This is a genomic window from Vibrio sp. TRT 2004 (assembly GCF_050113735.1).
Lineage (GTDB): Bacteria > Pseudomonadota > Gammaproteobacteria > Enterobacterales > Vibrionaceae > Vibrio.
In genome coordinates, this window is the sequence record NZ_JBNJOH010000025.1 from 1 (window position 1) to 54,507 (window position 54,507).

A 54,507-nucleotide genomic window follows, 5' to 3' on the forward strand; every position below is an offset into this window, starting at 1 on the left:
AATTCGTGCGCCATCAAATGGATAAGTTCAACGGTTTTATACCCCACGCCATGCCCTATTGAATCGTTTATGAGTGGCTCAAAGGTTACCTAGCTTGCGCTTTTATATCCATAGTTCAGATATAAAATCAATTGAATAGATGTCACATGTGTCGCAATTAAACTTCCTTTGTATCAATACTTTATAAAAAATGACACGTACACTGCTCGGTTAATCTGTTCTACGTTTTTCATCATAAAAATCATATCGACTTGTAGGGGCTTTTACGCTTCATTGGTAGTTGAGTCGGAAATTACCTTTATGATAACGCTTGCCTTTCTTTGCTCATATTGCACAATACCCGCCCTTAACCACTAAATTTGTCAACGCTAGTCCTGAAGTCATGCTGCTGATTATCGATAATTACGACTCTTTTACTTACAACCTTTACCAGTACTTCTGTGAACTGGGTGCAGAGGTTAAAGTTGTGCGCAATGATGAAATCACCCTTGATGAAATTGAAGCCTTAGCCCCGACTCATTTGGTTATATCTCCAGGGCCTTGTACTCCCAATGAGGCGGGTATCTCTTTAGATGCGATCAAACACTTTTCAACCAAGCTACCGATTCTAGGTGTTTGCTTGGGGCATCAGGCGATTGCGCAAGTGTTTGGTGGTGAAGTTGTGCGAGCGCGTCAGGTGATGCATGGTAAAACCTCGCCAATTCGCCATAATGATCGCAGTGTCTTTGCTGGCTTGAATAATCCGCTGACGGTCACTCGATACCATTCATTGGTGGTGAAAAACGGAACGTTACCTGACTGTTTTGAGCTGACCGCTTGGACCGAGTTCGAAGACGGTTCAATGGATGAGATCATGGGTTACCAGCACAAGTCTTTACCGATTGATGCAGTTCAGTTTCACCCTGAGTCGATTAAAACGGAGCAGGGACACCAGATCTTGGCTAACTTTCTCGCTCGAAAACCGATTTAAACGCTCTATTTCTCTTTATCTTATCCAGACAAAGCCGGACTTAGATCACTTTTCTTAACATTTCTTTCATATTTCCCATCGCGAATATTATGTGAAAAAGTATGCGTGATCTTTACCTCGCCTACGTTAGACCCCTTATCCGAACTATGATTAACCATAGCTTATCGCACCTATAAGAATATATTGCTTCATAAAAGTCGCAGCGTGATGCATAAATACTCAGAGGTGATGAGTATTGGGCTCCGTATCGGGTGCTAAAAAGAATAAATCACTATTGAAATGGTTAATTAAATGTAAATACAATGCCGTGATTGCTTAATGGCAAAACAATATCTTATTTCATTGATTGGAAGTAAGGACACCATATTCGCTATGCATGCGGTATCTAGAGGGAATGTGCAATGACTGAACAAAATAAAGTAGAACGCGGTTTGTTTGATGAGGTAATGGTACCTTGTTATAACCCAATGGAAATGATTCCAGTCAAAGGCGAGGGTGCTCGAGTTTGGGATCAGCAAGGCACAGAATATATCGACTTTGCGGGTGGTATTGCCGTGAGCTGCTTAGGTCATTGTCACCCAGCGATGGTCAATGCACTGACTGATCAAGCTCAGAAGATTTGGCACTTAAGTAATGTTATGACTAATGAGCCAGCTCTGCGTTTAGCGAAAAAGCTAACAGAGGTGAGCTTTGCGGAAAAAGTATTCTTCGCGAACTCTGGCGCAGAAGCCAACGAAGCAGCTCTGAAGCTTGCCCGTCGTTACGCAGCAGATAAGTTTGGTCCAGAAAAATCAGAAATTATCGCCTTCAAACAAGGCTTCCACGGTCGTACATTCTTTACGGTAACTGTGGGTGGTCAAGCGGCATACTCGGACGGTTTTGGTCCTAAACCAGGCGATGTTACACACCTACCATACAATGATGTAGAAGCTCTACGTGAGCATATCTCAGATCGTACGTGTGCAATCATGATGGAGCCACTGCAAGGCGAAGGTGGCATCATCTCTCCAACCGATGAATTTGTTCAAACGGTTCGTGAATTGTGTGATAAACACAATGCTCTACTTATTTTCGATGAAGTACAAACAGGTAATGGCCGTACCGGTCATTTCTACGCATACCAAGGTCTAGGCGTAACGCCAGATATCCTGAGCACAGCGAAGTCGCTTGGTGGCGGTTTCCCTATCGGTGCAATGCTAACGACGACAGAGCTAGCTCAACATCTGAAAGTGGGTACTCATGGTTCTACATATGGCGGTAACCCATTAGCGTGTGCAGTTGCTGAAGCCGTCGTGGATGTGGTGAGCGCACCAGAAACATTAGCGGGTGTTGCAGAGCGTGAAGTTTTGTTCCGTGAAGGACTAGCGAAACTGAACGACAAGTACAACATGTTCTCTGAAGTTCGTGGTAAAGGTCTGCTGCTTGGTGCGGCATTGAATGATGAATGGCAAGGTCGTGCTCGTGACGTACTTGTTGCGGCGGGCAAAGAAGGTCTAATGGTGCTGGTAGCAGGAACAAACGTTGTTCGCTTCACCCCATCACTAGTCATCACTAAAGAAGAAATCAAGGAAGGACTGGCGCGACTAGATAAAGCTCTAGCGACGTTAGTTAAATAAGAATAAAAGCGTCGAGTTACGAGTAGCGAGATAGCGGTTTCTAGTCTCGTTACTCGCTACTTTTCGACTCGAAACTTAAGTTACTTGCATCAGGAGGGAGTATCGATGCTGGTTGTTCGCCCTATCGCAATGTCGGACTACGATGCGCTGCACACGTGCGCAGTGGAATCTGGTCACGGATTCACATCTCTACCAATTAACGAAGAACTGTTAAAAAACCGAATTACTCATTCAGAGTACAGCTTTACTAAGCCTGACGTAACCTCACCGGGTGACGAAGGTTATCTAATGGTTGGCTTTGATAGTGAGACTGGCGAAGTTGCTGGTTGTACAGGTATCGAAGCGTCCATCGGTTGGGATGTTCCTTTTTACTCATACCATATTAGTACCATCGTTCACGCATCAGCTAAGCTAGGCGTAAACAACGTCGTGAAGCTGCTGACATTTGGTAACAACTACACGGGTTGTAGCGAGATCTGTACTCTGTTCTTACGCCCAGACTTCCGTCGTGGTTTGAATGGTCGTTTAATGTCTAAATGTCGTTTTTTAATGATGGCTGAGCATCCACACCGTTTCTCGAAAACGGTATTTGCTGAAATGCGCGGCGTCTCAGATGCAGAAGGCAACTCACCATTCTGGCAATGGCTACAAGAACATTTCTTCTCCATTGACTTCACAATGGCGGACTACCTTACAGGTATAGGTAAGAAAGGCTTTATCGCTGACCTTATGCCTAAGCTACCAATCTACATCAACTTGCTAAGCAAAGAAGCACAGGCAGTGATTGGTCAAGTACACGAAAATACCAAACCCGCTTTACGCTTATTAGAGAAAGAGGGCTTTACTTGCCGTAACTACGTCGACATCTTCGATGGCGGCCCGACGGTAGAGTGTGATGTGCGCAATATTGAATCGGTGCGCCACTCTTTCCGAGCCAAAGTGACGATCGCGGAACATTCAAGTTCTCAAGACTACTTAATCTCAAACACTTCGTTTGAAGATTTCCGCGCGACGGCAACGAAAGCCGCTTATGACCAAGCTTCAGAGACAGTTATTCTTTCTCCAGAAGTGGCGCACGCGCTGAGAGTTGGTGAAGGCGAATTCGTTCGCATGTTGGCTCAGTAATAGAGCCAGATATTACGCAGAATCTGAAGGAACATATTATGACACATTGGATTGCCGGAGAGTGGGTAGCAGGTCTGGGTGAGTCAATGAACTCAACCAGCCCTTACAACAACGAAGTAATCTGGCAGGGCGAGAGTGCAACGCCAGAGCAAGTTGAACAGGCGGTTTCTGCCGCGCGTAATGCATTTGTTGGCTGGAAAAAACTAAGTTTTGAAGAACGTGAAGCCTTCGTACTCGCTTTTGCCGAAAAGGTAAAAGAGAACAGCGAAGAAATCGCGCAGATTATCGCGAAAGAAACGGGTAAACCGATTTGGGAAACTCGTACTGAAGCAGCAGCAATGGCTGGCAAGATCGCAATTTCGATCCGTGCTTATCATGAGCGTACTGGCGAAGCACAGCGTGAAGCTGCGGGTAACCAAATTGTTTTGCGTCACCGTCCACTAGGCGTGATGGCTGTGTTTGGGCCATACAACTTCCCAGGTCATCTACCAAATGGTCACATCGTTCCTGCATTGCTTGCAGGTAATACCGTTGTATTCAAACCTTCTGAGCAGACGCCATTTACGGGTGAATTTGCCATGAAGCTGTGGGATCAGGTTGGCTTGCCAAAAGGTGTCATCAACCTTGTCCAAGGCGCGAAAGAGACAGGTATCGCTCTAGCCAATTCTAAAGGTCTAGATGGCGTTCTCTTTACGGGTAGTGCCAATACTGGTCACATCCTTCACCGTCAGTTCGCAGGTCAGCCGGGCAAAATGCTGGCTCTAGAGATGGGGGGTAACAACCCTATGGTGATCTCTGAAAATTACGGTGATCTGGACGCAACGGTTTATACCATTATTCAATCTGCATTCATTAGTGCTGGCCAGCGTTGTACATGTGCTCGTCGCCTATATGTTCCTGTTGGTGAGAAGGGTGATCTATTGGTCAATAAGCTTGTACAAGCGACCAATAAGATTCGCGTCGATCAGCCATTCGCAGAACCTGCACCATTCATGGGGCCGCAGATTTCTAAAGCAGCGGCAGACTTTATCCTTGCTGCACAGGCAAACTTGCAAACACTGGGTGGTGTCAGTTTGGTTGAAGCGAAAGCGGGTGAAGCCGCCTTTGTTACTCCGGGTATTATTGACGTTACTGCGATTGCACAGCTACCTGATGAAGAGTACTTTGGCCCTCTGCTACAGGTCGTACGCTACCAAGGTCTGGAAAAAGCGGTTGAACTTGCCAACGACACACGCTTTGGGTTATCTGCTGGCCTAGTATCGACAGACGATAGCGAGTGGAACTACTTTGTTGACCATATTCGTGCAGGCATTGTTAACCGTAACCGTCAGCTCACTGGAGCAAGTGGTGATGCACCGTTCGGTGGCCCAGGCGCTTCTGGCAACCTAAGGCCAAGTGCTTACTATGCAGCGGATTACTGTGCGTACCCAATGGCTTCGATGGAAGGTGGCGAGACACTTCTTCCTGAAACATTAAGCCCAGGTGTTGAACTGTAGAGCGTGAAGTTCGCTTAGATATTTCCCTTTTTGCCTCCCTGAGCCAGGAGGCATTTTTGAACGTAAACAACCCCTATACAAGGAGGCGTTATGACGCCAGATGTTTTATTCCAGCAGTTATGGAATGACTATATTCAACGCTTGTGTCCCTCTGCTGAAAAAGTACACCAACTTCTGCAAGAAGACGAAGCATTGATCAATGACCATATTGCATTACGTACTTTCAACGTTGAGCCGTTAGGTATCGCGACTCTAGCACAACCTTTTCTAGATGCTGGCTACAAGCCGTGTGGCGATTACGTTTTTGAAAGCAAAAAGCTCGCGGCGAAACATTTTGAACATCCCGATCCAAAACAGCCAAAAGTATTTATCAGTGAACTAAAAGTTGATGAGTGTTCTAGTGAACTTCAAGCGATTGTTACCAAGCTAGTAGAGCAAGTAGACAGCGATAAGCTAAAAGGTCATGAGTTCTTGTACGGTGGCCGACTATGGGATATTAGTCATGCGGATTACCAGACGCTGGCTAAAGAAAGCGAATACGCGGCTTGGTTAGGGGCACATGGCTACGGAGCAAACCACTTTACCGTAAGTGTGAACCAGCTTAATGCTTTTGATGAAGTGAAAGGTGTGAATGATCATCTGCGCTCTGCCGGCTTTACTATCAATGAGTTTGGTGGTGAAGTAAAAGGCACGCCAGAAGTGTTGCTTGAGCAATCTTCAACAATGGCTGATAAAGTGCCGGTTCAGTTTACTGAAGGTAGTGAAATCATCCCTGGAGGCTTCTACGAGTTTGCTAAACGTTACCCAATGCCTAATGGTGAGCTTTACCCAGGATTTGTGGCAGCGTCTGCTGACAAGATCTTCGAAAGCACTAACGGGTAAAGAGCAGAAGCGAGAGTCGAGACCGGACTTCGTCCTGCGAGCATTTAGAACGGGCTGCGCCCTTCGAGAACACTGTGTTCCGAGATGGGGCTTCAAAAGATAGTGGCGGGTAGAAGTTGATAACAGCTTTGTGGTTAAAGGTGTTGACGAAACTAGTCCTCAATAAGCCATAATTTTCTCGATTCTCGAAAATAAAAAGCCACCAATGTTTCCATTGGTGGCTTTTATAATTTAGTGCCTAATCGAAATTAACGAGTACCGTAAACAACGATTGTTTTACCGTGTGCAGAAATTAGGTTCTGCTCTTCAAGCATCTTCAAGATACGGCCAACTGTTTCGCGAGAACAGCCAACGATTTGACCAATCTCTTGGCGAGTGATCTTGATTTGCATGCCATCTGGGTGAGTCATTGCATCAGGTTGCTTCGCTAGGTTTAGTAGCGTTTGAGCAATACGACCCGTTACGTCTAGGAATGCTAGGTCGCCCACTTTTTGGCTCGTCACTTGTAGACGACTTGCCATCTGCGCTGAAAGGCGCATTAAGATATCTGGGTTCACTTGGATAAGCTGACGGAACTTCTTGAATGAGATTTCCGCAACTTCACAAGGAGATTTTGCTCGAACCCATGCGGTACGCTCTTGGTCTTCTTCGAATAGACCAAGTTCACCGATGAAGTCACCTTGGTTTAGGTAAGAAAGGATCATCTCCTTACCTTCTTCGTCTTTGATAAGAACCGCAACAGAACCTTTAACAATGTAGTACAAAGTTTCCGCTTTCTCGCCCGCGTGAATTAGCGTGCTTTTTGAAGGGTACTTATGAATATGACAATGTGAAAGGAACCACTCTAATGTTGGGTCGGTTTGAGGTTTACCTAGAACCATAATATCTCACTTCCTCTGCAGGGTACGCTTGCCGCTTTCCATGTTTAAGCTAAGCCTTAATTAAGACCTACTAGGATAAGAGCACTTTATAAATGCTGCAAGCCAACTTATGTGTCGGTTACAAATAGTATCCTTTTTCTGGCATGATTTCTTGATTTTAATCGGGTACAACAGGCTTTTTGGTACGCAAAACTGTGCACATGATCACGGTATGAAAAGTAATCGTGTTCTAGTTGTGAGCCTTAACCGATTTTGCCCGTTTCTATCAATTGTTGCAGGATAGGGCGAACAATTAATTCCATCGCAAAACTCATTTTTCCGCCTGGTACAACAATGGTGTTGTGGCGTGACATAAACGAACCATCAATCATAGCCAGTAGGTATGGGAAATCGACATTCTTGATACCACGAAGTCGAATGACGACGAAACTTTCGTCCAAACTCGGTATCCCTTTCGCATTTAAAGGGTTTGATGTATCAACGGTCGGAACGCGCTGAAAGTTGATATGAGTTCGGGAAAACTGTGGAGTAATATAGTTTAGATAGTCGTCCATTGAACGTACTATTGAGTCCATGACGGCTTCACGAGAATGACCGCGATCGCGAGTATCACGAACAAACTTTTGAATCCATTCTAAGTTGACGATCGGCACCATGCCTATCAGAAAGTCGACATGTTGTGCGACGTTAACGTCACCATCTACCACCCCCCCGTGTAGCCCTTCATAAAAGAGTACATTGGAGTTTTCTGGTAGGTCTTGCCAAGGCGTAAAAGTACCGGGCATCTGGTTATAAGGTACTGCCTCGTCAAACGTATGGAGGTAGCGACGTACCTGACCATTACCTTCGTGTCCGTATTTACGGAAAAACTCGGCTAGGCCACCAAAGTCGTTCGCTTGTGGGCCAAAGTAACTGATGTGACGGCCTTGCTCGCGAGCCTTACGGATTTCGACATCCATTTCAGGGCGAGTAAAGCGGTGGAAGCTATCCCCTTCGACCCACGCGGCTTTAACGTTCATCATATTGAACATTTTGCGGAAGGCTTCCGAGGTAGTCGTTGTGCCAGCGCCAGATGAACCAGTCACGGCAATAATAGGGTGTTTAGCGGACATGACAAACCTTGTCTGTAAGTTACATTCCATGAATCAATGCCCACTATAACATGCTTTAGCAGACATTGACTGTACGCAGTTCTCTAAATCAAAAACGGTTCTTTAGTTGGATATCGACACTTTCATGCAGTTCTGAATAAACCACAACCGCTTCCCCTGACTCTAGTTGAGAGTGGATTTGGTCAACTTTGTCTTGTAGTGAAACCTCGACATCACCATAGTCTGTTCCTTCGCGAAGAATAAACTCGCGTATCAGATTCTCCAGTGTCTCCGGTGCAATTTGTTGCCATGGGACGATCATAAAGACCTCTTCATTTTATGTTCGGTGAATTGTGCGCGCTATTATGCCGAAGCGGCAAGACTTTCATAGTAGGCAGGCAGAGCTTCTTCTAACCAAAATCTTGGCTTGAGTGCGCTACCTGTAACAAATCCCACATGGCCACCTTGTTCAAACAGCCGATAGTCGATGTTATCGGGCAGCACGTATTTGGGGATGACATCTTCGGTCATGAACGGGTCATCCTTGGCGTGGATGATCTGTGTTGGCAGCGTGATTTCTTTGAGTCGATGTATCCCTGAGCACTGGTGATAATAATCGGCTGCATCTTTGAAACCATGCAAAGGTGCGGTGATAAGGTCATCGAACTCGTACAATTTGGTGACACGCTTGATATTCTGATAGCTCAATCCCAACTCGCCTTTTAACAGATGGTGTTTTTGTAGAGCGCTTTTCTTTAGCGATGACAGCAAATAGCTTTTGTACAACTTGGAAAAGCCTTGCTCGATACGTTCTGAGCAGGCCGATAGGTCGAGTGGCGCAGAAACAATGGTTGCGGCATCGAGTAAAGGCTGGCTGTTGTAGGTAGCGAGATAGTTGGCCAGCATATTTCCACCCAAAGAAATGCCAACCGCGACCTTGGTCTGTGTTGGGAAACGTTGGTTGAGGTGCTCTAAGAAAAAGCGTGCGTCTTCCACCTCGCCGGAGTGATAGGCGCGGGCGAGTCTGTTGGGCTTACCACTACAGCCACGAAAATGCATCATCACAGAGAGCCAAGCTCGTTTGGCGAAGGCATCCATTAGACCATTCGCATACGGACTGTAAAAACAGCCTTCCAAGCCGTGAAAAAGAACAAAAATAGGCTTATCAGTGTTTGATTGCTGATCGACGTTTTCACTCCAAGCAATATCAAGAAAGTCACCATCAGGCGTATCTAAAGTTTGCCAGACGGGTTCAAATAAGGCTTTCTTCCGAATAAATCGCGGTGCGAGTGTTTGTAGGTGAGGATTTGTTAATCCTTTAGCAGCAACAAATTGAGTCATAAAGGCTCTCTACAGGTTGGCAATGTTGTCTATGGGGTCGGCAAAGGCTGAATAGAGTTGTTCGCCACCTAATTGACGGCAGTAGCGCAAGGTCAGGGGTTCTGCGTGATTCGTACTCAATTCGATGGTGTTAATACAGTCAACCAGATCGGATTGTTGCTGCTTTTCAAGTTGCAACTCAAATTGGAGTGACTCGCGATACAGAGTATCAGGTAGGTGGAACTTCAACTTACGTCGTAACTCCCTATAGCTCAGAAGTAAGGCTTCGGAACGGCCTAAACACTCTTCTACGCGATGCCAGTCCTCTTCGCCAAAGCAGACCTGCTGTTCATCAAGCCACTTGAGTAACAACAGCAGGTTAACGTTGCCTTTAAATTGGTTTTGCAGATGTAAGCACGCCTCTTTTACTTCTCGCACGCTATAGTACTGTAGGCTAAATTGCCATAAGCGTTCGAGTGTTAGAGAAATTGAGGCGGGCTTTGAACTCATTGACTATTGAACTCCTGTTCCATCTGCTCTAGCTCTTCCTGTAGAGCCATCCACTCTATTTCGACCTCTTCAAGCAAGCTTTTACTTTCTGCTTGAAGCGCTAGTACTTGGTTAAGTTTAGCTTTATTTTCGGCGTCATAAAGTGAGTTGTCTGATAATTGGGCCTCTGCTTGTGCCAAGGCTTCTCCCAACTTATCCATTTTCTCTTCAAGTTTTGTCAGATTTTTGCGAATAGGTGCAGTCTGTTTGCGAAATTCTGCTTCACGGCGTTTTTGGTCTTTTTTCGCCGCCGCACTGTTTTCAGACTTTTTCTCTGGTTGTTGTGCTTGCGCTTCACGGCGTTCCGATTTTTGTTGTTCAGTCAGCCACTTGTAGTAATCGTTTAGGTCACCATCAAATGGAGCCACTTGGCGATCGTGAACCAAGTAAAGATCGTCTGTTGTCGCACGAAGTAAGTAGCGGTCGTGGGAAACAATGACCATTGCGCCTTCAAACGTTTGTAGCGCCATAGTTAAGGCTTGACGCATATCGAGATCGAGGTGGTTGGTTGGTTCATCGAGAAGTAAAAGGTTTGGTTTTTGCCAAACAATCAGCGCGAGAACAAGACGCGCTTTTTCACCGCCAGAGAAGGGGGCTACTTTTTCTAGTGCTTTATCACCCTGAAAGCCAAAACTGCCGAGGTAGTTACGTAGCTCGAGTTCGTTTTTGTCCGGCGCAATTTGCATCATGTGTTGCAGAGGGGTTTCCTCTGGGTGCAAAGTTTCTAGCTGATGCTGCGCAAAGTAGCCAATCTTAACCCCTTGAGAGTAGGTTAAGTCACCACCTTGAGGTTTGAGTTCTCGAGAAAGGAGCTTAATCAGGGTCGATTTACCCGCACCATTACGTCCAAGTAAGCCAATTCGACTACCAGGCACCAAGTTAAGGCGAATCTTTTCTAAAATCAGATTGTCACTATATCCCGCCGAGACTTCGTCCATCATGATGATTGGGTTAGGAAGTGCATCAGGATCGCGGAACTGGAAACTGAATGGGTTATCCAACTGTGCGGGCAGAACTTTCTCCATACGCTCCAGTGCTTTGATTCGGCTTTGAGCTTGACGCGCTTTCGAGGCTTTGTAGCGGAAACGGTCAATGTAGCTTTGCATGTGGGACATCTGCTTCTGCTGTTTCTCAAACTGAGCTTGTTGCAGAATCAGTTTTTGAGCACGCTGCTCTTCAAATGATGAGTAGTTACCCGTGTACTCATTTAGTCTTTGGTTCTCGACGTGAATGATTCGACCTACGATAGGATCTAAGAAATCTCGGTCGTGAGAGATAAGAACCAGCGTACCTGGGTAATTTTGTAGCCAGCGTTCTAGCCACATAACCGCATCAAGGTCTAAGTGGTTGGTTGGCTCATCGAGTAGCAGTAGATCTGAGCGACATAGAAGAGCTTGTGCCAAGTTAAGACGCATACGCCAGCCGCCGGAGAACTGAGTTAAGTTCCAACTCATTTGCTGCTGGCTAAAACCAAGACCATCAAGGAGCTCCGCTGCTCGAGCACGAATGCTGTAGCCGCCAATGGTTTCTATTTGACCATGTATTTCAGCGACCAATGTGCCGTGATCTTTTTGCTCAGCATCGAGTAACTCCGATTCTAGACGGCGATACTCTCGGTCACCATCAATGACGTATTCAATGGCGCTGCGCTCTAACGCTGGGGTTTCCTGTGCTACCCAAGCCATCTCCCAATGTGCGGGTTTGCTAAAGTTACCCGCATCAATAGAAAGTTCATCCTTGATCAGGGCGAATAGTGTCGATTTACCACAACCATTTTTTCCGACCAAACCGACTTTATCGCCAGGCTGGATGGTTGCTGAAGCTTGTTCAAGAAGTGGTTTACCACCGCGAAGAAGCTGGATGCCAGAGAAGGTAATCATAATCTTTTGCTTTGTCGTTACTCGTATTGCGTCGAATAGTAGGGCACTTAACAAGCTATGTCGATCATTGCGTTATCACGACTAACAACGTATAACAAACTGATAACGATAAATAATGCTTAGTAGGCTATAAACAGTAAAAGGATTGCTGTCGAACGAATGCAAACTCTATCCTCCGATAAGCCCAAGGTATTGGTGTTGTATGCTCACCCTGAGTCACAAACGTCTGTGGCTAACCAAATGATGATCAAGAAAATAGAATCGCTTGATCACGTCACTGTGCACGATCTTTATGCACATTATCCAGACTTCTTTATTGATGTCAGTGCTGAACAAAAATTACTGGCTGAGCATGATGTGATTGTCTTCCACCATCCGCTCTTTATGTATTCCTGTCCGGCGTTGCTTAAAGAGTGGCTAGACCGTGTTATTGGAAAAGGCTTTGCCTTTGGTAAAGGTGAAGCTTTAAAGGGTAAATATTGGCGAAGCGTGATCACGACGGGGGGCCAAGAAGGAGCTTTCGGTAAGACAGGTTATAACCGCTACCCGCTATCGGAAATTTTGCAACCATTTGAATTGACGGCGGCCTTGTGCCAGATGCATTGGATAGAACCACTGGTCTTGTACTGGGCACGAAATGTGTCTGAAATGGAACGTTGTCAGCATGCTGAGCGTTACCGCCTATGGCTGAGTGATCCACTTCGGAGTGAAGTGGCGGAGATGGTGGGAGGTGAAAATGGCGCTTGAGAATGATTTTCTACAGAGTAGCGTTATTTTCCTGACCGCAGCTGTTGTTGCTGTTCCTCTTGCTCAACGCCTTGGTCTCGGTTCCGTTCTTGGCTATCTATTGGCGGGTGTTGCCATCGGCCCATGGGGGCTTGGTTTAATCAAAGATGTCGACGCTATTCTTCATTTTGCTGAGTTTGGCGTGGTGTTGCTGCTGTTTCTGATTGGACTCGAATTAAATCCGAAAAAACTGCTTCAAATGAAAGGCCCTATCCTTGGATTAGGTGGTGCACAAGTCGTGGTGACAACCTCAGTCATCGCCAGCGTTGCCTATGTTGTGGGAGCATCTTGGCAAACCAGTTTAACTATTGGCATGGGACTCGCGTTGTCATCCACCGCTATCGCCTTAAAAGTCATTGAAGAGCAAGGTTTGGGAGGCAGTGAAACAGGTCAATCAGGTTTTGCGGTCTTACTATTTCAAGACATTGCTGTGATCCCAATGCTTGCACTGCTTCCTGTCTTAGCTGGGAATACCGCCGGAGATTGGCTTGATGCGATATGGATGCTTGCAGGCGTAGGGGGGTTATTAATTGGCGGCCACTTCCTACTGAGACCTCTGTTTCGATATGTTGTACTCAGTGGTGTACGTGAACTCTTTACCGTAGCTGCATTACTGCTTGTGATTGGCATTGCCTTATCAATGAAGCAACTCGGTCTGTCTATGGCGTTGGGGACGTTTCTTGCCGGGGTTCTCTTGGCGGAAAGTGAGTATCGACACGAGCTAGAAATTGCCATCGAACCGTTCAAAGGGCTGTTGCTTGGGTTGTTCTTTATCGCTGTTGGTATGGCGGTGAATCTTGGTCTGTTGGCTTTGCAACCCATTGCCGTGCTGTCTGCGGTCATTGGTTTAGTGGTTGTAAAAGGTCTGATTCTTTACCTACTTGCGCGTTTGTCTGGTAGTCGAGCGAAATCTCGCAGCAAAATGGCGGCAATTCTTAGTCAGGGTGGCGAGTTCGCATTCGTTATTTTTACCGCAGCAAGTAGTGAAGGATTACTCGACCAACAGCAAACCGCGTTTCTTTTGGTGGTGGTCAGTTTATCCATGGTCACGACGCCATTATTATTGATGGCACAAAGCCGCTGGTATGCACGAGGACTTAACACCGAACTTGAGGGTAGGTTGCAAAGTGATGTCGTCAACAAGCAGCCAAGAGTGATTATTGCGGGCTTTGGGCGTTTTGGGCAGATTGTCGGCCGTCTGATGTATGCCAACAAAATTAAAGTGACGGTACTCGAAAGTGATGCGAGCCAGATTAAGTTACTGCGTAAATATGGCTACAAAGTATTTTATGGTGACGCGACCCAACTTGACTTATTACGAGCTGCCGGTGCGGATAAAGCTGAGGCAATGATAATCTGTACCGATTCACCTGATGAAATCATGAAGATTATTGGATTGTGTCAGACGCATTTTCCGCGCTTGAAACTATTAGCCCGAGCACGAAGTCGTGTTGAGGCATACCAATTACTGAGCCAAGGTGTTGACAGTTATTCCCGTGAGACCTTCTTAGGGGCGCTTGATCTTGGTCGACAGGCTCTCGTTAGTTTAGGTATGCACCCATATCAGGCAAAGAGAGCGGAAGCTCACTTTAGAAAACTTGATAATGCTATGCTGAAAGAGCTGCTTCCTCAGCATAATGATGATAAACAATTGGCCCAAAGAGCCAAAGAAGCCCGAAAAGAACTGGAAGAGATTTTTGGTCGTGAGTTAGAAAACGATCAGCAATCAAAAAACTTCTGGGATTAACAGTGAAACGAGAGAAATGAAGAAAAGATTTATCGCAGGCGCTAGTTGTCCAAAGTGTTCACAACAAGACACTTTACGCTGGTGGATAGAGAATAATATTGAATTAGTAGAGTGTGTTGAGTGCGGTCATCAGGATCAACGTACACCACAATCGGTTGATAGTAGCGACCATGGTGGGCAAAATATGATCGGTATTTTTAAGCCGGATTGATTGTGTTTCTCTAAATCATCCCCATAATATGCCCCGTAGAAAGTATGCCGACACTAACGAATGTTAGGGTCCTTTATCCTCCTTGGAGTCAATATGAAAATTGAAAAGAACGTAGTTGTAAGTCTTGCTTACCAAGTAAAACTGGAAGACGGTGTAGTCGTTGATCAATCTACAGCTGAAGCGCCACTAGATTACCTTCACGGCAATGACAACCTAATCACTGGTCTTGAAACAGCGCTAGAAGGTAAAGAAGCAGGTGCTAAGTTCTCTGTGACAGTTTCTCCAGAAGAAGCTTACGGTGAGCACAACGACGCACTAGTACAACGCGTTCCAGCGGAAGTATTCCAAGGTGTTGACCAGATTGAAGTAGGTATGCGTTTCCTAGCGGATACAGACCAAGGTCCAATCCCTGTTGAAGTAACAGAAGTTGATGGCGATGAAGTGGTTGTTGATGGCAACCACATGCTTGCAGGTCAAACGCTAACATTTGACGTGGAAGTTGTAGCGGTACGTGAAGCGACTCAAGAAGAAATCGAACACGGTCACGTTCATCAAGCGGGTGGCTGTGGTCATGACCATGACCACGAGGGTGGCTGTTGTGGTGGCGAAGGTCATGACCACGGTGCTGAGAAAAAAGATGGCTGCTGCGGTGGCGGTAGCTGTGGCTCACACTAATTGTTAGTGTCTAGCTAAGCGTTAGAGAAGGCGTTTCCCATTATGTTGGGAAGCGCCTTTTTTTATGATTAAACCCGCGAGATGTACTGGAGATATCGACGATGACTCAACCTTTCTCTATCGCTATTCATGGCGGTGCAGGGACTATTTTACGTGAGCAGATGAGTGAAGAGCTGAAAGCTTCGATTTTGGCCGATCTAGAAACGTCTGTTCGTGCTGGTCATAAAATACTACTCGAATCAGGCGATGCACTAGATGCGGTCGTCGCTGCGGTCAAGGTTTTAGAGGATTCGGTAAACTTCAACGCTGGTAGAGGATCTGTATTGACCCACAAAGAGATGGTTGAAATGGATGCTTCAGTCATGCACGGTAAAGAGCTAGATGCAGGCGCTGTTGCTGGAGTTCGCCATGTTCGCAATCCCATTGAGCTTGCGCGTGATGTTATGAAAAACAGCAATCATGTATTGCTGATTGGCGACGGAGCAGAGGAGTTCGCTTTTGAACTCGGCTATGAGTATACCGAGCAAGACTACTTTTTCACCGAGCGTCGCTATGAGCAGCTACTGTCAATGAAAGAGAAAGGGCTCTTTGCTCTCTCAGAATCTAAATACCCAGATGATAAAAAATACGGCACCGTTGGCGCCGTGGCCTTAGATCAGTATGGAAATCTAGCCGCAGCGACAAGCACTGGTGGCATCACCAACAAAAAGTATGGTCGTGTTGGTGATTCATCGATCATTGGTGCGGGAACTTACGCAGAGAATGGTAATGTTGCGGTCTCAACAACCGGTATGGGTGAATACTTTATTCGTAAAACGGTCGCTGGTGATGTAGCAGCTAGAATGCGTTATTTGAAACAAGATGTTCATACCGCGTGTGAAACCGTTATTCAGGGTGAATTAAAACAAATGGGTGGGGAAGGCGGCTTAATCGCAGTTGATGCTCAAGGAGAGCTACATTACTCGATGAATAGCTCGGGAATGTATCGCGCAGGTATCGATGTTAATGGTGATTTGACCGTTAAAATCTATGCTGATGAATAGCCCAAAAAAAGACGATAGCTCTAAAAGTTTACCTAACGGACTGATTTATTTCGGCCTTATATTAATCTCTAATGGATTAGCACCATATTACACTTGCATGATTAAAAAATGACTGCAAGAAATGTGATTCGGTGCTAGAATCCATTTTTAACTAGCAATCAGAACTGGAAAGATGGGAAATAACGTAGTCGTTCTAGGCACCCAATGGGGTGACGAAGGTAAAGGTAAAATTGTTGACCTTTTAACTGAAGATGCAAAATATGTGGTTCGTTACCAAGGCGGTCACAATGCAGGCCACACTCTAGTCATTGACGGTCAAAAAACCGTTCTTCACTTGATTCCATCAGGTATCCTTCGCGATAACATCAAATGTGTTATCGGCAATGGTGTTGTACTATCACCTGAAGCTTTAATTAAAGAAATGAAGCCTCTAGAAGAGCGCGGTATTCCGGTGCGTGAGCGTCTTTTCGTTTCTGAAGCTTGTCCTCTAATTCTTCCTTACCATATCGCTATTGACCAAGCGCGTGAAATCGCTCGTGGTAACAAAGCAATTGGTACAACGGGTCGTGGTATCGGTCCAGCTTACGAAGATAAAGTTGCTCGTCGCGGTCTACGTGTTGGCGACCTATTCGATAAAGAAGTATTCGCAGAGAAGCTAAAAGAAGTAATGGAATTCCATAACTTCCAGCTAGAGCACTTCTACAAAGCTGAAACAGTAAGCTATGACGAAGTTCTAGAGCAATGCATGGGTTACGCTGACCTACTTACTTCTATGGTTATCGACGTAACTAATGAACTTGATGCAGCACGTAAGCGCGGTGACAAGATCATGTTTGAAGGTGCTCAAGGCACACTGCTAGATATCGACCACGGTACATACCCATACGTAACTTCTTCTAACACAACTGCTGGTGGCGTTGCTGCGGGTTCTGGTTTCGGTCCTCGTCACATCGGTTACATTCTTGGTATTACTAAAGCGTACTGTACTCGCGTAGGTTCTGGTCCATTCCCAACAGAACTTTACGATGGTCTAGATAAGCAAGACCCAGTAGGTAAGCACCTTGGTAGTGTTGGTCAAGAGTTCGGCGCGACAACGGGTCGTCTACGTCGTACTGGTTGGTTCGATGCTGTTGCAATGCGCCGTGCGGTACAAATCAACTCTATCTCTGGTTTCTGTCTAACTAAACTAGACGTTCTAGATGGTTTGGAAGAGCTAAAAATCTGTACTGGCTACAAGATGAAAGATGGTTCTATCCTAGAAGTTTCTCCAATGGCTGCAGAAGCATTTGAAGAAGCGACACCAATCTACGAAACTATGCCAGGTTGGTCTGAGAACACATTTGGCGCGACATCTATTGATGCGCTACCAAAAGCGGCTCTAGATTACATCAAGCGTATTGAAGAGCTAACAGGCGTAACGGTAGATATCATCTCTACTGGTCCTGACCGTAACGAAACAATCATCAAGGTTCACCCATTCGAATCTTAATTATTGATTGTTATCAGTTATTAGAAACCGGTGCTAAGCACCGGTTTTTTTATGTCTATTTTTCTTGCGATTCTCGATACTTATGGCAACAATTTGCCATAGAGCGGCAATTTTGATTAAAGAGTTAGCACCAATTGCCGATACTAGTATCAAGCTTGCCGCGTAAGTGGCAAATCTGATGCTGACCTTGGGTTAGTGTCCATAGTCGAAGTTAAGAGTGCAGAAAATGAAGCTAAGAAAATTAGCTGCTTCGATGGTGTTGGCGTTTAGTGCCTCAGTGGTACAGGCAAATGAGTTGTCTGAGATCGGTGAGCCGATACCAATTTATACCGAAGCCGAACTAATTAACCTTATCAACAACAACCAGCATTTAGAACGCGTTAAAGCCGATAACTGCCAGCTTGTTGAGGATATTGTTGCACGTGCGACTCGCATTAGCTTACCTGCGTATGAGTTTTTATACGGAGATATGCTAGCGTGGGGGGTCTGTGTTGAGCAGGATGTAGAGCTAGGTCTCTATTACATGGAAAATGCTGCTCATCAAGGTTTGCCCGCCGCACTTGAACAAATTGGTCGTTACTATTCTCGTGGAACATTAGTTCAGCAAGATAAAGAACGTGCGATTCCATATTTGCGTGAAGCGGCATCGATGGGGAACCTCAATGCTCGTATTCATTTGGCGGAGCTATTGCTGCGTGATTATGGGAGTCCACTTGATTACGAAGATGCTTATCGCTGGCTCTATAATTCGGTGACGGCAGACCAGCGAACCCATAAGCGTATTAGTGTACTTAGGCAGGGATTAGAGCGACGAATGCCGCAGAACATTGTTGCCCGAGCTAAGAAGCGCGACACTTTCTGGTAGTTTAAAATCACAACGACTCTTCCTGCACTCAGAGTGGTTTGAGAAATAATAATGCCCAGCGTTTGCTGGGCATTGTTATTTGAAAGATAGTTTATTGAACAACCTCACCGGAATCGATCACGGTCTTGCGCACGATTTTGGTAAATTCAATCGCTTCTTGACGAATAGCCGCTTCATCGACCGTTAGAATATTACGGTCTTTCATCAGAAGCTTACCATCAACAATTGAGTGGCGTACATTGGCCGAGTTGGCTGAGTAAACCAGTGCAGAGTAAGGGTTGTAAACTGGAACCATATTCGGCGCTTTGGTATCCACTACGATAATATCCGCTAACTTCCCGACTTCTAGTGAGCCAATTTTATCTTCCATGTGTAACGCTTTGGCTGCGCCCATCGTTGCCATATCGATCACTTTGAGTGGTGGCATAGCGGCACGATCCTTGTTGACCAGTTTGTGAACCTTGGCGACTTGGTTAAATTCATCGATTGTGCTCAGAGTATTACCCGACATTGGACCATCAGTACCTAGTCCAATACGTACGCCTTCATCATACATCTTGAGTGCTGGAGATACGCCTTTCGCGGATTTGATGTTAGCGCTCATATTGTGGGCAACGCCCATATTCGATTCTTTGACCAGTTTGATATCTTCATCATCGACCAAAATCATATGTGCACCGACTAGGTTCTCATTTAAAGCGCCAATACTGTGCATATATTGAACGGGGGACATCCCGTTAGCGCGCTCGGCGATCTTCTCTTCTTCACGATGTGATTCAGCAAGGTGAATCATGACTGGTACATCATGCTCAAGTGACAATTTAGCGACTTTTTGCAAGGTCTCAGTGCTGTTGGTGTAAGGCGCGTGAGGAGCAAAAGCTGGGGTAATGCGTGGGTGATCTTTGTACTGTTGAATAAAATTCAGTGCGTATTTGATGCCTTCATCAGCATTTGCTGCGTCAGCGACAGGAAACTTAATCACGGTTTCACCAAGAATTGCACGCATGCCAATTTGATCAACAGTCTTAGCCACTTCATCTTCAAAATAGTACATGTCAGCGTAAGTGGTTACGCCCCCTTTGAGCATTTCTACGTTACCTAGGTTTGCGCCAATTCTTACCATGTCGCGAGAGACTAACTTTGATTCCAGTGGAAAGATGTAGCGATGGAGGCGATCAGGGACGTCATCGCCGAGTGAACGAAATACGGTCATTGAAACATGAGTATGAGTATTAATTAGACCTGGCATTACGATGTCGCCATCAACGTCAAGAGTGGTAAGTGCTTGATATTTTTTGGCTAGTTCACTATCACCCACCGCGATAATCTTGTTGCCATTTACCACCACAGTACCATTTTGGTAAATCGTTTTGTCTTGGTTCATGGTCAGAACCATAGCGTCAGTGATCATTAGGTCTACTTGTTCACTGGCAAAGGCAGAGATAGAAATAAAGCTGGCAATGGCTGTTGAAAGAAGGGAGCGTTTGATACTCATAGATATACTCGTGGTAAAAGGTAAGTAAAATTTTCCTGAATCATACCCCTTTCTTTACTTGCTGCAATCGTTTGCCATAGGGCTTGCAGCGAAATGTGATCTTTATCCTATGATGTAAAGGTTTGTGAAAAACGATGCTAAGTTATGAAAAATACGTTGAAAAAACACGTTTTTAACCTTGCTGACCTGTAGCTTATACCGGGACTCAGATATACTAGTTGCTATAACCTTCCTTACATTTTAGGCGCGCCTATGTCAGACATTATTCCTAACGACCCATTTGCAGATCGTGAGTCGGAGAACTACGAAAACCCAATCCCAAGCCGAGAGTTTATTCTTGAGTTTTTGCATCAAGCGGGTGTTCCCATGAACCGCAATGATCTATTTGACGCATTGCAGTTGAATGGAGAAGAGCACTATGAAGGTCTGCGTCGTAGACTGCGTGCGATGGAGCGTGATGGACAACTGGTCTTTACGCGTCGTCAGTGCTACGCCTTGCCAGAAAAACTGGAGATGGTGAAGGGCTACGTAATTGGCCACAAAGATGGTCATGGTTGGGTTCGTCCAGAAGGAAGTGTGGGCAAGGATAATGATATTGTTCTGCCTCATCACCAAATGAAAAATATCATCCACGGTGATTATGTACTGGTTCAGCCAACAGAAAACTCTAAGCGCGGACGTAAGGAAGGTCGGTTAGTTCGCGTTTTAGAAGAGCGTCAGACACAAATAGTAGGACGTTTCTTTATGGAATATGGCTATTCATATGTTGTGCCTGATGACTCTCGAATCTCACAGGACATTCTGATCCCGAACGATTTACGTGCAGGTGCACGTATGGGTAATGTCGTTGTTATCGAGATCACCGATCGCGGAACGCGCTCACGAGGTATGATGGGTAAGGTTATTGAAGTACTTGGCGAAAACATGGCGCCGGGTATGGAGACACAAATTGCGATTCGTACACATCAGATCCCTCACGAATGGCCTGAGGCTGTTGATAAGCAGATTGCCAACTTAGGCGAAGAAGTGCCTGAAGAAGCCAAAGTAGGGCGTGTTGACCTCCGTGAGCTGCCACTCGTGACAATCGATGGCGAAGATGCGCGTGACTTCGATGATGCCGTTTACTGTGAAGCGAAAAAAGGTGGCGGTTGGCGTTTATGGGTCGCCATCGCAGATGTGAGCTACTACGTAAGACCAGATACCGCTTTAGATAAAGAAGCAATAAATCGTGGTAACTCAGTTTACTTCCCATCGCAAGTTGTACCTATGTTGCCAGAAGTTCTGTCAAATGGCCTCTGTTCACTTAACCCACAGGTTGACCGCTTGTGTATGGTGTGTGAAATGACAATATCAGAGTCCGGTAAGCTGTCGGGCTACAAACACTACGAAGCGGTGATGAACTCTCATGCTCGTCTGACTTACAGCAAGGTGCATGACATTCTTGAGGGAAATGAAGAACTACGAACTCGTTATGAGCCATTAGTTCCTCACCTAGAAGAACTGCACAAAATGTATAAAGTTCTGAAACGCGCTCGCGATAACCGTGGTGCGATTGAATTCGAAACGGTAGAAACAAAGTTCATTTTCAATGCGGAGCGCAAGATTGAGAGTATTGAGCCCGTCATTCGTAACGATGCGCATAAGCTCATCGAGGAATGCATGATTTTGGCCAACATCGCGTCAGCATCTTTGGTTGAGAAAGCAAAAGAAGCTGCACTGTATCGTATTCATGAATCTCCAGGTGAGCTTCGCCTACAAGGTTTCCGCGATTTCTTAGGCGAGTTGGGCTTGCACCTCAATGGTGGTTTGGAGCCTTCACCAACAGACTATGCTGATCTGGTTAAACAGATTGCTGAGCGTCAAGACAGGGAGCTCATTCAAACCATGTTGCTTCGTTCAATGAAGCAAGCGGTGTACAACGCGGATAACTGTGGCCACTTCGGTTTGGCACTGAAACGTTACGCGCATTTTACCTCTCCTATTCGTCGCTACCCAGACTTATTGTTACATCGTGCAATCAAGTATCTCATCGCGAAAGAAGAGGGGCGTAATCAAGACCGTTGGACACCGACAGGGGGATACCACTACTCATTCGATGATATGGATTTTTACGGTGAGCAGTGTTCGATGACAGAGCGACGAGCTGACGATGCGACCCGTGAAGTCTCTGATTGGCTGAAATGTGAATACATGCAAGACCACGTCGGTGAAGAGCTAGAAGGCGTTATTGCCAATGTTACCGGTTTTGGATTCTTTGTTCGTTTAACGGATTTGCACATTGATGGTTTAGTGCATATTTCGGCACTTGCTAATGATTACTACCAATTTGATCCGATCGGTCAAAGACTTATCGGTGAAAGCTTTGGTGCGATTTATCGCTTGGGTGATGCGGTCAAAGTGAAAGTCCTGTCGGTCAATCTGGATGACAGACAAATAGACTTTGAATTAGTAGAAACAAGTCGTAAGCTACGCGGCGAAGGAAAGACGGCCAAGAAACGTGTCGCAGAGGCAAAGAGAAAAGCCAAAGAGAAAAAACGTGTTGCGACCAAGGGTGGACGAGCGGCGGCTGAAGTCGAGCCGACTAAGCGACCTGAACCTAAAGAGGCAGCGAAAAAGCCTAAGGTGACAAAAGCTCGCAAGAAGAAAGCTGGCAATAAGCCGAAGAAGACCAAACGTAGCAAAAAAGCAGCACAGTGAACTAAACGAACAGGTTTTTAAATGAGTAACGAATATATTTACGGTATTCACGCAGTTAAAGCAGTACTAAGTCGTGAACCAGAGCGCTTTATTGAAGCGTTTGTGCTTAAAGGTCGCCAAGACGATCGCCTGATGCCGATCCTCAATGAACTTAACGTGTGTGGTGTTTCGATCCAACAGATGACGCGCAAAACATTGGACGAAAAAGCGAGTGGGGCAAACCACCAAGGTATTATGGCTCGTGTTAAGCCAGCGAAACAGCTCAACGAACATGACCTTGATGACATCCTTGCTCAACACGAAGCTCCGCTTTTATTGGTGTTAGATGGTGTCACTGATCCGCATAACCTAGGTGCTTGTTTGCGTAATGCTGACGCGGCTGGCGTGGCTGCGGTGATTGTGCCTAAAGACCGCTCTGCCAACATTACGGCGACAGTAAGTAAAGTGGCTTGTGGTGCGGCTGAAATGGTACCGCTAGTTCGAGTTACAAACCTCGCTCGTACAATGCGTACGTTACAAGAGCAGGGCATTTGGTTTGTAGGCACTGCGGGTGAAGCGACTCATGACATTTATCAAGCGAAACTGACTGGCCCACTTGCTATTGTTATGGGGGCTGAGGGTGACGGCATGCGCCGACTAACGCGCGAAACCTGTGATGACCTGATTAAAATCCCTATGGCCGGAACCGTTTCAAGCTTGAACGTATCAGTTGCTTCAGGCATTTGTTTGTTTGAAGCGGTACGCCAGAGACTCGCATAGCGGCTAGAACGCTTCGCTCCGAGATCGGGCTTCGCCCTACGAGATTTTAGAACGGACTTCGTCCTTCGAGAGGAACTTGTGGTGAGCGAGTCGAAAGTTGCAGGCAGTGTAGGCTAGTCTTTTGGTCTAATTGTCTGAATCTAAAAAAGGGTTGACCCACACTGTCAACCCTTCAAAATTTTCTCGCATCTCGCATCTCGCATCTCGCATCTCGCATCTCGCATCTCGCATCTCGCATCTCGTCCCCCATTTATTTTTCCAACAACCTATTGCAACTAAAACTGTGATCTGTATAATGCAGCGCACTGGTTAAGCCAGTTGTGAACCAATGAGCAGCGAGGAGCTGACTTATCTTATTGATTTGTCAGGTAATGTAAACTCAGCTTATGTTCGCGGTTAATACAATTAGCTATCTATTCTTCGGAATAACTATTCCCAGAGGTGACTCTGACATATAGGGATGGTTGATCGAAAATTAACTGACAATGCGTCCTAATCTTGGATGCTACGGTTTCACATAAATCAATCGGCATTCTCTCGTTTTAACGAGTCTGAGTGGCGATATTGTTTGTGTAATTTTTAATATTGGAGCTCTGTCTCATGCAGAACCAACGTATCCGTATCCGCCTAAAAGCTTTCGATTACAAACTAATCGATGCTTCTACAGCGGAAATCGTTGAAACAGCTAAGCGCACTGGCGCACAGGTTCGTGGTCCAATCCCACTACCTACTCGTAAAGAGCGTTTCACAGTTCTTATCTCTCCACACGTTAACAAGAAAGCACGTGACCAGTACGAAATCCGTACTCACAAGCGTCTAATCGACATCGTTGAGCCAACAGACAAAACTGTTGATGCTCTAATGCGTCTAGACCTTGCTGCGGGCGTTGACGTTCAAATTAGCCTAGGTTAAGGGAGATTAGAAGAATGATTGGTCTAATCGGTCGTAAAGTGGGCATGACCCGCGTATTTACTGAAGAAGGCGTTTCTATCCCAGTAACAGTTGTTGAGGTTGAAGCTAACCGTGTTTCTCAAGTTAAAACTCTTGAGACAGATGGCTACGCAGCAATCCAGGTTACTACTGGTGCTAAGAAAGCTAACCGCGTAACTAAACCAGAAGCAGGTCACTTTGCTAAAGCAGGTGTTGAAGCTGGTCGTGGTCTTTGGGAATTCCGTTTGGAAAACGGTGAAGAGTTTGCAGTTGGCGCTGAGCTAACAGTTGAACTATTCAACGATACTAAGAAAGTAGACGTTACTGGTACATCTAAAGGTAAAGGTTTCCAAGGCGCTGTTAAGCGTTGGAACTTCCGCACTCAAGATGCTACTCACGGTAACTCATTGTCTCACCGTGCTCCTGGTTCTATCGGTCAATGTCAGACTCCAGGTCGCGTATTTAAAGGCAAGAAAATGGCAGGTCACATGGGTGCTGAGCGTGTAACGACTCAAAACCTAGAGATCGTACGTGTTGACGCTGAGCGCAACCTGCTTCTTATTAAAGGTGCAGTCCCAGGCGCAACTGGCGGCAACGTGATCGTTAAACCAGCTGTTAAAGCATAACGTCTCAGGAGTAAGTAATGGAACTAATGGTTAAAGGTGCTGATGCACTAACTGTTTCCGAAACTACTTTCGGACGTGAGTTTAACGAAGCTCTTGTACACCAAGTAGTTGTTGCATACGCAGCAGGTGCTCGTCAAGGTACACGTGCTCAGAAAACACGTTCTGAAGTATCTGGCGGTGGCGCTAAGCCATGGCGTCAAAAAGGTACTGGCCGTGCTCGTGCTGGTACAATTCGTAGCCCAATCTGGCGTACAGGTGGTGTTACTTTTGCTGCGAAACCACAAGATCACAGCCAAAAAGTAAACAAAAAAATGTACCGTGGTGCTATGAAGAGCATTCTTTCTGAGCTAGTTCGTCAAGAGCGTCTAATCGTTGTTGATAACTTCTCAGTAGAAGCACCAAAAACTAAAGAGCTTGTAGCTAAGCTGAAAGAGCTTGAGCTAACAGACGCTCTAATCGTGACTAGCGAAGTAGATGAAAATCTATTCCTAGCTGCTCGTAACCTATACAAAGTTGACGCACGTGACGTAGCTGGTATCGACCCAGTGTCTCTAATCGCGTTCGACAAAGTTGTAATGACTGCAGACGCAGTTAAGCAAGTTGAGGAGATGCTAGCATGATCACTGAAGAGCGTATCCTAAAAGTTCTACGTGCACCGCACATCTCTGAAAAAGCAACTATGGCAGCTGAGAAAGCGAACACTATCGTTTTCAAAGTAGCTAAAGATGCAACTAAAAAAGAGATCAAAGCAGCTGTAGAAAAGCTATTTGAAGTTGAAGTTAAGTCTGTAAATACTCTTATCAATAAGGGTAAGACCAAACGTCAAGGTCTACGCCAAGGTCGCCGCAGCGACGTTAAGAAAGCGTACGTTACTTTGAAAGAAGGTCAAGATCTTGACTTCGTTGGCGGCGCGGAATAACAGGAGTAGTTGAGAAATGGCTATTGTTAAATGTAAGCCGACTTCCCCTGGTCGTCGTCACGTTGTTAAAGTTGTTAACGCTGACCTACACAAGGGCAAGCCATACGCACCTCTTCTAGAGAAAAACTCTAAGAATGGTGGTCGTAACAACAACGGTCGTATTACAGTACGTCACATCGGCGGTGGTCACAAGCACCACTACCGTGTAATTGACTTCAAACGTACTAAAGACGGTATCCCAGCGAAAGTTGAGCGTCTAGAATACGATCCAAACCGTAGCGCTAACATCGCTCTAGTTCTGTACGCAGACGGTGAGCGTCGTTACATCCTAGCACCTAAAGGTGTTCAAGCTGGTGATGCTATCCAGTCTGGTGTTGATGCACCAATCAAAGCTGGTAACACTCTACCAATGCGTAACATCCCAGTAGGTTCAACTGTACACAACGTTGAACTAAAACCTGGTAAAGGTGGTCAGCTAGCTCGTTCGGCTGGTGCATATGCTCAAATCGTTGCTCGCGACGGTGCATACGTAACTATCCGTCTACGTTCTGGCGAAATGCGCAAAGTACTATCTGAAGGCCGTGCAACAATCGGTGAAGTTGGTAACTCTGAGCACATGCTACGTGAACTTGGTAAAGCTGGTGCTAACCGCTGGCGCGGTGTTCGTCCAACCGTTCGTGGTGTTGTGATGAACCCAGTAGACCACCCACACGGTGGTGGTGAAGGCCGTACTTCTGGTGGTCGTCACCCAGTTTCACCATGGGGTCAGCCAACTAAAGGCTTCAAGACTCGTAAGAACAAACGCACTGACAAGTACATCGTACGTCGTCGTAACAAGTAATCTATTTAAAGAGGAATCGCCATGCCACGTTCTCTCAAGAAAGGTCCATTTATTGACCTACACTTGCTGAAGAAGGTAGAGAAAGCGGTGGAAAGCGGAGACAAAAAGCCTATTAAGACTTGGTCCCGTCGTTCAATGATCATCCCTACGATGATCGGTTTGACCATCGCTGTCCATAATGGTCGTCAGCACGTACCAGTATTCGTAACCGAAGAAATGATCGGTCACAAACTGGGTGAATTCGCACCAACACGTACTTACCGCGGCCATGTCGTGGATAAGAAAGCTAAGAAGCGTTAAGGAGTAGATGATGGAAGCACTAGCTAAACATAACTTTGCTCGCATTTCGCCTCAGAAAGCTCGCTTAGTTGCGGACCAAATTCGTGGAAAATCTGTAGACCAGGCTCTAGAAATCCTGACTTTCAGCAACAAAAAAGCTGCTGAACTGATCAAGAAAGTTCTTGAGTCAGCTATCGCTAACGCGGAGCACAATGAAGGCGCAGATATTGACGATCTAAATGTCGCAAAAATCTTCGTAGATGAAGGCCCAATCATGAAGCGTATTATGCCTCGTGCTAAAGGTCGTGCGGATCGTATCTTGAAGCGTTCAAGCCACATCACTGTTGTTGTAGCAGATCGCTAAGAGACTAGGAGAGTAAGCAATGGGTCAAAAAGTACATCCTAATGGTATTCGTTTAGGCATCGTTAAGCCTTGGAATGCTACATGGTTTGCTAACACCAAAGAATTCGCTGACAACCTAGACGGCGACTTCAAGGTACGTCAGTTCCTTACAAGTGAACTGAAAAAAGCATCACTTTCACGCATCGTTATCGAGCGTCCTGCTAAGAGCATCCGTGTGACTATTCACACTGCTCGTCCAGGCGTAGTAATCGGTAAGAAAGGTGAAGACGTAGAAAAACTACGTGCAGCTGTAGCTAAAATCGCAGGTGTACCAGCGCAAATTAACATCGCTGAAGTACGTAAACCTGAGTTAGATGCACAGCTTGTTGGTGATAGCATCGCGTCTCAGCTAGAGCGTCGTGTTATGTTCCGTCGTGCTATGAAGCGCGCGGTACAAAACGCTATGCGTCTAGGCGCTAAAGGCATCAAAGTAGAAGTAAGCGGTCGTCTAGGCGGCGCTGAAATTGCACGTTCTGAGTGGTACCGTGAAGGTCGTGTACCTCTACACACTCTACGTGCTGACATTGATTACGCAACTTCTTCGGCTCACACCCAATACGGTGTGATCGGCATTAAAGTTTGGATCTTCAAAGGTGAGATTCTAGGCGGTATGCCAGCAGCTAACGCTGTAGAGCCTAAAGGCGATAAGCCTAAGAAGCAGCGCAAAGGCCGTAAGTAAGGAGTCGACAGATGCTACAACCTAAACGTACTAAGTTCCGTAAGGTTCAGACTGGTCGTAACCGTGGTCTAGCTAAAGGTACTGATGTAAGCTTCGGCGAATTCGGTCTTAAAGCTGTAGGCCGTGGTCGTCTAACTGCTCGTCAAATCGAAGCGGCACGTCGTGCAATGACACGTCACGTTAAGCGTCAAGGTAAAATCTGGATCCGTGTGTTCCCAGACAAACCTATCACAGAAAAACCACTTGAAGTTCGTCAAGGTAAGGGTAAAGGTAACGTTGAGTACTGGGTAGCCCAAATCCAACCTGGTAAGGTTATGTACGAAATGGGTGGTGTACCTGAAGAATTGGCTCGTGAAGCGTTCCGTCTAGCGGCTCGCAAACTGCCATTCAAAACTACATTTGTAACTAAGCAGGTGATGTGATGAAAGCACAAGATCTACGCGAGAAAAGCGTTGAAGAGCTTAACGCTGAGCTATTGAATTTGCTACGCGAACAGTTCAACTTGCGCATGCAAGCTGCAACTGGTCAGCTACAGCAAACTCATACTCTGAAAGCTGTACGCCGTGATATCGCACGTGTGAAAACTGTTTTGACTGAGAAGGCAGGCGCATAATGAGCGAAGTAAAACGTACTCAACAAGGTCGTGTAGTTAGCGACAAGATGGACAAGTCTATCGTTGTTGCTATCGAACGCATGGTTAAACACCCAATTTACGGTAAATTCGTAAAGCGTACGACTAAAGTACACGCACATGACGAAAACAACGAATGTGGCCTAGGCGACAAAGTTGAAATCGCAGAGTGTCGTCCACTGTCTAAGACTAAGTCTTGGACTTTGGTAAAAGTTCTAGAAAAAGTGAAAGGTTAATCCTTAGCTAATTCTATGAAATTAAACGGCTCCAAAATTATTTTGGGGCCGTTTATTTTTTGACTACCCAATCACAAAAAAGGGTGGTACAATTCGCGTCCCTTTTAAAGAGGCAGCCCGACCCGTGATGGGTCTAGTTATTAATATTTAGCGGAGCACTAACAATGATCCAAATGCAAAGTACACTTGACGCAGCTGATAACTCTGGCGCGCGCAAGGTAATGTGTATTAAGGTCCTGGGTGGCTCACACCGCCGTTATGCACATATCGGTGACGTCATCAAAGTTACTGTGAAGGAAGCTATTCCTCGCGGTAAAGTTAAGAAAGGTGATGTTCTGAAGGCGGTTGTCGTGCGCACTCGCAAAGGCGTTCGTCGTCCAGACGGTTCTGTCATTCGCTTCGACCGTAATGCTTGTGTATTGCTTAATGACAATACTGAGCAACCTATCGGTACACGTATCTTTGGCCCTGTGACACGTGAGCTTCGTGGCGATAAGTTCATGAAGATCGTTTCACTGGCTCCAGAAGTTCTGTAAGGAGCACGTAGAAATGGCAGCTAAAATCCGTCGTAATGACGAAGTAATCGTTCTTGCTGGTAAAGACAAAGGCAAGAAAGGTAAAGTAACTAAGGTTCTAGCAACTGGTAAAGTTATCGTTGAAGGTATCAACCTTGTTAAGAAGCACCAAAAGCCGGTTCCGGCTCTAGGTCAACAAGGTGGCATCGTTGAACAAGAAGCAGCTATTGATGCTTCTAACGTTGCAATCTTTAACGCAGCTACTGGTAAAGCTGACCGTATCGGTTTCCGTTTTGAAGATGGTAAGAAAGTTCGTTTCTTTAAATCTAACAACGAAATCGTTTCTAACTAATAGAAGTAATTTGGAGTTCTACTATGGCGAAACTGCATGATTACTACAAGTCGTCTGTAGTCGCTGAACTGACCAAACAGTTTAGCTACACAAGCGTCATGCAAGTCCCTAGAATCGAGAAAATCACCCTAAACATGGGTGTTGGTGAAGCAATCAACGATAAGAAACTGCTAGAAAACGCAGCTGCTGATATGGCAACGATCTCTGGTCAAAAGCCACTTATCACTAAAGCGCGTAAATCTGTTGCAGGTTTCAAAATCCGTGAAGGCTACCCTATCGGTTGTAAAGTAACCTTGCGTGGCGAACGTATGTGGGATTTTCTTGAGCGTTTAATTTCAATCGCTCTTCCACGTGTACGTGACTTCCGTGGCGTTAGCGCTAAGTCTTTTGACGGACGCGGTAACTACAGCATGGGCGTTCGCGAGCAAATCATCTTCCCGGAAATCGACTTTGATAAAGTTGATCGAGTACGCGGTCTAGACATCACTATTACGACGTCTGCTGGTACTGATGAGGAAGGCCGTGCTCTGCTGGCTGCCTTTAACTTCCCATTCCGTAAGTAAGGTGAAGGGTTACTGTTATGGCTAAAAATTCAATGAAAGCACGTGAAGCAAAACGTGCGAAGCTTGTAGCTAAGTTCGCTGAAAAGCGTGCAGCGCTTAAAGCTATCATTAGCGATGTAAACGCATCAGAAGAAGATCGTTGGAATGCGGTTCTTAAACTGCAATCTCTTCCACGTGATTCAAGTGCATCACGTCAGCGCAACCGTTGCAACCAAACTGGTCGTCCACACGGTTACCTACGTAAGTTCGGTCTAAGCCGTATTAAGGTTCGTGAAGCTTGCATGAAAGGCGAGATTCCGGGTCTTCGTAAGGCTAGCTGGTAATTGCCACTTAATCATTTGGAGTAAATCATATGAGCATGCAAGATCCGATTTCGGATATGCTGACCCGCGTTCGTAACGGTCAGGCAGCAAACAAAGTTGCTGTTAAAATGCCTTCTTCAAAGCTTAAAGTTGCAATTGCTGCACTACTAAAAGCTGAAGGTTACATCACTGATTTCGCTGTTGAAGGCGAAGTTAAACCTGAGCTTGAAGTTACTCTTAAGTACTTCCAAGCTAAACCAGTAATCGAGCAACTTAAACGTGTTTCTCGTCCAGGTCTACGTGTTTACAAGAAGAAAGATGAACTTCCTTCTGTAATGGGTGGTCTTGGTGTTGCTATCGTTTCAACTTCCAAGGGTCTTATGTCAGACCGTGCTGCACGTAAAGCAGGTCTTGGTGGTGAAATCATCTGCTACGTAGCGTAATAGGAGTAGAATATGTCTCGTGTTGCAAAGGCACCTGTCGCTATTCCAGCTGGCGTAGAGGTGAAACTAAACGGCCAAGAAATCACTGTAAAAGGTGCTAAAGGCGAACTATCTCGCGTTCTTAACGACGCAGTAGTTGTAGCTCAGGAAGAAAACAATCTTACTTTCGGTCCACGCGAAGGTGTAGTTAACGCATGGGCTCAAGCAGGTACTGCTCGCGCTCTAGTTAACAACATGGTTGTTGGCGTTACTGAAGGCTTTACTAAGAAGCTTACCCTTAAGGGTGTTGGTTACCGTGCTGCTATCAAAGGCAACGCTGTAGGTCTAACTCTAGGCTTCTCTCACCCTGTTGAGCATGAATTGCCAGAGGGTATTAAAGCTGAGTGTCCAAGCCAAACTGAAATCGTGATCACTGGTTGTGACAAACAACTTGTTGGTCAGGTTGCGGCTGACATTCGTTCTTACCGTGAGCCTGAACCTTACAAAGGTAAAGGTGTTCGTTACGCAGATGAAAATGTGCGTACTAAAGAAGCTAAGAAGAAGTAAGGTAACACTATGGATAAGAAAGCATCTCGCATCCGTCGTGCTACACGCGCACGTCGTAAGATTGCAGAACTGGGTGCAACTCGCCTAGTAGTACACCGTACTCCTCGTCACGTGTACGCTCAGGTTATTGCAGCTAACGGCTCTGAGGTTATCGCAGCAGCTTCTACTGTAGAAAAAGCGATCCGTGAGCAAGTTAAGAACACTGGTAACATCGATGCAGCTAAAGCAGTAGGTAAAGCTGTTGCTGAGCGCGCTCTTGAAAAAGGCGTAGAAGCAGTTGCATTTGATCGTTCTGGTTTCCAATACCACGGTCGAGTGGCGGCGCTAGCAGAATCTGCTCGCGAAGCTGGTCTGAAATTCTAAGGTAGGGTTGGAAGATGGCTAAAGAACAACAAGTTCAAGCGAATGATTTGCAAGAAAAGCTAATCGCAGTTAACCGCGTTTCTAAAACGGTTAAAGGTGGTCGAATCATGAGCTTTACTGCGCTAACAGTAGTTGGTGACGGTAACGGTCGTGTAGGTTTCGGTTACGGCAAAGCTCGTGAAGTACCTGCAGCGATCCAAAAAGCAATGGAAAAAGCTCGTCGTAACATGACTACGGTCGCGCTTAACGAAGGTACCCTTCACCACCCAGTGAAAGGTCGCCATTCGGGCTCTAAAGTTTACATGCAGCCTGCTGCTGAAGGTACTGGTGTTATCGCAGGTGGTGCGATGCGTGCAGTACTAGAAGTTGCTGGTGTACACAACGTTCTATCTAAAGCATACGGTTCTACGAACCCTATCAACATCGTTCGTGCTACGATCGATGCACTAGGTAGCATGAAGTCACCAGAGATGGTTGCTGCTAAACGTGGTCTAACTGTTGAATCTATTTCGGAGTAAGAACACCATGGCAACTATTAAAGTAACTCAAACTAAAAGCTCAATTGGTCGTCTACCTAAGCACAAAGCTACGCTTCGTGGTCTAGGTCTTCGTAAAATCAACCACACAGTAGAACTTGAAGATACTCCGTGCGTACGCGGTATGATCAACAAGGTTTACTACATGGTTAAAGTTGAGGAGTAATCAGAATGCGTTTGAATACTCTATCACCAGCTGCTGGTGCTAAGACTACTGCTAAACGTGTAGGTCGTGGTATCGGTTCTGGCCTAGGTAAAACTGGTGGCCGCGGCCACAAAGGTCAAAAGTCACGCTCTGGCGGCACTGTTCGTCCAGGTTTTGAAGGCGGTCAGATGCCTCTAAAACAACGTCTACCAAAATTCGGTTTCACTTCTCGTAAGAGCCTAGTGTCTGCTGAAGTTCGTCTAGCTGAGCTAGCGAAAGTAACTGGTGACGTAGTAGATCTAAACAGCCTTAAAGCTGCTAACGTTATCACTAAGAACATCGAATTCGTAAAAGTTGTTCTATCTGGTGAAATTAACAAAGCAGTGACTGTTAAAGGTCTACGTGTGACTAAAGGCGCTAAAGCTGCAATCGAAGCTGCAGGCGGTAAAATCGAGGAATAATCTCGAGGAACGAGGTACAGATGGCTAAGAAACCAGGACAAGATTTTCGTAGTGCTCAGAGCGGCTTAAGTGAACTAAAGTCGCGCTTATTATTCGTAATTGGTGCACTTTTAGTATTCCGAGCCGGCTCTTTCGTGCCGATTCCTGGTATTGACGCTGCTGTACTTGCCGATTTGTTCGAACAGCAAAAAGGTACCATCGTAGAAATGTTTAACATGTTCTCCGGTGGTGCTCTTGAGCGTGCATCTATATTAGCGTTGGGCATCATGCCGTATATTTCGGCATCTATTGTTGTCCAACTGCTAACTGTAGTTCATCCAGCGTTAGCTGAACTCAAAAAAGAGGGTGAAGCAGGCCGTCGTAAGATCAGCCAATACACACGCTACGGCACGCTTGTACTTGCAACATTCCAGGCTATAGGTATCGCAACAGGCCTACCGAACATGGTCGATAATCTGGTTGTTATCAACCAAACCATGTTTACGCTTATTGCTACCGTAAGTTTAGTAACCGGCACCATGTTCCTAATGTGGTTAGGTGAACAAATTACTGAGCGTGGAATTGGTAACGGTATTTCGTTACTTATCTTTGCAGGTATTGTTGCTGGATTGCCTTCTGCAATCGGTCAAACAATCGAGCAAGCGCGTCAAGGTGAATTGCATGTACTTCTTCTGTTGTTGATTGCTGTACTTGCTTTTGCAGTTATCTACTTCGTTGTTTTCATGGAGCGTGGTCAACGTCGAATCGTTGTAAACTACGCGAAGCGTCAACAAGGTCGTAAGGTATTTGCTGCACAAAGCACTCACTTGCCACTTAAAATTAATATGGCAGGTGTTATTCCAGCAATCTTTGCGTCAAGCATTATCCTGTTCCCAGGAACACTGGCTCAGTGGTTTGGTCAGAATGGTGAGAGCAGCGCGTTCGGTTGGTTAACTGACGTGTCTTTGGCTCTTAGCCCAGGTCAGCCTCTGTATGTAATGCTTTATGCAGCAGCGATAATTTTCTTCTGTTTCTTCTACACGGCGTTGGTATTCAACCCGCGTGAAACAGCAGATAACTTGAAGAAGTCAGGTGCATTCGTACCCGGCATCCGCCCAGGTGAGCAGACAGCTAAGTATATTGATAAAGTAATGACGCGTTTAACCCTTGCTGGTGCGCTTTACATTACCTTTATCTGTCTGATTCCGGAGTTCATGATGGTCGCGTGGAACGTACGTTTCTACTTCGGCGGTACATCGCTACTTATCGTAGTTGTTGTAATTATGGACTTTATGGCACAGGTACAGACTCATCTGATGTCTCAACAGTATGATTCTGTGTTGAAAAAGGCAAACCTAAAAGGCTACGGCCGTTAATTTAGGTTTCATTTACGGAGTTTAGCAATGAAAGTTCGTGCTTCCGTTAAAAAAATCTGCCGTAACTGTAAAGTTATCAAGCGTAACGGTGTCGTTCGCGTGATTTGCAGTGAGCCAAAGCACAAGCAGCGCCAAGGCTAATTAGCAGAAATTTTTACTTGAAATATAAGGTAGTGTCGAGTATATTCCTCGGCCTACCTTTTGCGTGCAAAAGAAGTAGTATTCCGCAGCGTATCCGAAACGGGCTTTGCTGCGGCTAATTCTTTTATGAAACACTAGGAGTGAATAATGGCCCGTATTGCAGGCATTAACATTCCTGATCAAAAACATGCTGTAATCGCACTAACTGCGATCTACGGCATCGGTAAGACTCGCTCTCAAGCTATCCTAGCTGAAGTGGGCATTGCTGAAGATGTTAAGATCAGTGAACTAACTGAAGAGCAGATCGATCAACTGCGTGATGGTGTAGCTAAGTACACTGTAGAAGGTGATCTACGTCGTGAAGTATCAATGAACATCAAGCGTCTTATGGACCTTGGCTGTTACCGTGGTCTTCGTCATCGTCGCAGTCTACCACTACGTGGACAGCGTACTAAAACCAATGCTCGCACCCGTAAGGGTCCGCGTAAGCCGATCAAGAAATAATCGGGAAGGTAGAGTACAATGGCTAAACAACCAACTCGCGCTCGTAAGCGCGTACGCAAGCAAGTTGCAGATGGCGTTGCGCACATCCATGCTTCTTTCAATAACACAATCGTAACTATTACTGACCGTCAAGGTAACGCTCTAGCATGGGCTACTGCAGGTGGTTCAGGTTTCCGTGGTTCTCGTAAGTCTACTCCGTTCGCTGCACAGGTTGCTGCTGAGCGTTGTGCTGAAATGGCTAAAGAGTACGGTCTAAAGAACTTGGAAGTTATGGTTAAGGGTCCAGGTCCAGGTCGTGAATCTACTGTTCGCGCACTGAACGCTGCTGGTTTCCGCATCACAAACATCGTTGATGCTACACCAATCCCTCATAACGGTTGTCGTCCACCTAAGAAACGTCGTGTATAACGTTTTTTAGATTACTGGAGAAAGATCATGGCAAGATATTTGGGTCCTAAGCTGAAGCTTAGCCGTCGCGAAGGTACTGACTTATTCCTTAAGTCTGGTGTACGCGCGATCGATACCAAGTGTAAAATTGATAACGCACCAGGTGTACACGGCGCTCGTCGCGGTCGTCTATCTGAGTATGGCGTTCAGCTTCGTGAGAAGCAAAAAGTTCGTCGTATGTACGGCGTTCTAGAAAAACAATTCCGTAACTACTACAAAGAAGCTGCTCGCCTAAAAGGCAACACTGGTGAAAACCTACTTCAGCTTCTTGAAGGTCGTCTTGATAACGTAGTTTACCGCATGGGCTTTGGTGCAACTCGCGCAGAAGCACGTCAGCTAGTTAGCCACAAAGCTATCCTAGTTAACGGTAAAGTTGTAAACGTTCCTTCTTTCAATGTTGCGGCTAATGACGTTGTTTCTATCCGCGAGAAAGCTAAACAGCAATCTCGTATCAAGGCTGCTCTAGAAGTTGCTGAACAACGTGAAAAACCAACTTGGATTGAAGTAGATGGTGGTAAGATGGAAGGTACGTTCAAGCGTCTGCCTGAGCGTTCAGATCTATCTGCTGACATCAACGAACAATTGATCGTCGAGCTTTACTCTAAGTAAGGTTTAAACTAAAGAGAGGACACAATGCAGGGTTCTGTAACAGAATTTCTTAAGCCACGTCTTGTTGACATCGAACAGGTTAGCACGACTCACGCAAAAGTAACTCTTGAGCCATTAGAGCGTGGTTTTGGCCATACTCTTGGTAATGCACTTCGCCGTATTCTTCTATCTTCTATGCCAGGTTGTGCTGTAACAGAAGTAGAAATCGAAGGCGTACTTCATGAGTACAGCACTAAAGAAGGCGTTCAAGAAGATATTCTTGAAATCCTACTTAACCTTAAAGGTCTTGCTGTACGCGTTGCCGAAGGCAAAGATGAAGTGTTCATTACTTTGAACAAATCAGGCTCGGGCCCTGTGGTTGCAGGTGACATCACCCATGATGGTGATGTAGAGATCGCTAACCCTGAACACGTAATTTGTCACCTAACAGATGACAACGCTGAGATCGCTATGCGTATCAAAGTTGAACGTGGTCGTGGTTATGTTCCAGCTTCGGCTCGTATCCATACTGAAGAAGATGAGCGTCCTATTGGTCGCCTACTGGTTGACGCTACGTACAGCCCAGTAGACAAGATTGCTTACTCTGTTGAAGCAGCTCGTGTAGAGCAGCGTACAGACTTAGACAAGCTTGTTATCGATATGGAAACGAACGGTACTCTAGACCCTGAGGAAGCAATCCGTCGAGCAGCTACTATCCTAGCTGAACAATTGGATGCGTTCGTAGATCTTCGTGATGTACGTGTACCTGAGGAGAAGGAAGAGAAGCCAGAATTCGATCCGATCCTACTGCGTCCTGTAGACGATCTTGAACTAACAGTTCGCTCTGCTAACTGTCTGAAAGCAGAAGCGATTCACTACATCGGTGATCTTGTACAGCGTACTGAGGTTGAGCTACTTAAAACGCCTAACCTTGGTAAAAAATCTCTTACTGAGATTAAAGACGTACTTGCATCACGTGGTCTGTCTCTGGGCATGCGTCTAGAAAACTGGCCACCAGCGTCTATCGCTGAAGATTAATCGATAAAGTTAGAAGGATTAGGTCATGCGCCATCGTAAGAGTGGTCGTCAACTCAACCGCAACAGCTCACATCGTAAAGCGATGTTTAGCAACATGGCTAGCTCTCTAGTACGTCATGAAGTTATCAAGACTACACTGCCAAAAGCAAAAGAGCTACGTCGCGTAGTTGAGCCTTTGATTACACTAGCTAAGACTGACAGCGTTGCTAACCGTCGTCTAGCATTTGCACGTACTCGTGACAACGAAGTAGTTGCAAAACTATTTAACGAACTAGGTCCACGTTTCGCTGCTCGTCAGGGCGGTTACACTCGTATCCTAAAAGCTGGCTTCCGTGCTGGTGACAAAGCTCCAATGGCTTACATTGAGCTTGTTGATCGCCCAGCTGCTGAAGAAGCTGCTGAGTAATCAGGTTCGTACGAACAAAAAAGCCGAGCATATGCTCGGCTTTTTTGTTTCTGGCAGACACAAACGTATCGGATTTATTTTCTAATGGAATGTTTGTTGCCGAAAAGTGCTTGAGATAGTCGCCCAACTATCGCGGTATAAAAAAGATTGACCTAGTGTGCCAACCCTTCAAATTTATCGCTACTCGCTACTCGCTACTCGCTACTCGCTACTCGCTACTGCCAAACAGCCCCTAAGCTATCCAGCAGTCCATTACTTGCTCCTTGGCTCTGCAGTACGCTGATAATAATTGGAGCAAAGGTAGAGATGAGCGATGGGTCCATGCCTAATGCTGAGAATGCACTTTTAACTGTTTCATTATTGGCAATCATTGCTGTTAAGCCGCTTGATTGTAGAGAGTCAAAACCAGATATCAACCCCGCCATTTCATTGCTTTGACTGCTATTAAGCGAGTTTTGCGCCAGCGCTAACATTGAGCCTAGACCGCCAATGGCTTGTTCAGAAGAAATGTTGGCACTATTTTGCAGTGTAGAAACTAAATCGATGCTGCCTCTATTTTGTGAAGACCATGTCTGAACCGCGCCCATTAAAGCGGCATTTGCTAAGCTGCTGTAGGCATTATCACTGCCTGCGTTGGTGTTGCTACCTGATGTAGTTTGGCATCCCATTAACGCCATGCTCACGATCGCTACCAGTACAATTTTCTTATTCATCTTCTTTCCTTAATAAAACGAGATCATTGATAGATCTGTCGAATAAGTATCATACATAAAAAACGGCGACACAATGGCCGCCGTTTTGTTCGCTTTAATTTGCTGGAAATTAAAGGATATCTAGTAGTTCTACTTCAAATACTAGAGCTGCAAATGGTGGAATTGCAGCGCCAGCGCCACGTTCACCGTATGCAAGATCTTGTGGGATGTATAGTTTCCACTTAGAACCAACAGGCATCAGTTGTAGTGCTTCAACCCAACCCTTGATAACGCCAGTCACTGGGAACTCAGCTGGTTGACCGCGAGATACTGAGCTGTCGAAAACGGTACCGTCAGTTAGCTCACCGTGGTAGTGAACGCGAACTTGCTTGTCTGAAGTTGGGATTTCACCAGTACCTTCAGTGATCACTTCGTATTGAAGACCAGATTCAAGAACCGTTACTTCTGGACGTAGAGCGTTATCTTTTAGGAACGCTTCGCCGTCCGCAGCAGCTGCTTTTGCTGCTTCTTGGCGTGCAGCTTCAACACGAGTGTGTAGCTCTTGAAGAGCGTTGTTGATCTCGTCGATTTCGATAGCTGGTTGCTCACCAACTAGTGCTGTAGCGATACCGGCAGCGATGGCGTCAACGTTTAGACCTTCTAGACCAGAACCTGCAAGTTGCTGACCCATCTGTAGACCGATACCGTAGCTAGCTTTTTGCTCTACAGTGTCAAATTTAACTTCAGACATGATGTCTCTCTTTGTATGGTGTATAAAGCAGTAAAGGATACCAGCAATGGCGCTATGATGAAACGGTCGTTCCCATATAGTCTGTCGAGTAGGGGAATGTGAGATTAAGATCGACTTTCTATGACTTGATAGCAAGTTTTGACCCAGCGATTACTTTGTTGAGTGAAAATTCCTATACTCATGGGGGCTTGGTTTTTTATACTTAGAGCGAAACCCGTTTGGAGACAAGGTGCGATGAATCGCAGAAAAAAGAAAAAACAGCAGCAAGTTGATTACGTTGATGTAGTGAAGAAAAAGTTTAGTGCTATTGATTGGCTCAAACTAAAGGGTGCAGTCCTACAACGCTGGAACCTGCTTCCTAAACTTCACCAACGTGGTTTAATGATCTTAGTGCCTGTCTTGCTGGTTTTATTGGTGATTCCGTTACCCGATTCGACGGGTGGTACTGAATCACAAACCTCGCCAGTCCAACGAGTCGAGATTGACATTGATACACGTAGTTTGAGCGAGCAACAAAGCAGACAGCAGCAATCACTGGCTTCTGACACTTGGAAGGAGTATCAGGTTAAGAGTGGTGATACATTGGCTCAAGTGTTTCGCAGCAATGGTTTAGCAATGGCGGATCTCAACGCTTTAGTAAAAGTTGAAGGTGCGGACAAACCTCTAAGCCAAATTAAGCAAGGGCAACTTGTCCGCTTTAAGTTAGCGGAGAATGGGCAATTGGATATCCTTCAACTCGAAAAGAACAATCAGTCTGTTATGTTCTTCCGTCTTTCTGACGGTGGCTTTGGTCGCAGTAAGTAACTCATCCTTCCGTTTTTTATCAGTGTTTGCCACGGGACAAGGGGTAGCATAATCATGGTTATCCCTATCACTGTCAGCCAGTCTGGCACTTCGTCAAAATAAACCACGCCAATAATAACGACGAACACTAACCCTGAATTTTCTGCTACTGAAATCTGGCTTGCTTGCGCTCGTCGATAAGCCATGACCGCCAACCCGTTGTAACTCAAAATTAATCCAGCACTTACCAAAATCAGCATGATTTGCTGATAGGTTATCGGCGCACAGTAAATCAAGGCTAATACCGATGAGAGAGGCAGAGATAGCAACGATGTCCAAAATAACGTGCTGATGATGGTCTGTTCCGCCGGTAATTTACGCGCAGTGACGTTGAAGAGTGCCAGAGTTAACGTTGTTCCTAAAGCAAACGTCGCCGCCCAATGAAATTCTGAAGGCCTGAGAACCACTAATACGCCGACAAAACCGAACAGTGATGCGGCCGCACGCGTCCAAGCGATTTTCTCTCCTAGAAGCAATACAGCTAGCGGTAGCATCAATAAAGGGGCGGCATAAAAGACTGCGTTTGCCGTCGCTAGGGTCAGGTGAGTGATGGCAATGACCATGCATCCACTGCCAATCAATATCAGTTGTGCACGGAATAAGTTGAGACCTGGGCTATAGAGCTTTTTCTGAGTCGGCTTTTGTTGCCACCAAAAGGGAAAGATCACTAAAGTTGAAAGCAGTTGGCGAACGAAAACATACTGGAAGGTAGACACATCACCATCCAGTAATTTTACTGCGACATCAGACAAAGATGCCGCTAAGTTGCCTACGATAAGCAGGAGGATCGCGACATAGGTCGCTGAAGCTGCCACGTCTATTTGTCCAACTTCATATCAATATGTGGGATATCGTCCTCAAGATACATATCTGAGGTTTGGACAAAGCCATGTTGCTGATAAAAGTCAGCCAGATGCTCTTGTGCACCAATCTCTATTTTCTCTCCTGGCCACAAAGATTCACACCCAGTCAATGCTTGCTTGAGTAACTGATGGCCAAGCCCGCCACCTCTATGGCTTGCTAGGGTAGCAACACGTCCAATGCTGACACTTGGATAGCTTAATCCCTTCGGTATCAACCGAGCGCACGCAACCAACAGCCCATCTTTATAACCAAGTAGATGATATACACCCTCTTGATGATCTTTGTCATCCAGCTCGGGGTATGGGCATGTTTGCTCAACGACAAATACATCCACTCTGAGTTTAAGTAGTTGATAAAGCTGAGTGGTTGTCAGCTGTGAAAAGGGAATGAGTTGCCAAGTGACCATAGGTGTTTTGCCTTGTTGATATCTGTTAAGGCGAATGTAGCAACTCAATCGCTTGGCGACATTAACAATTGTTAATTTTGGTGGCGATTTTTGATACGACTCAAGCTGATTGGTGTGATGCCTAGGTAAGCAGCGACTTGATAGTCATTGAGCCGTTCAAGCAATTCGGGGTAATGCTGGCAGAAAAGTTGGTAACGTTCCTCCGGGCTGTAGAGCAGCATAAATCGTTCTTTGTTTTCTTTATACATTAACTGAGTTTCGAGCAGCTTTAGGTAAATGCTGTGTTTTTCATCTCGCCACTGACGGAGGGCGGCAATAGGGAGAGAAATCATGGTGCAGGGCGTAAGAGATTCGAGTAGATAAGGTGAGGCCTGCTGTTTGATTAGGCTTTCAAAACCGATAAGCCAGTCATTTTCCCAATAGAACTCTTTGCTGAACTCTTTGCCTTTTTCCGTCAAGTAACATGAATGACAGATACCTGATACGAGAAAATAGATCTCTTCTGCCACCTGCCCTTGATGTAGCAGGATATGACGGGTCGGCAGCTCAAGTTGTCGTGCTGACAGAGTCAGTTGATCAACTTCTTGGCTGGTAAATCCATTGTGGGTCAATTGCTGTCGAAAGTTTTCAAACATGGCGTGTTTATCTTTGAATGGGATAGGTAGAGATTCTAGCGCACTTCCCCAACTCGCTACCATTGACCTGTGATGAAAAAAAAGCCGCAACGAACAGTGCGGCTTTGTTTCAATGGAAAAGAGGGTTATTTCTGAAGGTCGATTTGATAAACCGCGAAACCTACATCATCAGTACCGATGCGTTTCATTGGATACTGGCCTTTTTCTTCGATGAACTTCGCCGCCTTATCACTTGGTGAAGTCTCAAAACGGATGTCCAGTTTCTTATCTGACTTAATTGGTGCAAATGACCAGTTGTTGTCTGCGCTTGGCGTGAATTCACCTTTTTCGTTGCTTACGCGAGTAATGTAAGCCGCGATTACTGAACGGTTTTCATCTGGTGAGTCAAACGCGACAAAATCAGAGCCTGTGCCAGGGAACTTATTGCTGTATGCACGGTAGTTGTTTGTCGCGATGATGAAGTCTTGCTTCATATCGATTGGCTTACCTTGATAAGTAAGATTAACAATACGTTCAGCACCTTCGTTGATCACCTTGCAGTCGCCGTCATATTTCGCCGGCTTAGTGACATCAATTTGATAGTTCAGGCCATCAATAACATCGAAGTTGTAGGTACGGAAGCCATCCCAGTCAATCAGACTTTGTGGCTCAGTGCTGTTGACATCAATTTGCTTAAACTGACCTGCTGTACACTCTAACCACTCTTTCACTTCAGTACCGGTTACTTTCATCGCCACGAGAGTGTTCGGGTATAGGTAAAGGTCTGCTGCGTTACGGAAAGTCAACTGACCAGATTCTACTTCAGTGAAGTTACCCGGATCATTTTTACGACCGCCAGCTTTAAATGGTGCAGCAGCAGAAAGAACAGGAATGTCTGCTAGGTCAGGATCGCCTTGGATAAAGCGCTCAACGTAATCTTTTTGTGCAAGGTTAACAATTTGTACTGTTGGATCGTCTTGTACTAATGCTAAGAAGCTGTACATCACGTCGTTAGCTTTACCGATTGGCTGGTTAACGAAATCGCGAGTCCCTTTGTGGTCAGCTTCAAGCGCTTTAACCATCTCAGCATCTGCTTCTGCAAGTGAAGTTTTTGTTTTCTTGTCGTAGATCGGACGAGCTTCAGTTTGGCCTTTTACAACCGTCCATTTACCGTCTTTTTCTTTCAGTTCAAGATCAATGACACCAACGTGGCTACCCCAGCGACCTGGCATAACTGCTGCTACACCATTGATGGTACCGTTTGTGTTATCAATACCTGGAATGTTATCGAAGCCTTTTCCTGGGAATACAGCATGAGAGTGACCAAAAGCAATCGCGTCGATACCATCTACTTGAGAAAGGTAGTACGTAGAGTTTTCTGCACCTACTTTATGTGGGTCTGAAGATACGCCAGAGTGCGGAATCGCAACGATGACGTCAGCACCTTCAGCTTTCATTTGAGGCACTAGCTTATCAGCCGTTTCTTTGATGTCTTTAGCGAAGACTTTGCCTTCTAGGTTTTTCTTATCCCACACCATGATTTGCGGTGGAACAAAACCGATGTAACCCACTTTGATTTGGTGTTCTACGCCATCAACGTCTTTAAATGTATGAGATTTAATGATGTATGGTTTGAAGTAATGCTCGCCAGTTTTCTTGTCGAATACGTTTGCGCTGACATAAGGGAAATCAGCGTCGTTGATAGTTTCTGCAAGGAACTCTAAACCGTAGTTAAACTCATGATTACCAATGTTACCCACATCGTAGTTCAACTGGTTCATCGCTTTGTATACTGGGTGTACCTCGCCTTTTTCAATGCCTTTCGCTGCCATATAGTCTCCCATAGGGCTGCCTTGAATTAGGTCACCATTATCAACAAGTACACTGTTTTCTACTTCGGCACGAGCTTGTTTAACCAGAGTAGCAGTGCGAGTAAGACCAATCTGTTGCGATGGCTTGTCTTTGTAGTAGTCATAGTCCATGACGTTAGTGTGAATATCAGTCGTTTCGACAATACGAAGTTTGATCGTATCTGCCATTACTGGACCAGCCATGGCCAACATACCACCAAGTACTGCAAGAGACAGGGGGTTCACTGCTGCTTTCATTTTTTAAGCTCCGATAGCGTTAAATAAGACCCGTCTAATTTAACAAAATGAAGTGAAACAATTGTTTCACTAGGTAATTAATTGTGATCTGGAGCAGTTATGTATTGGTGTTATGCAAAGAATCTCTCAAAATTCGATAAAGGGACTATAGTACGGTTTATCGTTCTTATCAGAAATTGATATAAAAAATGAAATTTTAGAATTTCAGGTAATAAAGATACAGATACATAATGCTTCCATAGACATTGAAGGATGACATTATGGCTCGCAAGGAAACCGTTTCTCAATTCCCTTTGAACGCTCAACGTGCACAGCGTAGCAATCAGATGGATTTAAATACTTTTGGTCGCAGCGTGCTCGGTAAAGGTGAAGTGGCACTTATCGGTGCAGGCCCTGGTGACGTAGAGTTGCTAACGCTGAAGGCAATGCGTTTCTTACAGCAAGCGGATGTCGTGCTATACGACTATCTTGTTTCTGAAGACATTATGTCTCTCCTTCCTAGTGACACGATTACGGTGTGTGTTGGTAAGCGCGCTGGCCACCATAGTGTCCCTCAAGAAAAAACCAATCAGCTATTGGTGGACTTTGCTAAACAAGGTCACCGTGTCGCTCGCATCAAGGGCGGTGATCCGTTTATTTTTGGCCGCGGTGGTGAAGAGCTTGAAGTATTGGCGGACGCTGGAGTTTCTTTTCATGTTGTTCCTGGTATTACCGCCGCAGCGGGTGCGACAGCTTATGCGGGCATACCGTTAACCCATAGAGATTACGCTCAATCAGCTATGTTTATAACCGGGCATTTGAAAGCAGAAAGTGACCAGATGGACTGGTCTACGTTGGCTCGCGGCAACCAAACGCTGGTGATCTATATGGGCTTAATGAAGTCTGAATATATTGAGCATCAGTTGATTGAGCACGGCCGTAGCCCTGAGACTCCAATCGCCATTATTGAGCGTGGGACTCAGTCAACCCAAAGAATATTCAAAGGTCAGCTATCTCAACTGGCTGAACTTGCAAAAGACGCGCAATCGCCGTCTCTCATCGTCATTGGTGAAGTGGTGTCACTGTCAGACAAGCTGGCGTGGTTCACTCCACAGCCTAGCGTACAACAGCGCCAATTCGCATAACTCATTATTTGATTAGTCAGAAGCTCGTATTGAGCCGTAAAGGAAGCACTAACATGGACCAAGAACGTTTAACCCACCTCAAGCAACTCGAAGCGGAGAGTATTCATATCATCCGTGAAGTGGCGGCTGAGTTTGATAACCCAGTGATGATGTACTCGATCGGTAAAGATTCGTCGGTAATGTTGCATCTCGCTCGCAAAGCTTTCTACCCAGGAAAGATCCCGTTCCCGCTGCTGCACGTGGATACCGACTGGAAATTTAAAGAGATGATTGAGTTTCGTGATCGTACGGCTGAAAAGTATGGTTTTGAGCTTTTGGTGCATAAGAACCCTGAAGGTTTAGCGATGGGATGTAGTCCGTTTACGCACGGCTCATCTAAGCATACCGATATTATGAAAACACAAGGCCTGAAACAGGCTCTGAATAAATATGGTTTTGATGCGGCTTTTGGTGGGGCTCGTCGAGATGAAGAGAAATCACGTGCTAAAGAGCGTGTCTATTCGTTCCGCGATAAGAACCACACTTGGGATCCAAAGAATCAACGTCCAGAGTTATGGCGTACTTACAACGGTCAGATCAACAAAGGTGAAAGCATTCGTGTCTTCCCGCTATCGAACTGGACTGAACTGGATATCTGGCAATACATCTACTTGGAGAACATCGACATTGTTCCGCTGTATCTAGCAGAAAAGCGTCCTGTTGTTGAGCGTGATGGCATGCTGATCATGGTGGATGATGATCGTATGAAGTTAGAGCCGGGAGAAGTGATTGAAGAGAAGAGCGTACGTTTCCGTACTCTTGGCTGCTACCCGCTTACGGGGGCGATTGAGTCAGATGCGAATACGTTAACTGGCATTATCGAAGAGATGTTGGTGGCAACATCGAGTGAACGTCAAGGCCGCGCGATCGACCACGATCAGTCTGGATCGATGGAACTGAAAAAACGTCAAGGCTACTTCTAATTTAGGATCTAAGGAAAGAAACATGAACAGCGTAGTAGAAGCTCAATTAGAAGAGCTAGGTATCGAAGGTTACCTTACACAGCATCAATACAAATCACTGCTTAGATTCCTTACCTGTGGATCAGTAGATGATGGCAAAAGTACTTTAATCGGCCGATTACTGCATGACTCAAAGCAGATCTATGAAGATCAGTTAGCGGCCGTACATAACGACAGTCAACGTGTGGGCACAACTGGCGAGCGTCCTGACCTAGCGTTGTTGGTCGATGGATTACAGGCAGAGCGAGAGCAGGGGATCACGATTGATGTCGCGTACCGTTACTTCTCTACTCAAAAACGTAAGTTCATCATTGCCGATACTCCGGGGCATGAACAGTACACACGCAATATGGCAACAGGGGCATCAACGTGTGATCTGGCGGTGATCTTAATTGACGCACGTAAAGGTGTGTTGGATCAAACTCGTCGTCATTCGTTTATCTCAAATCTATTGGGTTTAAAACACTTTGTTGTTGCCGTGAACAAAATGGATCTTGTCGATTACTCACAGCAACGATTTGAACAGATCCGCGACGAATATTTGGAGTTTTCTAAGAATCTACAGGGTGAAATCGATATTCAGATTTTACCGCTGTCGGCTTTAGAGGGTGACAATGTTGTAGATGCAAGTGAGAACTTGAGTTGGTTCGAAGGTCCATCTTTGCTTGAGATCCTTGAAACGGTAAACGTTGATCGTGACAAGGCCGTTGGTGAGTTCCGTTTCCCAGTCCAGTACGTGAATCGACCAAACCTAGATTTCCGTGGTTTCTCTGGCACGATTGCGTCAGGTTCTATCAACGTTGGTGATGAGGTTAAGGCGTTACCTTCAGGCAAAATATCGAAAGTTGCTCGTATTGTGACTTTTGATGGCGACCTAGAGCAGGCACAAGCTGGACTGGCAGTGACGCTCACTTTGGAAGACGAAATTGATGTTAGCCGTGGTGATCTAATTGTTCTAGAAAAGGCGCAGATTGAATCGAGTAACCATCTCCTAGCTGATGTGGTTTGGATGACAGAGCAACCGCTTCAGCCGGGGCGTGAGTATGACATCAAGATTGCTGGCAAGAAAACAGTGGGTCGTGTTGAGTCCATTCGTCATCAGTATGACATCAATAACCTTTCAACCCATAGTGCGGTTGAATTACCACTCAACGGTATCGGTTTGTGTGAATGGACGCTGACTGAGTCAGTGGCACTCGATAGCTACACCTCATGCCAAGATACTGGTGGGTTTATCATTATTGACCGCTTAACCAATGTGACAGTTGGTGCTGGCTTGGTACGTGAAAGCTTGACTCAGGTGGAAACGAAAGTCGGTGATTTCTCTGCATTTGAGATCGAACTTAACGCGTTAATCCGCAAGCATTTCCCACACTGGGAATCAAAAGATATCAGTCAGTTACTTAAGTAACCGTCTTACTGGTAGGGAAGTAATATGTGGCAACAAGGATTTGTGTTAGCAATATTATTAGGCATAGTAACCTGCCTGTTGGCTACGCGGATTAAACCGAGTTATATCTTCGCAGGTGCAGCATTCATTGCTTTTCTTGGCGGAATGATTGAGCTCGGTGATGTTGCCACGAATTTTACTAACTCTTCTCTACTGACTTTGGTGCTGCTGATTTTGGCTTCAGCAGCATTGGAGAAAACGCGTTTGGTGAGTTGGGTCAGTCGTTCATTGTCTAATGGTCGTCTAGCCACTGTGGTTGCAAAACTTGGAATTTCAACCGCGTTACTCTCTTCATTTACCAATAACACCGCGGTGGTAGTATCTCTGATTGGTGCCATTAAGCGCAATCAGCAGCATGCCCCATCTAAACTGTTGATCCCTCTCTCTTATGCGGCGATTTTGGGTGGTACGCTCACTTTGATCGGTACATCCACAAACTTGATCATCAATAGCTTTGTTGAAGATGCCGGTTTGCCGAGTTTAGGTTTTTTTGCCCCCACGTTGATCGGTTTGTCTGTGCTGCTTGGTGGCTTGATGATCTTGATCCCCATGAGTTACTTTCTGCCTGATTATGAAGATCATACACAGGATGAGCTGCCTTATTTCTTAGAAGCGCGTGTCGAGCCTGGTTCGCCGTTAGTAGGACGGAGCATCAGTGAAAACAACCTACGTGCGTTACGTAAGTTGTTCTTGGCTGAAGTGGTTCGTGATGGTCAGACTATGCCTTCGGTCGAACCTGATTTTGTCCTTCAAGCTCGTGATCGATTGTTGTTTTGTGGTGATATCGAAAGTGTCGCCACTTTACAGGAGATTCAAGGTTTAACCCTATTTGGTCAACACCATCTTAATGGACAAGGGTTTGTTGAAGTCGTTGTCAGCTCTTCGGCCAGTTTCTGTAATAAGACGCTGAAATCGAGTCATTTTCGAGATCGATTTGATGCAGTAGTGGTAGCTATTCGTCGTGGCCACGAGCGTTTGCAAGGTGGCTTGGGGAATATCACTCTAAATGCAGGGGATACCTTAGTACTTGTTCCTGGTAAGCGTTTTGAACAAGAGAGACAAGCCCATCGCAAAGAGTTTGTGTTGATCAATGCGCTTGGTTCAAGTGCTCGTCTAGACACGAATAAATCGACTTGTGTGTTATTGGGTTTTGCTGGTGTCATATCCTTAGCTTTGCTTGACTTGTTTCCATTGATAAAAGGTTTGTCCGTCTTTCTTTTAGCGGCGCTCTTTTCTGGCGTCATCCAACTTGCCGAATTGCGTAGACGCTTTCCCATCGATATTGTAGTGATCGTTGGTTCGGCGCTGTCAATCGCACAACTGATGTTGTCATCCGGTTTATCGGTCAGTTTGGGTCAGATGTTTATTGAAGGATTCAATGGGTGGGGAGTCTTTGGTGCTTTGGTTGCGACTTACTTGCTTACTCTTATTTTAACTGAACTTGTTACTAACAATGCTGCGGCCGCATTAGCATTTCCAATTGGTTACAGTATGGCTTTGGGCTACGGGGTCGATCCTATGCCATTTATTATGGCGGTGTTGTTTGGTGCAAGTGCGAGCTTTATTTCACCCTACGGTTATCAAACTAACCTTTTGGTTTATAGCGTAGGAAATTACAAAGTTACTGATTATGTTCGAGTGGGAATTCCTTTATCGATTGTTTACTCCGTGTTGGTGTTAACGCTGATTCCACTCTTCTTTCCGTTTTAAAAGGACTCAATTATGACTACGGAAACACCGACTAAAGACGAAAATGTTGTTTGGCATCATCACTCGATTGACAAAGAATTTCGCGCCAAAATCAAAAGACAGCAACCCGTTGTACTTTGGTTTACTGGCTTGTCTGGCGCAGGTAAGTCGACCGTCGCCGGTGCTCTAGAAACGCGTTTGGCTGAATTGGGGCATCACACTTACTTGTTAGATGGAGACAATGTTCGTCATGGTTTGTGTAGTGATCTCGGGTTCTCTGAGCAAGATCGCCGTGAAAACATCCGTCGCATCGGTGAATTGGCTAAGCTGATGGCGGATGCTGGTTTGATCGTCTTGTCCGCTTTTATCTCTCCTCATCGTGCAGAGAGGCAGTTGGTACGTGAAATGCTGCCAGAGGGCGAGTTTTTAGAAGTGTTCGTCAATACTTCATTGGAAGTGTGTGAACAAAGGGATCCTAAAGGTCTGTATAAAAAAGCGCGTGCAGGGGAGATTACTAATTTTACTGGTATCGATTCTGAGTATGAAGCACCACTCAATCCAGAAATTGATCTTCGGGCAGGTGAAAAGTCAATTGATGAGCTGGTTGATGACTGCTTACAAGTATTAAAAGCCCGTAAGGTGATTGCATAAATAAAAAACGCTTCTCTAGAGAAGCGTTTTTTATTTGTCTATCTGTAATGTAATGGGTTATTCAAAACAGATCTCAATAAATGCGTTACCCCATTGAGAAGTGAACGGCATGATAATGATAGAACCTTCGCACTTGTGACGGATGGTGTGGCCTTTACCAGAGACAACGACAGGCGTCGCCATATCAAAATCAAAACCACTTTCGGCTAGGATACGTTTTGCACCACCCGTTACCATGTTAGTGATTTCACCCACCATGTCTGTCACTTCATCGTTCAGCCCATTAGGGCGTTCACCAAGCATATTCTGCATAATTTCAAGAGCGAGGTTTTCATCGAAAGTAATCGACATAGAACCGCGGCTTTGCGGACCTACCATCCCGATTAAACCTGAAACATCTCCACGTGCAATTTCATCTTTTTTGACACGAGGTTTCTGTGGCTTCAATTCCAGTGAAGCCATCGTTTTCAAAACATTCATCAATGAAGCTAAAAACGGGTTTACAAATTCAGCGCGCATAATCTTCTTCTATATCTTATTTCGCTTTGTCAGAGGCACATGACTGACAAATACCATGTGATTCAATAACGTGATTGTTGATGGAAAAACCATGTACTTCCGCATTCTTCTTTAGCAAGGCTACCAAACTATCATCTTGCAGTTCAATAACGTTGCTGCATCTGTCGCAAATCAAAAGATGCGAGTGATGCTTATGGGCATTGCAGGAGCAGCATTGAATATAGCTGTTGGTTGATTCAACACGGTGGATGAATCCCTGTTCGAGCAAAAAGTCCAAGGCTCGATACACAGTAGGTGGTTTGGCCTGGGGTTCACTTACTTTTAACTCGTCTAAAAGCTCATAAGCACTTGCAGCCTTTGGACTTGAGCAAATCAGCTCAAACACTCTTTTGCGTTGGGCGGTAAGCCTTACGCCTCTGGCTGCACATATATCTTCTATTTGCTTTACTAACTGCTGGTCCAAACTTATCACCGTTACCAATGGACATTTTTAATAATATACCATTTCTTGCGGTTTATCGTCGCTCTGTAGGTAATATCAATTCGCTATGTCAGCAGGTTACTTATTCGAAGGATGAATAGTGGTAGCCTGACTTTAATGGCATAAGTTACATTATCTACAATAAAAACGATACAAATTACAGCATTTTACTCACTTCTCATTGCCGGCTTGTGTCCAAGATCTGTAAACCGCGTTCAAAATCAAATTCTTCCAGTGCCTTAGTCAGCTCAGAGAGCTGGTTTCGCGACAAACCAATTTGCAGCCCAGATTGGAGTCCATTGATGATAGAAATTAACACGCCACCTCTTTAGTATTATTTTTTTATTGAGTGCATTGACAATATGGTGATGGTTTCACATATTTATATCAGCTTTGATTCATCAACAGAGGCTAGGTTGAGACTTATGGATAGATCAAACTTAAGGACGTTGGTCGATAGCATTCATGCTGAAATCAGTAACGATAGGCTACACGGGTTACACCGAACCAGTGTGGCATTGAAAGAAGCGATGACTGAATCAGACCGTAGAGAGCTTGTGCAGTATTTTAACTATTTCTCGGTTTGTACGTTCACTGACAACGAATTGATCTTGGAGTATCCCAGTCTTACACTATAAAAATGTTGGCTAACCGAAGGGTTGGCCTTTTTTATTTCGACACAGTGTTGATCCAATCACTACGTCATGGTGGCATGCTCTTATGCACTTTAACTGGTGTAGATAGACAAGCACATGATCTATCAATAGAGAACTTAACCGCTTATTGTCATTCCTTAGTATTCCCTCATTTTTCCTGAATGTTTTCTCTTCTGTGTGTATAATCGCGGATTCTGTTTTGACCACGATGCTCACTGTATAGCGAGACTCACCTTATGAAACCTGATAACACTAGTAAATACGCGGCTAACCGCTTTTCCATTGCACCTATGCTCGATTGGACGGATCGACACTGCCGTTACTTCCACCGCTTGTTGACTAACGAGACTCTGCTTTATACAGAGATGGTCACCACGGGGGCAATTATTCATGGTAAAGGTGACTTCCTAGCATATAACCAGGAAGAGCATCCAGTCGCCCTGCAATTAGGCGGTTCAAATCCTAAGGACTTGGCTACTTGCGCTAAACTGGCGGCAGAGCGTGGCTACGATGAGATTAACTTAAACGTTGGCTGCCCATCTGACCGTGTACAGAATGGCCGCTTTGGTGCTTGTCTAATGGGCGAGCCTCAGTTGGTGGCAGACTGTGTTGCAGCTATGCGTGATGTGGTTGATGTACCTGTAACAGTAAAGACCCGTATTGGTATTGATGATCAAGATTCGTATGAATTCCTGACAGACTTTGTTTCTATCGTCTCAGAGAAAGGCGGTTGTGAGCAATTTACTATCCATGCCCGTAAAGCTTGGCTTTCTGGTCTTAGTCCAAAAGAGAACCGAGAGATCCCACCACTGGACTACCCACGCGCATATCAACTAAAGAAAGACTTCTCTCATTTAGTGATCGCTGTGAATGGTGGCGTTAAAACTCTGCAAGAGACTAAAGAGCACTTGCAGCATCTTGATGGTGTGATGGTAGGGCGCGAAGCATATCAGAATCCCTATATCTTAGCTGAGGTCGATCAACAGATCTTTGGATTAGATAAGCCAATTAAAAAGCGTACTCAGGTTGTGGAAGAAATGTATCCATACATTGAACAGCAGCTTTCGAATGGGGCGTACTTAGGTCATATTACTCGTCATATGTTGGGTTTGTTCCAGAACATGCCGGGAGCTCGTCAATGGCGCCGCCATATTAGTGAAAACGCTCATAAGCCAGGATCGGGCATAGAAGTGGTCGAAGCGGCACTAGCGAAAATTCCAAAAGAGTTGAATGTGTAAAAATTACCAACGGGGTTGGTGAAAATTACCATTATCTATCGAAGAAAAGAGTGCTATTTAATAGCGCTCTTTTTTATTTTCTATATTTTCAATGCCTTAGCGTGTTGGTCAAGGTTGGCACGCATCCTGAAATAGAGGTTAGTAACAACAAAGGAGATTGATATGTTTGAGCTAATCTTTATTTTGGTATTTGTAGCAACATTACTGGTCACTGGAGTGACTATGGTTACCGTGTTTGTCGGAGTTGCTTTTTCTCTGGTAGTCATGGTGCTTCTAGGAATGGTTGGCGCAGTGATCAAGCTCATTCCATGGTTGATTGTGATTGCTATTGGCGTTTGGTTCTTCAAGAACTATGTGGTTCAGCCTCGATAACAGGACTCTACTGAGAAATATTTACTGGCTAGAGGTATGTCTATGTTAGAATTTGACGAACATCATACTTATCTAGCCATGTGCAGCTCGATTCGGGGCTGTCTGAAGTGAATACTTGGAGAACTAATCCCATGGGTTTTAAAACCGCCAGTGCATTCGCCATCGCGGCAGTCGTTTCTGCGTCAGCTTTTGCTGAGTCCTCTCTAACAACTAAGTTTGGCGCTGAAGCGTGGCTAACAGACACTAAAGTGAACGAGGTCACTCGAGATGGTGATACAACACCAAGTGTTTATGTAGCGGTTGAACACGGTATCAAATATGTGCCTGATGCACGTCTGCGCTACACGAGCGTTGATGCTGATTACATGGCTTTTGATAAACTGGATTTAACTTTGTACTACCGTGTTATGGAGCATGATTTAATGCATTTCGATGCGGGTATGACGTTCAGTGACCTAGGTAATACTAAATATATCAACCCTGAAAATAGCGCTAGCACAACGTTTGATAAAACCATTTGGGCTTGGTACGGTTATGCAGAAATCACGGTGCCTAACACCAATTTCGATGTCATCGGTGAAATGAACTTTGGTGATAGTAGCGGTATTAAGAGTACCGACTTGATGGCAGGTGTACAGTACCGCTTACCTGTTGGTGAGAATACATTGGCTTTCCGTGGTGGTTACCGCGTGATTGATTTGGAGTCGGAAGAGTTCCCGAATACTAAGGGCGACCCGTTTATTTTTGCTAATGGCTTCTTTGCTGGCGCAGAGTTTTCTTTCTAAACATCTGAGTCTATTTTTTAAAACGTCGCTATCTAAAGCGGCGTTTTTTTATATCTATTGATTATATCCGTTCATTTCGTTTAGCACTTTTTCTGTCATTGGCCATGCTTAATAAGGAATTTTCGCCAGAGAAAGGAACCTCATGACTATCACTGAACTTCGAAATCTATATCGTGAGAATCAGCTAGTTGAAGCCATTATCGAGCCTTCAGCACAAGAAGGAAGCTGGATTGTGGAATTTCGCCATGCTCGTGGTGGCTTTGTTCTTTTGACCGACTCTCACGGTGAAGAGTGTCATTATATGGACCTCGATCTAGCGTCAAAGTCAGCAATGGCGGTAGGTTTCAAGCAGGTTCGCGTAGAGGCAAAATAGCATTTGATGATTGTTGTCTCCCTATTCTTTAATTCAAAAAGTTATAAAACATTCACTTCTATTC

Annotated in this window: 68 protein-coding genes; 53 read left to right on the forward strand and 15 right to left on the reverse strand. The window is 45.4% G+C overall.

Going from position 1 to position 54,507, the window contains the following annotated elements; translation table 11 throughout:
• Positions 1-382: 382 nt before the first annotated feature.
• From ACQEXR_RS11435 to ACQEXR_RS11455, 5 genes are all read left to right on the forward strand, one after another.
• Positions 383-970: an aminodeoxychorismate/anthranilate synthase component II gene (locus ACQEXR_RS11435; protein ID WP_138972813.1), complete on the forward strand. Its 588-nt coding sequence runs from the start codon at positions 383-385 to the stop codon at positions 968-970.
• 401 nt (positions 971-1,371) lie between these two features.
• Positions 1,372-2,586 carry an aspartate aminotransferase family protein gene (locus ACQEXR_RS11440; RefSeq protein ID WP_426952974.1) on the forward strand — a complete coding sequence of 405 codons (1,215 nt, stop codon included), beginning with the start codon at positions 1,372-1,374 and terminating at the stop codon, positions 2,584-2,586.
• A gap of 105 nt (positions 2,587-2,691) precedes the next feature.
• Positions 2,692-3,711 carry an arginine N-succinyltransferase gene (gene astA / locus ACQEXR_RS11445; protein WP_138972761.1) on the forward strand — a complete coding sequence of 340 codons (1,020 nt, stop codon included), beginning with the start codon at positions 2,692-2,694 and terminating at the stop codon, positions 3,709-3,711.
• 38 nt (positions 3,712-3,749) lie between these two features.
• Positions 3,750-5,207, forward strand: coding sequence for a succinylglutamate-semialdehyde dehydrogenase (astD, locus tag ACQEXR_RS11450; RefSeq protein WP_427020373.1), 1,458 nt, complete (start codon positions 3,750-3,752; stop codon positions 5,205-5,207).
• Positions 5,208-5,297: 90 nt separating this feature from the next.
• Positions 5,298-6,089: a DUF1338 domain-containing protein gene (locus ACQEXR_RS11455; RefSeq protein WP_427020374.1), complete on the forward strand. Its 792-nt coding sequence runs from the start codon at positions 5,298-5,300 to the stop codon at positions 6,087-6,089.
• 248 nt (positions 6,090-6,337) lie between these two features.
• On the opposite strand, the gene crp is transcribed toward ACQEXR_RS11455, so the two are convergent.
• From crp to ACQEXR_RS11485, 6 genes are all read right to left on the reverse strand, one after another.
• Positions 6,338-6,970 (reverse strand): cAMP-activated global transcriptional regulator CRP, encoded by a 633-nt coding sequence (crp, locus tag ACQEXR_RS11460; RefSeq protein WP_004410522.1) that lies wholly within the window; start codon positions 6,968-6,970, stop codon positions 6,338-6,340.
• A 242-nt stretch (positions 6,971-7,212) separates the two neighbouring features.
• Positions 7,213-8,082, reverse strand: a complete 870-nt coding sequence (locus tag ACQEXR_RS11465) for a phosphoribulokinase (RefSeq protein ID WP_138972814.1) — start codon at positions 8,080-8,082, stop codon at positions 7,213-7,215.
• A gap of 88 nt (positions 8,083-8,170) precedes the next feature.
• The gene (locus tag ACQEXR_RS11470; RefSeq protein WP_138972764.1) at positions 8,171-8,383 is read right to left on the reverse strand and encodes a YheU family protein; all 213 of its coding nucleotides are present in this window, start codon (positions 8,381-8,383) and stop codon (positions 8,171-8,173) included.
• Between the two features lie 41 nt (positions 8,384-8,424).
• A complete protein-coding gene (locus ACQEXR_RS11475) occupies positions 8,425-9,402 on the reverse strand; it encodes a hydrolase (protein WP_427020375.1) in 978 nt (325 codons plus the stop codon).
• Positions 9,403-9,411: 9 nt separating this feature from the next.
• On the reverse strand, positions 9,412-9,891 hold the full coding sequence (locus ACQEXR_RS11480; RefSeq protein ID WP_138972766.1) for a TIGR02444 family protein: 480 nt from the start codon (positions 9,889-9,891) through the stop codon (positions 9,412-9,414).
• Positions 9,888-11,810 (reverse strand): ABC transporter ATP-binding protein, encoded by a 1,923-nt coding sequence (locus ACQEXR_RS11485; RefSeq protein WP_138972767.1) that lies wholly within the window; start codon positions 11,808-11,810, stop codon positions 9,888-9,890. Before ACQEXR_RS11485 ends, ACQEXR_RS11480 begins: the two co-directional genes overlap by 4 nt.
• A gap of 159 nt (positions 11,811-11,969) precedes the next feature.
• Between ACQEXR_RS11485 and kefG the strand changes: the two genes are divergently transcribed.
• From kefG to motX, 7 genes are all read left to right on the forward strand, one after another.
• Positions 11,970-12,557 carry a glutathione-regulated potassium-efflux system ancillary protein KefG gene (gene kefG, locus ACQEXR_RS11490; RefSeq protein ID WP_138972768.1) on the forward strand — a complete coding sequence of 196 codons (588 nt, stop codon included), beginning with the start codon at positions 11,970-11,972 and terminating at the stop codon, positions 12,555-12,557.
• Positions 12,547-14,343: a glutathione-regulated potassium-efflux system protein KefB gene (gene kefB, locus ACQEXR_RS11495; protein WP_331427447.1), complete on the forward strand. Its 1,797-nt coding sequence runs from the start codon at positions 12,547-12,549 to the stop codon at positions 14,341-14,343. The genes kefG and kefB overlap by 11 nt, the downstream gene beginning before the upstream one ends.
• 16 nt (positions 14,344-14,359) lie before the next feature.
• On the forward strand, positions 14,360-14,554 hold the full coding sequence (locus tag ACQEXR_RS11500; protein ID WP_138972770.1) for a YheV family putative zinc ribbon protein: 195 nt from the start codon (positions 14,360-14,362) through the stop codon (positions 14,552-14,554).
• Positions 14,555-14,647: 93 nt separating this feature from the next.
• Positions 14,648-15,229 carry a peptidylprolyl isomerase gene (slyD, locus tag ACQEXR_RS11505; protein WP_138972771.1) on the forward strand — a complete coding sequence of 194 codons (582 nt, stop codon included), beginning with the start codon at positions 14,648-14,650 and terminating at the stop codon, positions 15,227-15,229.
• Positions 15,230-15,330: 101 nt separating this feature from the next.
• Positions 15,331-16,272 carry an isoaspartyl peptidase/L-asparaginase gene (locus ACQEXR_RS11510; RefSeq protein WP_331427449.1) on the forward strand — a complete coding sequence of 314 codons (942 nt, stop codon included), beginning with the start codon at positions 15,331-15,333 and terminating at the stop codon, positions 16,270-16,272.
• Between the two features lie 172 nt (positions 16,273-16,444).
• Positions 16,445-17,761 (forward strand): adenylosuccinate synthase, encoded by a 1,317-nt coding sequence (locus ACQEXR_RS11515; protein WP_138972773.1) that lies wholly within the window; start codon positions 16,445-16,447, stop codon positions 17,759-17,761.
• A gap of 226 nt (positions 17,762-17,987) precedes the next feature.
• On the forward strand, positions 17,988-18,626 hold the full coding sequence (gene motX / locus ACQEXR_RS11520) for a flagellar protein MotX (RefSeq protein ID WP_426952970.1): 639 nt from the start codon (positions 17,988-17,990) through the stop codon (positions 18,624-18,626).
• A gap of 91 nt (positions 18,627-18,717) precedes the next feature.
• Here the strand turns inward: motX and ACQEXR_RS11525 are convergent, their stop codons facing one another.
• Entirely contained in the window at positions 18,718-20,121 is a 1,404-nt protein-coding gene (locus tag ACQEXR_RS11525; protein ID WP_427020376.1) for an amidohydrolase, read from the reverse strand.
• A 252-nt stretch (positions 20,122-20,373) separates the two neighbouring features.
• On the opposite strand from ACQEXR_RS11525, the gene rnr reads away from it, so the two are divergent.
• The 30 genes from rnr (at position 20,374) to rplQ (ending at position 37,826) form a co-directional block, all read left to right on the forward strand.
• A complete protein-coding gene (gene rnr, locus ACQEXR_RS11530) occupies positions 20,374-22,818 on the forward strand; it encodes a ribonuclease R (RefSeq protein WP_426952968.1) in 2,445 nt (814 codons plus the stop codon).
• A gap of 21 nt (positions 22,819-22,839) precedes the next feature.
• Entirely contained in the window at positions 22,840-23,577 is a 738-nt protein-coding gene (gene rlmB, locus ACQEXR_RS11535; protein WP_138972776.1) for a 23S rRNA (guanosine(2251)-2'-O)-methyltransferase RlmB, read from the forward strand.
• 600 nt (positions 23,578-24,177) lie between these two features.
• Entirely contained in the window at positions 24,178-24,489 is a 312-nt protein-coding gene (rpsJ, locus tag ACQEXR_RS11540; RefSeq protein ID WP_004410492.1) for a 30S ribosomal protein S10, read from the forward strand.
• 14 nt (positions 24,490-24,503) lie between these two features.
• The gene (gene rplC, locus ACQEXR_RS11545) at positions 24,504-25,133 is read left to right on the forward strand and encodes a 50S ribosomal protein L3 (protein ID WP_138972777.1); all 630 of its coding nucleotides are present in this window, start codon (positions 24,504-24,506) and stop codon (positions 25,131-25,133) included.
• Positions 25,134-25,150: 17 nt separating this feature from the next.
• Positions 25,151-25,753: a 50S ribosomal protein L4 gene (gene rplD / locus ACQEXR_RS11550; RefSeq protein ID WP_138972778.1), complete on the forward strand. Its 603-nt coding sequence runs from the start codon at positions 25,151-25,153 to the stop codon at positions 25,751-25,753.
• Positions 25,750-26,052, forward strand: coding sequence for a 50S ribosomal protein L23 (gene rplW, locus ACQEXR_RS11555; RefSeq protein WP_093278415.1), 303 nt, complete (start codon positions 25,750-25,752; stop codon positions 26,050-26,052). The genes rplD and rplW overlap by 4 nt, the downstream gene beginning before the upstream one ends.
• A 16-nt stretch (positions 26,053-26,068) precedes the next feature.
• Positions 26,069-26,893 (forward strand): 50S ribosomal protein L2, encoded by an 825-nt coding sequence (gene rplB, locus ACQEXR_RS11560; RefSeq protein WP_138972779.1) that lies wholly within the window; start codon positions 26,069-26,071, stop codon positions 26,891-26,893.
• Between the two features lie 21 nt (positions 26,894-26,914).
• On the forward strand, positions 26,915-27,193 hold the full coding sequence (gene rpsS, locus ACQEXR_RS11565; protein ID WP_004745876.1) for a 30S ribosomal protein S19: 279 nt from the start codon (positions 26,915-26,917) through the stop codon (positions 27,191-27,193).
• Between the two features lie 10 nt (positions 27,194-27,203).
• Positions 27,204-27,536: a 50S ribosomal protein L22 gene (gene rplV / locus ACQEXR_RS11570; protein WP_004410462.1), complete on the forward strand. Its 333-nt coding sequence runs from the start codon at positions 27,204-27,206 to the stop codon at positions 27,534-27,536.
• A 19-nt stretch (positions 27,537-27,555) separates the two neighbouring features.
• Positions 27,556-28,254 carry a 30S ribosomal protein S3 gene (gene rpsC, locus ACQEXR_RS11575; RefSeq protein WP_114787361.1) on the forward strand — a complete coding sequence of 233 codons (699 nt, stop codon included), beginning with the start codon at positions 27,556-27,558 and terminating at the stop codon, positions 28,252-28,254.
• Positions 28,255-28,265: 11 nt separating this feature from the next.
• Positions 28,266-28,676 carry a 50S ribosomal protein L16 gene (gene rplP / locus ACQEXR_RS11580; RefSeq protein WP_005379577.1) on the forward strand — a complete coding sequence of 137 codons (411 nt, stop codon included), beginning with the start codon at positions 28,266-28,268 and terminating at the stop codon, positions 28,674-28,676.
• Entirely contained in the window at positions 28,676-28,867 is a 192-nt protein-coding gene (rpmC, locus tag ACQEXR_RS11585) for a 50S ribosomal protein L29 (RefSeq protein WP_004410456.1), read from the forward strand. Before rplP ends, rpmC begins: the two co-directional genes overlap by 1 nt.
• A complete protein-coding gene (gene rpsQ, locus ACQEXR_RS11590; protein WP_138972780.1) occupies positions 28,867-29,121 on the forward strand; it encodes a 30S ribosomal protein S17 in 255 nt (84 codons plus the stop codon). Before rpmC ends, rpsQ begins: the two co-directional genes overlap by 1 nt.
• Before the next feature lie 164 nt (positions 29,122-29,285).
• Positions 29,286-29,657: a 50S ribosomal protein L14 gene (gene rplN, locus ACQEXR_RS11595; RefSeq protein ID WP_004745883.1), complete on the forward strand. Its 372-nt coding sequence runs from the start codon at positions 29,286-29,288 to the stop codon at positions 29,655-29,657.
• A 13-nt stretch (positions 29,658-29,670) separates the two neighbouring features.
• Positions 29,671-29,988, forward strand: coding sequence for a 50S ribosomal protein L24 (gene rplX, locus ACQEXR_RS11600; RefSeq protein WP_004745885.1), 318 nt, complete (start codon positions 29,671-29,673; stop codon positions 29,986-29,988).
• A gap of 23 nt (positions 29,989-30,011) precedes the next feature.
• Positions 30,012-30,551, forward strand: a complete 540-nt coding sequence (gene rplE / locus ACQEXR_RS11605) for a 50S ribosomal protein L5 (RefSeq protein ID WP_005450569.1) — start codon at positions 30,012-30,014, stop codon at positions 30,549-30,551.
• A 17-nt stretch (positions 30,552-30,568) separates the two neighbouring features.
• Positions 30,569-30,874, forward strand: coding sequence for a 30S ribosomal protein S14 (gene rpsN / locus ACQEXR_RS11610; RefSeq protein WP_006963211.1), 306 nt, complete (start codon positions 30,569-30,571; stop codon positions 30,872-30,874).
• A 29-nt stretch (positions 30,875-30,903) separates the two neighbouring features.
• Positions 30,904-31,296, forward strand: coding sequence for a 30S ribosomal protein S8 (gene rpsH, locus ACQEXR_RS11615; RefSeq protein WP_006878391.1), 393 nt, complete (start codon positions 30,904-30,906; stop codon positions 31,294-31,296).
• A gap of 12 nt (positions 31,297-31,308) precedes the next feature.
• Entirely contained in the window at positions 31,309-31,842 is a 534-nt protein-coding gene (rplF, locus tag ACQEXR_RS11620) for a 50S ribosomal protein L6 (RefSeq protein WP_269377108.1), read from the forward strand.
• A gap of 9 nt (positions 31,843-31,851) precedes the next feature.
• Entirely contained in the window at positions 31,852-32,205 is a 354-nt protein-coding gene (rplR, locus tag ACQEXR_RS11625) for a 50S ribosomal protein L18 (protein ID WP_038175185.1), read from the forward strand.
• A gap of 14 nt (positions 32,206-32,219) precedes the next feature.
• Positions 32,220-32,723: a 30S ribosomal protein S5 gene (gene rpsE / locus ACQEXR_RS11630; RefSeq protein ID WP_138972783.1), complete on the forward strand. Its 504-nt coding sequence runs from the start codon at positions 32,220-32,222 to the stop codon at positions 32,721-32,723.
• A 7-nt stretch (positions 32,724-32,730) separates the two neighbouring features.
• Complete coding sequence (gene rpmD / locus ACQEXR_RS11635; protein WP_000201159.1) at positions 32,731-32,907, forward strand: 50S ribosomal protein L30; 177 nt, start codon at positions 32,731-32,733, stop codon at positions 32,905-32,907.
• A 5-nt stretch (positions 32,908-32,912) separates the two neighbouring features.
• The gene (rplO, locus tag ACQEXR_RS11640) at positions 32,913-33,347 is read left to right on the forward strand and encodes a 50S ribosomal protein L15 (RefSeq protein ID WP_138972784.1); all 435 of its coding nucleotides are present in this window, start codon (positions 32,913-32,915) and stop codon (positions 33,345-33,347) included.
• A gap of 20 nt (positions 33,348-33,367) precedes the next feature.
• A complete protein-coding gene (gene secY / locus ACQEXR_RS11645; RefSeq protein WP_004410423.1) occupies positions 33,368-34,702 on the forward strand; it encodes a preprotein translocase subunit SecY in 1,335 nt (444 codons plus the stop codon).
• 27 nt (positions 34,703-34,729) lie between these two features.
• The gene (gene rpmJ / locus ACQEXR_RS11650) at positions 34,730-34,843 is read left to right on the forward strand and encodes a 50S ribosomal protein L36 (protein WP_000868186.1); all 114 of its coding nucleotides are present in this window, start codon (positions 34,730-34,732) and stop codon (positions 34,841-34,843) included.
• Positions 34,844-34,990: 147 nt separating this feature from the next.
• Positions 34,991-35,347: a 30S ribosomal protein S13 gene (rpsM, locus tag ACQEXR_RS11655; RefSeq protein WP_005450559.1), complete on the forward strand. Its 357-nt coding sequence runs from the start codon at positions 34,991-34,993 to the stop codon at positions 35,345-35,347.
• Between the two features lie 18 nt (positions 35,348-35,365).
• A complete protein-coding gene (rpsK, locus tag ACQEXR_RS11660; protein WP_001118870.1) occupies positions 35,366-35,755 on the forward strand; it encodes a 30S ribosomal protein S11 in 390 nt (129 codons plus the stop codon).
• A 27-nt stretch (positions 35,756-35,782) separates the two neighbouring features.
• The gene (gene rpsD / locus ACQEXR_RS11665) at positions 35,783-36,403 is read left to right on the forward strand and encodes a 30S ribosomal protein S4 (RefSeq protein WP_138972785.1); all 621 of its coding nucleotides are present in this window, start codon (positions 35,783-35,785) and stop codon (positions 36,401-36,403) included.
• Positions 36,404-36,427: 24 nt separating this feature from the next.
• On the forward strand, positions 36,428-37,420 hold the full coding sequence (locus ACQEXR_RS11670; RefSeq protein ID WP_004410407.1) for a DNA-directed RNA polymerase subunit alpha: 993 nt from the start codon (positions 36,428-36,430) through the stop codon (positions 37,418-37,420).
• A 25-nt stretch (positions 37,421-37,445) separates the two neighbouring features.
• A complete protein-coding gene (gene rplQ / locus ACQEXR_RS11675) occupies positions 37,446-37,826 on the forward strand; it encodes a 50S ribosomal protein L17 (protein ID WP_005383141.1) in 381 nt (126 codons plus the stop codon).
• A gap of 215 nt (positions 37,827-38,041) precedes the next feature.
• On the opposite strand, the gene ACQEXR_RS11680 is transcribed toward rplQ, so the two are convergent.
• Together ACQEXR_RS11680 and ACQEXR_RS11685 are read right to left on the reverse strand one after the other, a co-directional pair.
• On the reverse strand, positions 38,042-38,539 hold the full coding sequence (locus ACQEXR_RS11680) for a DUF2780 domain-containing protein (RefSeq protein ID WP_427020377.1): 498 nt from the start codon (positions 38,537-38,539) through the stop codon (positions 38,042-38,044).
• A gap of 109 nt (positions 38,540-38,648) precedes the next feature.
• Entirely contained in the window at positions 38,649-39,269 is a 621-nt protein-coding gene (locus ACQEXR_RS11685; RefSeq protein ID WP_138972788.1) for an FKBP-type peptidyl-prolyl cis-trans isomerase, read from the reverse strand.
• A 234-nt stretch (positions 39,270-39,503) separates the two neighbouring features.
• Between ACQEXR_RS11685 and ACQEXR_RS11690 the strand changes: the two genes are divergently transcribed.
• Positions 39,504-40,073, forward strand: coding sequence for a LysM-like peptidoglycan-binding domain-containing protein (locus tag ACQEXR_RS11690; protein ID WP_427020378.1), 570 nt, complete (start codon positions 39,504-39,506; stop codon positions 40,071-40,073).
• On the opposite strand, the gene ACQEXR_RS11695 is transcribed toward ACQEXR_RS11690, so the two are convergent.
• The 4 genes from ACQEXR_RS11695 to cpdB form a co-directional block, all read right to left on the reverse strand.
• Positions 40,019-40,927, reverse strand: a complete 909-nt coding sequence (locus tag ACQEXR_RS11695) for a DMT family transporter (protein WP_427020379.1) — start codon at positions 40,925-40,927, stop codon at positions 40,019-40,021. The genes ACQEXR_RS11690 and ACQEXR_RS11695 overlap by 55 nt on opposite strands.
• Positions 40,928-40,929: 2 nt before the next feature.
• Entirely contained in the window at positions 40,930-41,382 is a 453-nt protein-coding gene (locus tag ACQEXR_RS11700) for a GNAT family N-acetyltransferase (RefSeq protein ID WP_427020380.1), read from the reverse strand.
• Positions 41,383-41,453: 71 nt separating this feature from the next.
• Entirely contained in the window at positions 41,454-42,017 is a 564-nt protein-coding gene (locus ACQEXR_RS11705; protein WP_427020387.1) for a Crp/Fnr family transcriptional regulator, read from the reverse strand.
• A 125-nt stretch (positions 42,018-42,142) separates the two neighbouring features.
• The gene (gene cpdB / locus ACQEXR_RS11710) at positions 42,143-44,104 is read right to left on the reverse strand and encodes a 2',3'-cyclic-nucleotide 2'-phosphodiesterase (protein ID WP_138972792.1); all 1,962 of its coding nucleotides are present in this window, start codon (positions 44,102-44,104) and stop codon (positions 42,143-42,145) included.
• A 260-nt stretch (positions 44,105-44,364) separates the two neighbouring features.
• Between cpdB and cobA the strand changes: the two genes are divergently transcribed.
• Genes cobA through cysC form a run of 5 tightly spaced genes read left to right on the forward strand, consistent with a single transcriptional unit; the run spans position 44,365 to position 50,019 of the window.
• Complete coding sequence (gene cobA, locus ACQEXR_RS11715) at positions 44,365-45,228, forward strand: uroporphyrinogen-III C-methyltransferase (RefSeq protein ID WP_426952962.1); 864 nt, start codon at positions 44,365-44,367, stop codon at positions 45,226-45,228.
• Positions 45,229-45,257: 29 nt separating this feature from the next.
• On the forward strand, positions 45,258-46,190 hold the full coding sequence (gene cysD, locus ACQEXR_RS11720) for a sulfate adenylyltransferase subunit CysD (protein WP_276608347.1): 933 nt from the start codon (positions 45,258-45,260) through the stop codon (positions 46,188-46,190).
• A gap of 22 nt (positions 46,191-46,212) precedes the next feature.
• Positions 46,213-47,640, forward strand: coding sequence for a sulfate adenylyltransferase subunit CysN (gene cysN / locus ACQEXR_RS11725; protein WP_427020381.1), 1,428 nt, complete (start codon positions 46,213-46,215; stop codon positions 47,638-47,640).
• Positions 47,641-47,664: 24 nt separating this feature from the next.
• Complete coding sequence (locus tag ACQEXR_RS11730) at positions 47,665-49,389, forward strand: SLC13 family permease (RefSeq protein WP_427020382.1); 1,725 nt, start codon at positions 47,665-47,667, stop codon at positions 49,387-49,389.
• Between the two features lie 12 nt (positions 49,390-49,401).
• The gene (gene cysC, locus ACQEXR_RS11735; RefSeq protein WP_427020383.1) at positions 49,402-50,019 is read left to right on the forward strand and encodes an adenylyl-sulfate kinase; all 618 of its coding nucleotides are present in this window, start codon (positions 49,402-49,404) and stop codon (positions 50,017-50,019) included.
• 57 nt (positions 50,020-50,076) lie between these two features.
• On the opposite strand, the gene ACQEXR_RS11740 is transcribed toward cysC, so the two are convergent.
• Both ACQEXR_RS11740 and zur read right to left on the reverse strand, forming a co-directional pair.
• Positions 50,077-50,538 carry a chemotaxis protein CheX gene (locus ACQEXR_RS11740; protein ID WP_006878545.1) on the reverse strand — a complete coding sequence of 154 codons (462 nt, stop codon included), beginning with the start codon at positions 50,536-50,538 and terminating at the stop codon, positions 50,077-50,079.
• A gap of 16 nt (positions 50,539-50,554) precedes the next feature.
• Positions 50,555-51,019, reverse strand: a complete 465-nt coding sequence (gene zur, locus ACQEXR_RS11745; RefSeq protein WP_138972797.1) for a zinc uptake transcriptional repressor Zur — start codon at positions 51,017-51,019, stop codon at positions 50,555-50,557.
• Positions 51,020-51,444: 425 nt separating this feature from the next.
• On the opposite strand from zur, the gene ACQEXR_RS11750 reads away from it, so the two are divergent.
• From ACQEXR_RS11750 to ACQEXR_RS11770, 5 genes are all read left to right on the forward strand, one after another.
• Complete coding sequence (locus tag ACQEXR_RS11750; RefSeq protein ID WP_331427453.1) at positions 51,445-51,657, forward strand: hypothetical protein; 213 nt, start codon at positions 51,445-51,447, stop codon at positions 51,655-51,657.
• Between the two features lie 254 nt (positions 51,658-51,911).
• The gene (gene dusA, locus ACQEXR_RS11755; protein ID WP_138972805.1) at positions 51,912-52,913 is read left to right on the forward strand and encodes a tRNA dihydrouridine(20/20a) synthase DusA; all 1,002 of its coding nucleotides are present in this window, start codon (positions 51,912-51,914) and stop codon (positions 52,911-52,913) included.
• Positions 52,914-53,075: 162 nt separating this feature from the next.
• The gene (gene pspG / locus ACQEXR_RS11760; protein ID WP_269377131.1) at positions 53,076-53,285 is read left to right on the forward strand and encodes an envelope stress response protein PspG; all 210 of its coding nucleotides are present in this window, start codon (positions 53,076-53,078) and stop codon (positions 53,283-53,285) included.
• A 131-nt stretch (positions 53,286-53,416) separates the two neighbouring features.
• Positions 53,417-54,070, forward strand: coding sequence for a TIGR04219 family outer membrane beta-barrel protein (locus ACQEXR_RS11765; RefSeq protein WP_331417949.1), 654 nt, complete (start codon positions 53,417-53,419; stop codon positions 54,068-54,070).
• Positions 54,071-54,212: 142 nt separating this feature from the next.
• Positions 54,213-54,443 (forward strand): hypothetical protein, encoded by a 231-nt coding sequence (locus ACQEXR_RS11770; RefSeq protein ID WP_269377133.1) that lies wholly within the window; start codon positions 54,213-54,215, stop codon positions 54,441-54,443.
• The last annotated feature ends 64 nt before the right edge of the window (positions 54,444-54,507 follow it).

Excerpts from the sequence above, each read along its gene's own strand:
- ACQEXR_RS11435 (WP_138972813.1), top strand. The coding sequence starts at position 383 with ATGCTGCTGATTATCGATAATTACGACTCTTTTACTTACAACCTTTAC.
- ACQEXR_RS11440 (WP_426952974.1), top strand. The coding sequence starts at position 1,372 with ATGACTGAACAAAATAAAGTAGAACGCGGTTTGTTTGATGAGGTAATG.
- astA (WP_138972761.1), top strand. The coding sequence starts at position 2,692 with ATGCTGGTTGTTCGCCCTATCGCAATGTCGGACTACGATGCGCTGCAC.
- astD (WP_427020373.1), top strand. The coding sequence starts at position 3,750 with ATGACACATTGGATTGCCGGAGAGTGGGTAGCAGGTCTGGGTGAGTCA.
- ACQEXR_RS11455 (WP_427020374.1), top strand. The coding sequence starts at position 5,298 with ATGACGCCAGATGTTTTATTCCAGCAGTTATGGAATGACTATATTCAA.
- crp (WP_004410522.1), bottom strand. The coding sequence starts at position 6,970 with ATGGTTCTAGGTAAACCTCAAACCGACCCAACATTAGAGTGGTTCCTT.
- ACQEXR_RS11465 (WP_138972814.1), bottom strand. The coding sequence starts at position 8,082 with ATGTCCGCTAAACACCCTATTATTGCCGTGACTGGTTCATCTGGCGCT.
- ACQEXR_RS11470 (WP_138972764.1), bottom strand. The coding sequence starts at position 8,383 with ATGATCGTCCCATGGCAACAAATTGCACCGGAGACACTGGAGAATCTG.
- ACQEXR_RS11475 (WP_427020375.1), bottom strand. The coding sequence starts at position 9,402 with ATGACTCAATTTGTTGCTGCTAAAGGATTAACAAATCCTCACCTACAA.
- ACQEXR_RS11480 (WP_138972766.1), bottom strand. The coding sequence starts at position 9,891 with ATGAGTTCAAAGCCCGCCTCAATTTCTCTAACACTCGAACGCTTATGG.
- ACQEXR_RS11485 (WP_138972767.1), bottom strand. The coding sequence starts at position 11,810 with ATGATTACCTTCTCTGGCATCCAGCTTCTTCGCGGTGGTAAACCACTT.
- kefG (WP_138972768.1), top strand. The coding sequence starts at position 11,970 with ATGCAAACTCTATCCTCCGATAAGCCCAAGGTATTGGTGTTGTATGCT.
- kefB (WP_331427447.1), top strand. The coding sequence starts at position 12,547 with ATGGCGCTTGAGAATGATTTTCTACAGAGTAGCGTTATTTTCCTGACC.
- ACQEXR_RS11500 (WP_138972770.1), top strand. The coding sequence starts at position 14,360 with ATGAAGAAAAGATTTATCGCAGGCGCTAGTTGTCCAAAGTGTTCACAA.
- slyD (WP_138972771.1), top strand. The coding sequence starts at position 14,648 with ATGAAAATTGAAAAGAACGTAGTTGTAAGTCTTGCTTACCAAGTAAAA.
- ACQEXR_RS11510 (WP_331427449.1), top strand. The coding sequence starts at position 15,331 with ATGACTCAACCTTTCTCTATCGCTATTCATGGCGGTGCAGGGACTATT.
- ACQEXR_RS11515 (WP_138972773.1), top strand. The coding sequence starts at position 16,445 with ATGGGAAATAACGTAGTCGTTCTAGGCACCCAATGGGGTGACGAAGGT.
- motX (WP_426952970.1), top strand. The coding sequence starts at position 17,988 with ATGAAGCTAAGAAAATTAGCTGCTTCGATGGTGTTGGCGTTTAGTGCC.
- ACQEXR_RS11525 (WP_427020376.1), bottom strand. The coding sequence starts at position 20,121 with ATGAGTATCAAACGCTCCCTTCTTTCAACAGCCATTGCCAGCTTTATT.
- rnr (WP_426952968.1), top strand. The coding sequence starts at position 20,374 with ATGTCAGACATTATTCCTAACGACCCATTTGCAGATCGTGAGTCGGAG.
- rlmB (WP_138972776.1), top strand. The coding sequence starts at position 22,840 with ATGAGTAACGAATATATTTACGGTATTCACGCAGTTAAAGCAGTACTA.
- rpsJ (WP_004410492.1), top strand. The coding sequence starts at position 24,178 with ATGCAGAACCAACGTATCCGTATCCGCCTAAAAGCTTTCGATTACAAA.
- rplC (WP_138972777.1), top strand. The coding sequence starts at position 24,504 with ATGATTGGTCTAATCGGTCGTAAAGTGGGCATGACCCGCGTATTTACT.
- rplD (WP_138972778.1), top strand. The coding sequence starts at position 25,151 with ATGGAACTAATGGTTAAAGGTGCTGATGCACTAACTGTTTCCGAAACT.
- rplW (WP_093278415.1), top strand. The coding sequence starts at position 25,750 with ATGATCACTGAAGAGCGTATCCTAAAAGTTCTACGTGCACCGCACATC.
- rplB (WP_138972779.1), top strand. The coding sequence starts at position 26,069 with ATGGCTATTGTTAAATGTAAGCCGACTTCCCCTGGTCGTCGTCACGTT.
- rpsS (WP_004745876.1), top strand. The coding sequence starts at position 26,915 with ATGCCACGTTCTCTCAAGAAAGGTCCATTTATTGACCTACACTTGCTG.
- rplV (WP_004410462.1), top strand. The coding sequence starts at position 27,204 with ATGGAAGCACTAGCTAAACATAACTTTGCTCGCATTTCGCCTCAGAAA.
- rpsC (WP_114787361.1), top strand. The coding sequence starts at position 27,556 with ATGGGTCAAAAAGTACATCCTAATGGTATTCGTTTAGGCATCGTTAAG.
- rplP (WP_005379577.1), top strand. The coding sequence starts at position 28,266 with ATGCTACAACCTAAACGTACTAAGTTCCGTAAGGTTCAGACTGGTCGT.
- rpmC (WP_004410456.1), top strand. The coding sequence starts at position 28,676 with ATGAAAGCACAAGATCTACGCGAGAAAAGCGTTGAAGAGCTTAACGCT.
- rpsQ (WP_138972780.1), top strand. The coding sequence starts at position 28,867 with ATGAGCGAAGTAAAACGTACTCAACAAGGTCGTGTAGTTAGCGACAAG.
- rplN (WP_004745883.1), top strand. The coding sequence starts at position 29,286 with ATGATCCAAATGCAAAGTACACTTGACGCAGCTGATAACTCTGGCGCG.
- rplX (WP_004745885.1), top strand. The coding sequence starts at position 29,671 with ATGGCAGCTAAAATCCGTCGTAATGACGAAGTAATCGTTCTTGCTGGT.
- rplE (WP_005450569.1), top strand. The coding sequence starts at position 30,012 with ATGGCGAAACTGCATGATTACTACAAGTCGTCTGTAGTCGCTGAACTG.
- rpsN (WP_006963211.1), top strand. The coding sequence starts at position 30,569 with ATGGCTAAAAATTCAATGAAAGCACGTGAAGCAAAACGTGCGAAGCTT.
- rpsH (WP_006878391.1), top strand. The coding sequence starts at position 30,904 with ATGAGCATGCAAGATCCGATTTCGGATATGCTGACCCGCGTTCGTAAC.
- rplF (WP_269377108.1), top strand. The coding sequence starts at position 31,309 with ATGTCTCGTGTTGCAAAGGCACCTGTCGCTATTCCAGCTGGCGTAGAG.
- rplR (WP_038175185.1), top strand. The coding sequence starts at position 31,852 with ATGGATAAGAAAGCATCTCGCATCCGTCGTGCTACACGCGCACGTCGT.
- rpsE (WP_138972783.1), top strand. The coding sequence starts at position 32,220 with ATGGCTAAAGAACAACAAGTTCAAGCGAATGATTTGCAAGAAAAGCTA.
- rpmD (WP_000201159.1), top strand. The coding sequence starts at position 32,731 with ATGGCAACTATTAAAGTAACTCAAACTAAAAGCTCAATTGGTCGTCTA.
- rplO (WP_138972784.1), top strand. The coding sequence starts at position 32,913 with ATGCGTTTGAATACTCTATCACCAGCTGCTGGTGCTAAGACTACTGCT.
- secY (WP_004410423.1), top strand. The coding sequence starts at position 33,368 with ATGGCTAAGAAACCAGGACAAGATTTTCGTAGTGCTCAGAGCGGCTTA.
- rpmJ (WP_000868186.1), top strand. The coding sequence starts at position 34,730 with ATGAAAGTTCGTGCTTCCGTTAAAAAAATCTGCCGTAACTGTAAAGTT.
- rpsM (WP_005450559.1), top strand. The coding sequence starts at position 34,991 with ATGGCCCGTATTGCAGGCATTAACATTCCTGATCAAAAACATGCTGTA.
- rpsK (WP_001118870.1), top strand. The coding sequence starts at position 35,366 with ATGGCTAAACAACCAACTCGCGCTCGTAAGCGCGTACGCAAGCAAGTT.
- rpsD (WP_138972785.1), top strand. The coding sequence starts at position 35,783 with ATGGCAAGATATTTGGGTCCTAAGCTGAAGCTTAGCCGTCGCGAAGGT.
- ACQEXR_RS11670 (WP_004410407.1), top strand. The coding sequence starts at position 36,428 with ATGCAGGGTTCTGTAACAGAATTTCTTAAGCCACGTCTTGTTGACATC.
- rplQ (WP_005383141.1), top strand. The coding sequence starts at position 37,446 with ATGCGCCATCGTAAGAGTGGTCGTCAACTCAACCGCAACAGCTCACAT.
- ACQEXR_RS11680 (WP_427020377.1), bottom strand. The coding sequence starts at position 38,539 with ATGAATAAGAAAATTGTACTGGTAGCGATCGTGAGCATGGCGTTAATG.
- ACQEXR_RS11685 (WP_138972788.1), bottom strand. The coding sequence starts at position 39,269 with ATGTCTGAAGTTAAATTTGACACTGTAGAGCAAAAAGCTAGCTACGGT.
- ACQEXR_RS11690 (WP_427020378.1), top strand. The coding sequence starts at position 39,504 with ATGAATCGCAGAAAAAAGAAAAAACAGCAGCAAGTTGATTACGTTGAT.
- ACQEXR_RS11700 (WP_427020380.1), bottom strand. The coding sequence starts at position 41,382 with ATGGTCACTTGGCAACTCATTCCCTTTTCACAGCTGACAACCACTCAG.
- ACQEXR_RS11705 (WP_427020387.1), bottom strand. The coding sequence starts at position 42,017 with ATGTTTGAAAACTTTCGACAGCAATTGACCCACAATGGATTTACCAGC.
- cpdB (WP_138972792.1), bottom strand. The coding sequence starts at position 44,104 with ATGAAAGCAGCAGTGAACCCCCTGTCTCTTGCAGTACTTGGTGGTATG.
- cobA (WP_426952962.1), top strand. The coding sequence starts at position 44,365 with ATGGCTCGCAAGGAAACCGTTTCTCAATTCCCTTTGAACGCTCAACGT.
- cysN (WP_427020381.1), top strand. The coding sequence starts at position 46,213 with ATGAACAGCGTAGTAGAAGCTCAATTAGAAGAGCTAGGTATCGAAGGT.
- ACQEXR_RS11730 (WP_427020382.1), top strand. The coding sequence starts at position 47,665 with ATGTGGCAACAAGGATTTGTGTTAGCAATATTATTAGGCATAGTAACC.
- cysC (WP_427020383.1), top strand. The coding sequence starts at position 49,402 with ATGACTACGGAAACACCGACTAAAGACGAAAATGTTGTTTGGCATCAT.
- ACQEXR_RS11740 (WP_006878545.1), bottom strand. The coding sequence starts at position 50,538 with ATGCGCGCTGAATTTGTAAACCCGTTTTTAGCTTCATTGATGAATGTT.
- ACQEXR_RS11750 (WP_331427453.1), top strand. The coding sequence starts at position 51,445 with ATGGATAGATCAAACTTAAGGACGTTGGTCGATAGCATTCATGCTGAA.
- dusA (WP_138972805.1), top strand. The coding sequence starts at position 51,912 with ATGAAACCTGATAACACTAGTAAATACGCGGCTAACCGCTTTTCCATT.
- pspG (WP_269377131.1), top strand. The coding sequence starts at position 53,076 with ATGTTTGAGCTAATCTTTATTTTGGTATTTGTAGCAACATTACTGGTC.
- ACQEXR_RS11765 (WP_331417949.1), top strand. The coding sequence starts at position 53,417 with ATGGGTTTTAAAACCGCCAGTGCATTCGCCATCGCGGCAGTCGTTTCT.
- ACQEXR_RS11770 (WP_269377133.1), top strand. The coding sequence starts at position 54,213 with ATGACTATCACTGAACTTCGAAATCTATATCGTGAGAATCAGCTAGTT.